The following is a 51,140-nucleotide window of genomic DNA, read 5'->3' as shown; positions in this document are numbered from 1 at the left end:
ATTGGTCATGGCACTTCCCCTTCCACGGGAATCGGTGATCGCAACGTCACCACCGTGCCATGGCCGCTCGCCCCTCAGAGCAAGCGCCGTTCTCTCTCCAAAACTTTTTGCAGAACCTTCAGCGCACTATCGCGGCCGGTTCGTGCGCTTGCCTCAGGTAAGCGGCGACAGCTGGATCTCGACGCGGCGGTTCTGAGCCCGGCCGGCAGCGGTCGCGTTGGAGGCGATCGGACGCGTCTTGCCGAAGCCGGTGACGGCGAAGCGGCGGGAATCGACACCCTGTCCGGACAGATAGTTGGCGACCGCCAAAGCACGGCGCTGCGACAGGTCGAAATTGTGCTCGTCGCTGCCGGTCGAGTCGGTGTGGCCGAACACGTCGACCGTGGTCTGGCGGAACTTTTTCAGCACAAGGGCCACCGAATTCAGCACCGGATAGAAACCGGCCTTCACCGCGTCCTGGTCGACGTTGAAAGTGATGTCGGACGGCATATTGAGGATAATCTGGTCGCCGGTGCGGGTGACGCTGACGCCTGTGCCCTGAAGCTGTCGGCGCAGTTCGGCCTCGTTCTGGTCCATGGTGGCACCGATGGCACCGCCGGCAAGCGCGCCGATGCCCGCGCCGATCAGCGCGTTGCGGCGGTCGTTAGCGCCGGCAAGCATGCCGAGCCCGGCACCCGCCAAAGCACCGAGACCGGCGCCGGCAGCGGTGTTGGAAACCTTCTGGTCCCCGGTGTAGGGATCGGTGGTGCATGCGCTCACGAGCACAGCCGTCGCCACGACGGCGAGCACAATCTTTTTCATATGGTGGTCCCTCTCCATTCCACGGCCGCGCAACGGCGCACCGCATCAGCCCTTCCAGCGACTTGTAACATGAAATGCGGCGAAAAGCGGACCAGCAAAAGCCGCTGCCGCGGCTTTCCCCGGCTCAATTCCACACGCCTGCAGCGGCTCGCGCGACCACCGCAATTCGACCGGCTACCAGAGATTCTTGCCGTCGATGACCACCACTTCGACCTTGTCGAGATCGAAATCGTCGAACAGCCGCGAGTTCACGCTGATCTTCGGATTGTCGAAATTCGGCTCGCCTGTCGACCAGTCCGGCGTCTCGGTGAAGGTCCCACAGCCGCAGGTGGCGCAAAAACCGTGTTTTATGGTTTTCGATCCCCACTGGTAGAACGAAACATTCTCCGGCGGGCTGGTGAGCCTGAATTGCGATGGGGTGTAATACGCCCACAACGAACCGCGTTTTGAACAGAAGGAACAGGTGCATCGCGTCACTGTCTGCGGCGCTTGCGAGACCTCGAACGTCGTCGCCTTGCAGTGGCAGCTTGCCTTGATGGTCATGGATTGGTCCCTCACAATGCCGCCGCCCGTAGGCAAAGGCAGCATAAAGAAACGCTCCTGACAACTGCCTGTCAGCGACCTGTGAGCCTGCGATGCACAGGTTAAAAATGCTGGAGTGGCGATCGAAGGCTCATCGATCCAAAGCCGCCGCACACGCTCGGGTCAGCCCGTCGGCAAGCTTTTGGGCGTCATGCGCTAATAGGACGATGGCGGCACGAACAGGCAGATGGTCTTTCCGTCATTGGCACCGGCAACGGAGCACCAATGATATTCGCCGTCGGGCGAATTCTTGATCCGCTTGTCGCTATAGGCCACGACTTCCCCGGTTCCTTTGATGACATAGCCCTCGGGACGTTCGCTGATCGATGTCTGAGAGACCTCGCGGCAATCATAGCCCGAGCAGCAGGAGAAGGGATAGCTCCAGCCTTGCGGCATGGCCGCGGTCGGCTTGGCATCATGCGCCAGAGCAGGCGCCGCAAATGGAATGGCGGCAGCTATCAAAACCACTGCCGCGACAAGTGAATTCAGGAGTCGGCGCGCCGTGCGGGCGACTGGGGCCGGTCTGGTTGTGAGAGCAGGCATGAGCGCAGTTCCTATCGACGGTTGTCAAGCATTTCGCTTGCCCGTTCCCGGAACGTGTCTTCCCAGTGGCCGGATCGTCAGGTCGCAGATACGCCGCGTCCGGCCATAAATGCTTTTTTCCTCCCCAGCGCATGAATGCTGGGCTGATTCCTTGGTCGGCGCAAGCAATTGCTGTCGCAACCGAACGCCGACCTCTGCGGCCGGAACCAACCTGCCGTCCTGATTGACGAAACCTGGTCAACCCCGGCAGCGGGATCGCCAATAACGGGATTTGGCTCGCGCTGGTTCCAGGCTTGGCACCGGCGGCCCGCGGCATCCGCGTCAAAAAGCGGAAATCGATTTTGAAAAATCCGATGAAAAACAAAGTTGTAGAACGACAGGTAAGTGCAAATTGAGAGCTCGTCACTCTCGCGCGATGGCCGTAACTCTCGCGTGATGAACCCACATTCCTGCCGGATTGGTGCCCGGCGGCCTCAGTCGATATCGGCCACCGTTTCGCCGGCGCCACCTTCGATCCGCTGCGACAGCGAGGCTTCCATGAAATCGTCGAGGTCGCCGTCGAGCACGCTCGACGGGCTGGTGCTCTCGACACCGGTGCGCAGATCTTTCACCAGCTGATAGGGCTGCAGCACGTAGGACCGTATCTGGTGGCCCCAGCCAATATCGCTCTTCGACGCTTCGGTGGCGTTCGCCACCGCTTCGCGCTTCTTCAGCTCTTCCTCGTAAAGCCGCGAGCGCAGCATTTCCCAGGCCTTGGCCTTGTTCTTGTGCTGGGAGCGCTCGGCCTGGCAGGCAACCGCGATGCCGGTGGCGAGATGGGTTATGCGCACCGCCGAATCGGTGGTGTTGACGTGCTGGCCGCCCGATCCCGACGACCGATACGTGTCGATACGGACGTCGGATTCGGAAACGTCGATGTCGATCGTATCGTCGATGACGGGATAGACCCAGACGCTGGCGAAGGAGGTGTGGCGGCGCGCATTGCTGTCATAGGGCGAAATCCGCACGAGACGATGCACGCCCGATTCCGTCTTCAGCCAGCCATAGGCGTTGTGGCCCTTGATCAGCAGCGTGGCCGACTTGATGCCGGCTTCTTCGCCGTCATGCACTTCAAGCACCTCGACCTTGAAGCGCCGGCGCTCGGCCCAGCGCGTATACATGCGCAGAAGCATCGAGGCCCAGTCCTGGCTTTCGGTGCCGCCGGCGCCGGCATGGACTTCCAGATAGCTATCGTTGGCGTCAGCCTCGCCCGACAGCAGCGTTTCGATCTGGCGCGCCTTGGCCTCGCCGCGCATCGAGCGGATCGCCGCTTCGGCCTCCGCGATGACGCCCTCGTCGCCCTCTTCCTCGCCAAGTTCGATCAGGCCGATATTGTCTTCCAGGGCCTGGGTGAGGCCTTTGACCGCGGCAATGCCTTCCTCGAGGCCCTGACGCTCGCGCATCAGCTTTTGTGCTTCCAGCGGCTCGTTCCAGAGGCTCGAATCCTCGGCACGGACGTTCAGGTACTCAAGCCGCTTTATGGCTTGGTCCCAGTCAAAGATGCCTCCTCAGCAGGGTGATTGCCTGCCTGATCTCGTCGACAATGTTTTGCGTTTCCGCGCGCATGGCTGGCTGTTCTGTCCTGTTGCTGGATGGCGGTTTGGTGGCGCGATACATAGGGACGGCACGGTCTCCTGTAAAGCGCCGGCCCCTGTAATGTACCGGCCCCTGTAAAGCGGAATGGACCGGCTCGACCATCATCGTCAAGCCGGCCCGACCCGATGTAGCGATTGTCAGTAGAGCCCGCCGCCGCCCGACTGGATGGCCTGGTTGGCCTGCGGCGACAGCGCCCCGCCGGTGGCGTTGGAGCCGTCCGCACCCATGCCGATCACCCAGTAGCTGTCGGCGGGACCGGTACCCGGCTTGAAGGCTTCGATGATGGTTCCGGCGTCACCCGCGTTGGCTCGCATGCCGGTCTTGCGATTGATCGCAATCAGCTTCATGCCGTCCGGAACCTTGAAGTCGACATTGGGCGTGCCGTCCAGCGCCACGCGCATGAAATCCTTGAAGATCGGCGCGGCAAGGCCGCCGCCGGTCGCGCCCTTGCCAAGGCCTTTCGGCTGATCGTAGCCCATATAGAGGCCAACAACGAGGTTCGGCGTATAGCCGATGAACCAGGCATCCTTTTCGTCGTTGGTCGTTCCGGTCTTGCCGGCGATGTGACGGCCGAGCTCGTTGATGGTGGCGCCGGTGCCGCGTTGCACGACGCCCTCCATCATCGATGTGATCTGGTAGGCGGTCATCGGATCGAGCACCTGCTCGGAATTGTCGACCAGCTCCGGCTCTGGCTGGTTCTGCCACTCGGCGGCGTTGCAGTTCGAGCAGCCGCGTTCGTCCTGCCTGAAGACGGTCTTGCCGTAGCGGTCCTGGATGCGGTCGATCAGCGACGGCTTGATCGACTTGCCGCCATTGGCCATGATCGAATAGGCCGACACCATGCGCATCACCGTCGTCTCGCCGGATCCCAGCGCCATCGGCAGATACGGCGCCAGGTGGTCGTAGACACCGAAACGCTCGGCATATTCCACGACCAGCTTCATGCCCATGTCGTTGGCAAGCCGCACCGTCATCAGGTTGCGCGATTTCTCGATGCCGGACCGCAACGTCGCCGGGCCGGCCACCGTTCCGTCGTAATTCTTGGGCGTCCAGGTCGTGTTGCCGCTCTGGATGGTGATCGGCCCGTCCATGATCACGGAGGCGGGCGTATAGCCATTGTCGAGGGCGGCCGAATAGACGATCGGCTTGAACGACGACCCCGGCTGGCGCATGGCCTGCGTCGCCCGGTTGAACTCCGACTGCGCGTAGGAGAAACCGCCGACCATGGCCAGGACGCGTCCGGTATGCGGGTCCATGGCGATCAGGCCGCCTTCCACTTCGGGAACCTGGCGCAAGCTGTAGCTGTTGTCCGAGCCGTCGTTCTTCTGCACGAAAATCACGTCGCCCGGCTTCAGCACGTCGGCCGGCGACTTCGCCTTGACGGTCCTGCCGTCGACGACGTGGCGCATGGCGAAGCTCATGTCTTCCTTGCTGACGGTGCCTTCGACGCGGTCCTTGACGATTTCGCCGGAGATCTGGCGCGTCGGCTGCAGGCCGATGGACAGGCCGGTGGCCGAGCTGTCGAGCACGACGGCGAGCGACCATTCCGGCACATCCTCCAACCGCTTGACGTTGCCCAGCGGCACACCCCAGTCGCCGGAAACGTCGATGCTCGTGACCGGCCCGCGGTAGCCGCGCAGCGTGTCGAACTTCATAAGTCCGTTCTGCATGGCCTTGCGGGCAATCAGCTGCATCTTCGGATCGAGCGTCGTGCGGACGGAAAGGCCGCCTTCGTAGAGCGCATTCTCGCCGTAGCGCGCGATGATCTGGCGACGCACTTCCTCGGTGAAATACTCCCCGGCGAAGAGATAGTTGCCGGTGCGGCGCGGCGTGACGCCGAGCGGCTCGGCCTTGGCCTTCTCGCCTTCTTCATGCGTGACGTAGCCGTTCTCGACCATCTGGTCGATCACCCAGTTGCGGCGCTCCAAGGCGCGATCGGCATGCTTGAAGGGATGGTAGTTGTTCGGCCCCTTCGGCAGGGAGGCGAGATAGGCGGCTTCGGCCACGGTGAGCTCGTTCACCGATTTGTCGAAATAGGTGAGCGCAGCACCGGCGACGCCATAGGCGCCGAAGCCGAAGAAAATCTCGTTGAGATAGAGCTCGAGAATGCGATCCTTCGAGTAGGCCTGCTCGATGCGGAAGGCGAGGATCATCTCCTTGATCTTGCGCTCGTAGGTCTGGTCTGAAGACAACAGGAAGTTCTTCGCCACCTGCTGGGTAATCGTCGAGGCGCCGACCTGGCGCTTTCCCGAACCAACATTCTGCAGGTTGACGACAATGGCCCGGCCAAGGCCGGTCACGTCGATGCCGGGGTGATTGTAAAAATTCTTGTCCTCGGCCGACAGGAAGGCCGCCTTGACACGATCCGGGATCGCCTGAATCGGCAGATAAAGCCGCCGCTCACGCGCATATTCGGCCATCAGCGCGCCATCCGACGCGTGGATGCGGGTCGTCACCGGCGGCTCGTATTTGGCCAGCACCTCGTAATCGGGCAGGTCCTTCGACAAATGGCCGATATAGATCGCCACGCCCGCCGCGACCAAAAGGGCCAGCGTCGTGCCGATGCCGAAGAAATAGCCAATGAGACGAATCATACCCGCTCCAGTCCTTGGTTCGGGAATTTCCTAAACGAAGCCGCCCTTCACGCAAGCTTTCGGGACGATCCCAAACCGTAATCGCAAAATCCATGTCGCGACCATGTGGGCAAAATACGGCAGCGCGGGATTTCGGTTTCGAATGCCGGAAATAAAAGCACAGGGTGTTGTCGCCGTGCAACGCTGCTTCAGGTTGTGGGCGCCGGCGGACATTTCAGCCTCCGGCCCCCGTTCCGCTCTTGGCCGAAGCAAACAGAGCAACCGCGTTGGTTATGCTCTGGGTCGCCTTGTTGCGCCAATCGGCGCTGAGCAACTGCGCTTCGTCCTTGGCGTTCGACAGATAGCCGAGTTCGACCAGCACGGATGGAACGTCCGGCGCCTTCAGCACCTTGAAGCCGGCAGAACGCTGCGGGTTGTTGATCAGACCGACGCTGGTGGAAAGCTGGCCGACGAGAGTATGGGCGAAGCTCATCGAAAAATTATGCGTCTCGCGGCGGATCAGGTCGATCAGGATATCGGTCACTTCCTTGCTGTCGTCCTTGATCTCCATGCCGGCGAACTGGTCGGAAAGATTTTCACGGTCGGCAAGCGCCTGCGCCTCGGGATCGGAAGCCTTGTCGGACACGGTGTAGACGGTTGCGCCGCGAATGCCCTTGAGGCTGATCGTGTCCGCATGGATCGAGATGAGCAGGTCGGCCTCATGCTGGCGGGCAATGCGCACGCGGTCGTCGAGCCGCAGGAACTCGTCCGTTTCGCGCGTCAGGAACACGTCGTATTTGCCGCTGGCGGCGAGCTTGTCGCGCAGTTCCATGGCAAAGGCGAGCGTCACGTTCTTTTCGACCGTCCCGTTCAGGCCCTCGGCACCGCCGTCGATGCCGCCATGGCCGGGATCGATGACGACGGTGAAATGATGGCCCGGATTGGAGACCGGCCCAGTACCGACCCTGCCGGCCTTGTCGGCGGAGACCGTCGAACCGGTGGTCAGCGCCTGATTGGCGAGCGCTGCGTCGAATTCCCGCTGCGAGGCCGCCGACATGTCGATGGCAATGCGGTAGCCGTTGCCGTCACCGTTCTTGAGCACGTCGAGATTGTCGACGGCGAACGGTCCCTTGCCGGTGAGAATCAGCCGCGATTTCCCCTCGCTGAGCTCGCCGTAACGCACGGCGCGGACAAGGCCGCGCGGCTTTACATCCTTGGCATTGAGGGCAAATTTGGTGGCCGGCAGATCGATGACCAGGCGATTGGGGCCGCGCAGCAGGAACCATTTGATGTCGGGCTCGCGGTCGAAATTGATGACGATGCGCATCTTGGTGGCATCGCCGGCCATCTTGTAGCTTATGGCGCCGAGCGGTACGTCGGCAGCACGCGAAAGCGGCGAAAAGACCAGGCAAGCCAGGATCAGCGGCAGCAGGCAGGCGGTGCGGAAGAACCAGCCTCCATGATGACGGCCCTTGTCTGCGAAGCCTGCCAGTCCCATCTTTCTACCAATCGCTCCCGTTTTGGCGTCATGCCCGATCGCTTGTCGAAGTGCCCTGTCGCTTGTCAAAGTGCCGGCAGACCGCGAACTCGATTAACGATTGGTATCCAGAGAAGGTTAACCAAGCCTTTTCATGGAAGGCTTGGGACCGGGGCTTCCGCTGCGGAACGGCTTTTTGCCGGCATCGGGAATCGGGGTTGCCTTCCAACCCGCCAAATCATAAAAGCGATGGTGGATCACTGCAATCCTGGAACCGTCCTCCTCCGCAGCTTCCTGCTACAGGTCAGACGCAAGACGGCTCCTTTCGCTTCAGGCGAAGAAGGCATCGGTGATCGCGACGATTTTCGCAGGCGTGCTCCCGTGGCGGGGGAATCGCCTGCGTGAGCAAAACGGCCGGGATTGTCCCGTGCCGGCTCTGTATGAGCAAACAAGCTGGTCCGGTTTTTCCCGGGCTTTGGTTCAAAAGGTTCTGCTGGTGACGATGGCTTCAAGCGCAATCATGGAAAGGTCCGCAACAAACCGCGCCACTACGGCTGCGGGCGGCACCGCCATGGCGCTCAGGCAGCGGCCGGCGGACGTTCAATTGTCCGGCACCCATGTTCCAGGTCCACGGCAGCGGGCATTGCCTCGCAAGCTGCGGCCGACGGCTGCCGGGAGGAAACGAAATAATGCCCAACAAAATGCTGATAGACGCCTCCCACCCGGAGGAAACACGCGTTGTCGTCGTTCGCGGTAACCGTATTGAAGAATTCGACTTTGAATCCCAGGACAAGAAGCAGCTCAAAGGAAACATCTATCTCGCCCGCGTAACGCGCGTCGAACCTTCCCTTCAGGCAGCCTTTGTCGAATATGGCGGCAACCGTCACGGTTTCCTCGCCTTCAGTGAAATACACCCCGACTACTACCAGATTCCGGTCGCCGACCGTCAGGCGCTGCTGCGTGCGGAAGCACAGGAAGCCCAGGACGAAGAGGACGAGGAAGCCGCCGAAGGCGAGGACCGCCAGAGCCGCGACCGTGGCAAGCGCGGACGCCGGCGCGGCGGCAAGAGCCGCGACCGCGGCGAGCACAGGCGCGAGGCAGGCGCGGCCGACGGCGAGAATGGCGAAGATGCCGTCGCAGAAAAGCTGGATGCCGTTGACGACAACACCATGTCCGACATTGCCGGACAGAGCGAGGGTGCCGCCGGGCAGAGCGATGAAGCCGCCGATCGCGGTGAGACCGAGCCGTCCGAAGGCGGTTCGAGTTCCATCGCTGCCAGCGTCGATGCCGACGTAATCTCGGAAGCCGTCCCGCAAGTCGAGGTAAGCGGGCCCGAGACAAGCGGGGCCGAGACAAGCGGCGAAGCAACCTCCGAAGACAATGATCGCGGCATGCTGGAAGAGGTGCAATCCTCGCATCCGGACGATCACGAGGTCGAATCGGTCGGCGCCGAGGACGCGCTGGAAGAAGTGCGCAACCGCCGCAAGCCGGTCCGTCGCCAGTACAAGATCCAGGAAGTGATCAAGCGCCGGCAGATCCTGCTGGTGCAGGTCGTCAAGGAAGAGCGCGGCAACAAGGGTGCAGCGCTGACCACCTACCTGTCGTTGGCCGGCCGCTATTCGGTGCTGATGCCGAACACGGCCCGCGGCGGCGGTATTTCGCGCAAGATCACCAATGCGCAGGACCGCAAGCGGCTGAAGGAAGTGGTCGCCGATCTCGAAGTGCCGCAAGGCATGGGTGTCATCCTGCGTACGGCAGGCGAAAGCCGCACCAAGGCAGAGATCAAGCGCGACTACGAATATTTGATGCGGCTTTGGGAAAACGTCCGCAATCTGACGCTGCAATCCACGGCCCCTGCCCTGGTTTACGAGGAAGGCAGCCTGATCAAGCGCTCGGTGCGCGACCTTTACAACAAGGATATCGACGAGATCCTGGTTTCCGGCGAAGAAGGCTACCGCGAGGCCAAGGACTTCATGCGCATGCTGATGCCGAGCCACGCCAAGGTGGTTCAGCCGTTCCGCGACACGACGCCGATCTTTGTGCGCAACGGCATCGAAGCGCAGCTCGACCGCATGCTGCAGCCGCAGGTGACGCTGAAGAGCGGCGGCTACATCATCATCAACCAGACGGAAGCGCTGGTCGCCATCGACGTCAATTCGGGCCGTTCCACCAAGGAGCACTCGATCGAGGACACCGCACTTCACACCAATCTGGAAGCCGCCGAGGAAGTCGCCCGGCAATTGAGGCTGCGCGATCTCGCCGGCCTCATCGTCATCGACTTCATCGATATGGAGGAGAACCGCAACAACCGCTCCGTCGAGAAGCGGCTGAAGGATCACCTCAAGAACGATCGTGCCCGCATCCAGGTCGGCCGCATCTCGCATTTCGGCCTGATGGAGATGTCGCGCCAGCGCATCCGCGCCAGCGTGCTGGAATCGACCATGAAGCCTTGCCCGCATTGCGGCGGCACCGGCCATGTGCGCTCCGATTCGTCGGTCGCGCTGATGGTGGTGCGGGCAATCGAGGAATTCCTGCTCAAGGATTCGCGCAGCCACATCACGGTGCGGACGCCGGCGGCGACCGCGCTCTATGTGCTCAATCACAAGCGCGGCACGCTGGTGGAATTCGAGCATCGCTTCGGCGTGACCATCACCATCGAAGCCGATGACGCGGTCGGTGCACAACACTATGCCATCTTCCGCGGCGCGCTGGCCGAAAAGCCGGAAGGCTTTGTCGAGGCGCGCACGTTCCCGGCCTATGTCGAGCCGGAAGAACCCGAGGACGAGATCGTCATCGAAGAGGAAGACGAGGCACCGGTGCAGGCCGAGCAGCCACGCCCTGCCCAGCAGCCTCAGCAGCCAAGGTCCGGCGAGGACGGCGAAGGCCGCGATCGCAAGCGCCGCAAGCGCCGCAGACGGCGCGGCGGCAAGGATCGTGAACATGGGGATCGTGAACACGGGGATCGTGAGCACGGGGAACGCGAACATGGCGATCGCGAGCATGGCGCTGCTGTGGAAGGTGCTTCCGTTTCGGCGCCGATAGACGATGCCTTCGTAGCCGCCGGCGATCAAGGTGCCGAAGCGGAACGTGAAGCGCCGGCCGGTGTTGCGGAAACGGCGGAAGCGGCGGACGACGGTCACGGCAAGAAGCGCCGGCGCGGCAAGCGCGGCGGCAAGCGCAATCGCCGCGAAGAGGGCGAAGGCGAGATCGAAGCCAGCGCCGGCGAGCCGGCCGCCATGACGGAAGGTGCCGTGTCGGAAGCACAGCCCGTGACCGGCGAGCCGGAAGGTGCGCCGCCGGCCGAAGAGCTTGCGGTGCGTGCTCCGGCGAATGACGACACGCCGAGCGCCGAAAAGCCGAAGAAGCCGCGCCGTACCGCCAAGCCGAAGAAGGTTGCGGCGGATGCAGTTGCCGAGATTGCGGGCGCCGAGACATCGGCTGCCGAGGCCGCCTCCGTGGCTTCCGGCGAGACCCCCACGCCGGTTCCGCAGGAGACCGAAGCGGCGGCTGCCGAGGAAACGCCGAAGGCCCGGCCGTCGCGGCGCAAGCCCGTACCGGTGGATGCTCCGGTCGTGCCGGTCGTCTCCTCGATCATCCCCGACGAGGCAAAGACCGAGGAAGCAAAGGCCGAGGACAAGCCGAAGCGTGCCGGCTGGTGGCAACGGAAGGGCTTTTTCTAAGCTTTTCCGTGCATTAGCCAGACTTTCTGATTAAAAAAAATCCCGCGCTGCCGATCGGCTGCGCGGGATTTTTTTTTGCCCCAATTCAGGCGACAACACTATGGCGCGAAGATCGACCAGTTCATCGTCTTCGCCAGTTTTTCCAGCGCAATCGAACCCAGCCTGGAATTGCCGTTGGCGTTGAGGCCTGGCGACCATACGGCAAGCGAGGCGACGCCCGGCACGATCCCCAATATGCCGCCGCCAACGCCGCTCTTGCCGGGAATGCCTACGCGGAAAGCGAAGTCGCCGGAGCCGTCATAGTGGCCGCAGGTCAGCATCATCGCGCCGATGCGGCGGGCGCGCTCTGCCGAGACGACGGAATGCCCGGTCGCCGGGTTCTTGCCGCCATTGGCAAGGAAGCGGCCAGCCAGGGCCAGTTGCCGGCAGCTCATGGCGATAGCGCAATGGTGGAAATAGACGCCCAGCGCCAGTTCCGGCGCATGGTGAAGATTGCCGAACGATTTCATGTAATTGGCAAGCGCGAAATTGCGAAAGCCGGTGGCGCGTTCGGACGCCGCGACCTCGCGGTCGATGACGATGGTGTCGTCATCGGCCAGGAACTGGATGAAGCGCAGGATCTCGCCGATCGCCTCGCGCGGCTGATGGCCGGCAAGCAGGATGTCCGAGACGACGATGGCGCCGGCATTGATGAATGGATTGCGCGGAATGCCGTTCTCGTGCTCGAGCTGGACGATCTAGTTGAACGGATTGCCCGAAGGTTCGCGCCCAACCCGCTGCCACAGCGCGTCGCCGACATTGCCGAGCGCCAGCGTCAGCGTGAACACCTTTGAGATGCTCTGGATCGAAAACGCCTCGTCGGCATCGCCCGCGGTCAGCACGCGGCCGTCATTGGTCACCGCGGCAATGCCGAATTTTTTCGGATCGATCTTGCCGAGTTGGGGAATATAGCTGGCGACGTCGCCGCGATCGGTTACGCTCCGCCATTTCGGCGGCGACCTCGCGCAACGCCTGTTCAAGTTGAGGCGCCTGTTCAAGCTCCGGCATCGTCGCCCCCGCTACTTCAGCCAGCGTTCGATACGCGCCATCGCCTCGACCATGTCGTCGTGGCTGCCGGCATAGGAAAAGCGCATCGTGCGATGGCCTTGCAGCGGGTCGAAATCGCGGCCCGGCGTCGCCGCCACATTCGCCTCGGCAAGCATCCGGCGCGCAAACGCCATGCTGTCATTGGTGTGCCTGGTGACATCGCAGAAGGCGTAGAACGCGCCGTCCATAGGCGCGGCCAAAGCAAAGCCGAGCTCCGGCAGGCGTTGCATCAGGAGCTCGCGGTTCCAGGCATAGCGCGCCTTCACCGCTTCCAGCTCTGGCGTCGCCTTGAACGCCTCGATCGCGGCAATCTGGGACAGTTCGGGCGGCGAGATGTAGAGGCTCTGGGCGATGCGCTCGACTGGCCGCACCAGTTCCTGCGGCAGCACCATCCAGCCGATGCGCCAGCCGGTCATGCAATAATATTTCGAGAAGGAATTGATCACCGTCACATCCGCGCCGAAAGCAAGCGCCGTCGTGTCGGGCGCCGCATAGGCCAGCCGGTGATAGATTTCGTCCGAGATGACGGCGATGCCGAGCTCTTGCGCCGTTTTGACCAGCGCCTCGAGATCGCCGGCGGGAATGACCGCGCCGGTCGGGTTGGCCGGGCTGGCGAACAGCACGCCCTTCAGCGGTTTTTCGCGATGCGCGGCTTGCAGGTGCTCGGCATGCAGATAGGCGGCGCCGTCCAACTCGATCTCGACGATGTCGATGCCGAGCGCGGCCATGATGTTGCGATAGGCAGGATAGCCGGGCGCAGCGATGGCGACGCGGTCGCCTGGATCGAACATTGCCAGGAAAGCGAGGTTGAAGGCAGCCGACGATCCGGTGGTGACGGCTATCCGCTCGGGCGAAACGTCAAGCCCGTAGTGCTCGCCATAATGCGTCGCGATCGCCTTGCGTAGACCGGCGAGGCCCAGCGCGTCGGTATAGCCGATGCGGCCTGCTTTCAAGGCATTGGCCGCCGCTTCGCGAACCCCGGCCGGCGCCGGATCGGAAGGTTGGCCGACGGCCATAGAAACGACCGGCAGGCCCTTGGCTTTCAGCCGATTCGCCTCGGCCAGGATGTCCATGGCATGGAACGGTTCGACCGCGCCGCGGCGCGAAAGCGAAACAACCATTTTTCAATCCACCACACTTGTCCACACGTGCCGGCCATGCTGGCCGCGCCGCACAAATGCCCGATTGGTGTGGGGATCACAAGTTCGGTAAGTTTAGGCTGCCGACTTTTCATCCTTCGCCCACTCGTCTACCAGTGGACCTGCCATGTTGAGCCGACCCAAATCGACGATCGCCAGGACAGCGCGCGCCCTCGCGATGCTTTCGCTTGCCGTGGTGGTCGCCATAGCCGGCTCGGTCAATGCCTTTGCGCAGAATGTGCCGGTTGTGCGCGATGCCGAGATCGAGGCGCTGGTGCGCGATTACGCGCGGCCGATCTTCAAGGCGGCGGGCTTGTCGGGCGACGCCATCAACATCGTGCTGGTCAACGACCAGAGCTTCAACGCCTTTGTTGCCGGCCGCCGGCTGTTCATCAACACCGGCGCGCTGATGACGGCCGAAACGCCCAACGAGATCATTGGCGTCATTGCCCACGAGGCCGGCCATATCGCCGGCGGACACCAGCAGAAATTGCGAGAACAGCTCGAGCGCGCCAAGACGATGGCGATCCTGGCGACGCTGCTTGGCGCCGGCGCCATGGTGGCCGGCGCCACCAGCAACAGCCGCGGTCTCGCCGGCGCCGGCATGGGCGTGGTGGCCGGCGGCGGCGAGATGGCGCAACGCAGTATCCTCGCTTATCAGCGCACCGAAGAGATGACCGCCGACCGTTCGGCGATCACCTATCTCAATGCAACCGGCCAGTCCGGCATGGGCATGCTGAAGACGTTTGGCCGCTTCCAGAACGCATTGTCGCTCTCGGGCGCGCAAGTCGATCCCTACAGGATCAGCCATCCGATGCCGCAGGAGCGTATTGCCAATCTCGAAGTGCTGGTGAAGCAGAGCCCTTACGTCGACAAGGTCGACCCGCCGGCACTGCAGCAGCGCCACGACATGATGCGCATCAAGATCGCCGCCTACATGCAGGGCCAGGCGGCGGCGTCGCGATTGATGCGCAAGAACCCCGGCAGCCTCGCCTCACGCTATGGCGACGCGCAGATGACCTATCTGTTCGGCAATCTGGCGTCGGCGCTCACCAAGACCAACGCGTTGATCAAGGAACAGCCGAAAAATCCCTATTTCCAGGAATTGCGCGGCGACATCCTGATGAAGGCGAACCGGCCGAAGGATGCGGCGGACGCCTATGCCAAGTCGGTCAGCCTCGATCCGGCGCGATCGGGGCTGCTGCCGGTCTCGTACGGCCAGGCGCTGATGGCGATCGGCACGCAGGATTCGCTGAAGAAGGCGGTGGCGCAGATCAACACCGGCCTCGGACGGGATCGCGAAAACGCCGCCGGATACCGCTATCTGGCACAGGCTTACGGGGAACTCGGCAACATCCCGGCCGCCGAGCTTGCAACCGCCGAAGGGCATTTCTATTCCGGCGACTACAAGAATGCGAAAATCTTCGCCATGCGGGCGCAGCAGAGCATGAAGCGGGGCGAGCCGGGCTGGCTTCGCGCGCAGGACATTATAAACTACGCACCATCAGGTAAGAAGAAGTGAACCTTTCGGACGCAGGCTGCGACACAGCCAAACCGGGCGGACCCGAACACAGGCAAGAGGATCGAGGATTATGACAAAGGCAATTCTGCTGGGCACTACCGGAGTGGCAGCGGCTCTCGCCATGCTGGCGTTCGGCTTCGTCGCCGGCAATCCGCAGACGGCGAAGGCCGGCACGGCACAGCTTGCCCAGACGACGTCCTCAGGTACCAAGCTCGACCGTGCCGAAATCGAAGGCATCGTCCGCGACTATCTGCTGAAGAACCCGGAAGTGCTCCTGGAGGCCCAGCAGGCACTCGAGGCCAAGCAGAAGGAAGAACAGCGCGTCGCCAGTCTCGGTGTCATCAAAGACGCCAAGGACCAGATCTTCAATTCCTCATTCGACGGTGTTGTCGGCAATCCGAACGGCAAGGTCACCATCGTCGAATTCTATGATTATAATTGCGGCTACTGCAAACGCGCCATCGACGACATGCGCGCGCTGACCAAGGCCGATCCGGACCTGCGCTTCGTGCTCAAGGAGTTCCCCATCCTCGGCCCGGATTCGCAGAAGGCGAGCGTCGTCTCGATGGCCTTCCATTTGATGAAGCCGGAGAAATACGGCGAATTCCACAATGCCCTGCTCGGCGGCCAGGGGCGCGCCACCGAGGCGGCGGCGATCAAGGTGGCGCTGTCGCTCGGCGCCGACGAGGCGGCGCTGCGCGAAAAGATGAAGGACCCGAGCATCACCGAGGCCTTCTCCAAGACCTATGACCTCGCCACCAAGCTCGCCATCACCGGAACGCCGTCCTATGTCGTCGGCAACGAGGTGGTGTTCGGCGCGCTTGGCCAGGAAGTGCTGGCCGAAAAGATCGAGGCGGCGAAGGCCGCGCTCTGATCAGCATTCGGGTTTCGATTAGGCTGCGGGTTTCTGGCACGGGCCGTTTTCCGGCTGTTGTGGACGGCGAAAGAACGCACTTGCGCTCTTTTCGCCAGCGTCTATGCCCATTATAGAGGGTCCGGCGCGCCGGCTTAGCCGCGCCGGGAAAGGTCGGCATTTTTTGAAAACGGTTTTCGTCCTGAACGGCCCCAATCTCAACGCGCTCGGCAAGCGCGAGCCGGGCATCTATGGCGGCAAGACGCTTGCCGCGATCGCGGACGACTGCAAGCAGGCAGGTGCCGCACTTGGGCTGGAGATCGATTTCCGCCAGTCGAACCATGAGGGCGACCTCGTCGACTGGATCCACGAGGCCGCCGACAAGGCCGCCGCAATCGTCATCAATCCGGGCGCCTACGGCCATACCTCGATCGCCATTCACGATGCCATCCGCGCCGTCGCGCCGCTGCCGGTCGCTGAGGTGCATCTCTCCAACATCCACGCGCGGGAACCATTCCGCCACGTCTCGATGGTCGCGCCGGTCGCCGTCGGCATGATCTGCGGGTTCGGGCCGCTCGGCTACACGCTGGCGCTGCAGGCGCTGGCTGCACGCCTATGACCGGCCAACAAACAGAAGGCTCGAAAATGTCGATAAAGAAGAACGGTGTTGACCAGCAGCTGATCCGCGATCTGGCGGGCATACTGAACGACACCAACCTGACCGAGATCGAGGTCGAGCTGGGCGATCTGAAGGTGCGCGTCTCGCGGCAGGCGCCGGCCGTCCATGCCGTCGCCGCAGCTCAGCCGGCCTATGCCCCGGCAGCTGCGCAGCCTGCGGCAGCGGCCGCGCCGGCGACGCCCGACGTGTCGAAGAACGCCGTTGCCTCGCCGATGGTCGGCACCGCCTATCTGGCACCGTCGCCCGACGCCAGGCCGTTCATCGAAATCGGCCAGAAGGTCAAGGAAGGCCAGACGCTGCTGATCATCGAAGCAATGAAGACGATGAACCAGATCCCCTCGCCGCGCGCCGGCACGGTGACGGCGATCCTGTTCGAAGATGCGCAGCCGGTCGAATATGGCATGCCGCTCGTCGTGATCGAGTAGAGCCGGGAACAGGCGAAAGATGTTCCAGAAAATCCTCATCGCTAATCGCGGCGAAATCGCCCTCAGGGTGCTGCGCGCCTGCAAGGAGCTCGGCATCCAGACGGTGGTGGTGCATTCGACCGCCGACGCCGACGCCATGCATGTGCGTCTCGCCGACGAGAGCGTCTGCATCGGCCCGCCGCCGTCGCGCGACAGCTATCTCAACATCCACCAGATCGTCGCCGCCTGCGAGATCACCGGCGCCGACGCGGTGCATCCCGGCTACGGTTTTCTGTCGGAGAACGCCAAGTTCGCCGACATCCTCGCCGCGCACAACATCACCTTCATCGGCCCGACCGGCGACCATATCCGCATCATGGGTGACAAGATCGAGGCCAAGCGTACCGCAAAACGCCTCGGCATTCCCGTGGTGCCCGGCTCCGACGGCGCGGTCACCGAGGACAAGGAAGCCAAGCGCATTGCCGCCGCGATCGGCTACCCCGTGATCATCAAGGCATCGGCCGGCGGCGGCGGGCGCGGCATGAAAGTGGCGCGTAGCGAGGCCGATCTCGAGGTGGCGCTGCAGACGGCACGCTCGGAGGCGGGTGCGGCCTTCGGCGACGACGCAGTCTATATCGAGAAATATCTGCAGAAGCCGCGCCATATCGAAGTGCAGGTGTTCGGCGACGGCGCCGGGCGCGGCGTGCATTTCGGCGAGCGCGACTGCTCGCTGCAGCGCCGCCACCAGAAGGTCTGGGAAGAAGCGCCCTCGCCGGCGCTCAATGCCGAGGAGCGCGCGCATATTGGCGGCGTCTGCGCCAGGGCGATCGCCGATCTCGGCTATTCCGGCGCCGGCACCATCGAATTCCTCTATGAGGACGGCGAGTTCTATTTCATCGAGATGAACACGCGCCTGCAGGTCGAACATCCGGTGACCGAGGCGATCACCGGCATCGACCTCGTGCACGAGCAGATCCGCGTCGCCTCGGGCGGCGGGCTTTCGGTGCGCCAGGAGGATATCCGCTTCCACGGCCATGCCATAGAATGCCGCATCAATGCCGAGGATCCGCGCACCTTCACGCCCTCGCCGGGCACCATCACCCATTTCCACACGCCGGGCGGCCTCGGTATCCGCGTCGATTCCGGCGTCTATTCGGGCTACAAGATCCCGCCCTACTACGACAGCCTGATCGGCAAGCTGATCGTGCACGGCCGCAACCGCGTCGAATGCATGATGCGGCTGCGGCGCGCGCTCGACGAATTCGTCGTCGACGGCATCAAGACGACGCTGCCACTGTTTCGCGACCTCGTTGGCAACGCCGACATCGCCAATGGCGACTACGACATCCATTGGCTGGAAAAATACCTGGCCGAAGGCGAGTGATACAGGGCGAAGCGATGACCCGTCCCTACGCACCCGGTTATCGCATCCCGACCGACCTTTTGCTCAAAGCCTATGCCTCCGGCGTCTTCCCGATGGCCGAAAGCGCCAATGACCCCGAAGTATTCTGGGTGCGGCCGGAGACGCGCGGCATCATTCCGCTCGACGGGTTCCACATACCGAAAAGCCTGAGAAAGACGATCCGCAAGAACCTGTTCGAGTTCCGCATCGATTTCGACTTTGAGGCGACGATCGAGGCCTGCGCTGAAAGGCGCGAGGAACGTCGGTCGACGTGGATCAACGCGCCGATCCGCGAAGCCTATATCGAGCTGCATCGGATGGGCCATTGCCATTCGGTCGAGGCCTGGCACAACGACCGATTGGTCGGGGGGCTCTACGGCGTATCGCTCGGCCGCGTGTTCTTCGGCGAGAGCATGTTCGCCAGGGAGACCGACGCGTCAAAGGCCTGCCTGGTTCACCTCGTCGAACGCCTGAAGGCGCGTGGCTTTGCACTGCTCGATACGCAGTTCACCACCGAGCATCTCAAACGCTTCGGTGCAATCGACGTGCCGCGCGGCAAGTACGAGAAGATGCTGGCCGAGGCGCTGAAGGGCGAGGCCGTGTTTTTTCCATAACCTGGAATGGCTCATCGTTTCACGGAAACGCAATTCCGGACGGAAAGCCGTTCACACTTCCTGGAATTGCTCTTGCGGCCGGTCAGCCTTTTGCTGCCGTCACCAGCGGCGTCTGTGCGTGGAACATCATCTTCCAGCCATTGACGCGGTGGACATAGCCGGTGCTGACCAGCGCCGCATAGGCTTCGCCATCTTGCCGCGTCGCACGCGCCTCGTAGGTCAGCATGACGATGTCGCTGCCCGGCTCGATGATGCCCTTGAGGTCGATGTCGAGATCGCGCCAGCGGTTCGGGTCCGTGGCAGTTGCGGCCAGATCGGTATTGCTCATCACCCGCGCCATCTGCGGGAAGGCCACCAGGCAGTCGGTATCGGCATTGGCCTTGAAATAGTCGGCACCGCCGCTCCAGAATCCCCTTTCGATGTCGAGAAGTTCGTTCTTGTTGGCCATCATCATGGCAACCTCCTCCGTAGAGAGGCACCAACGCTCGGGCAACGCGGCGGTTCCGCAGGGCGCGGTATGCGCCGCGCACTGACAGATTCTAGTTGGTTTTGGCGGCGGCGGGTGCCGGCACGTCGGACTTCTGCTTGCAGCCCTTCAGCCAGATATCATAGACGGCATGCTCGACGGCGTTGATCCCGGGGCTTTCGGCAAACATCCAGCCGGTGAAGATACGGCGTATTTTCCGATCGAGCGTGATCTCGTCGACCTCGACGAACGAATCCGTCTTCGGCTCTTCGTTTTCGGGCCGCGAATAGCAGATGCGCGGCGTCACCTGCAAAGCGCCGAACTGCACCGTCTCGTCGATATAAACATCGAAGGTGATGATACGGCCGGTGATCTTGTCAATGCCGGCGAATTCAGCGACTGGATTGGTGATGCGCTCGGATACTGCCGGTGCTGCAGGCGCCACCGACGCGTCCGGCGCAGGCGGCGCCAATTCCTGCGCAGTAGCGAGCGCCACCATAGAAGCGAGAACGACCGCGGTTAATCCGCCCGTCAAAATTCGGCTGAACATGCTCATGCAAGGTCCGGTGGTTTGCGCCCGGGTGATTCTCTTAACGCCAAGGCTAGTTGCTGCTGTCGGATCAGCAAACAGCTAAACAGCAATTGTGGCGACAAAGGACCGCCCCCGTGGGGACCGCGCGCGTGTCGCGGCGATCGATCACGAACCAGGCGTCCAGGCGTCGTAGTCGCCCGTCACCTGCGGACGATGCTGGTTGGTCAGCACCGAGCCTTTCGGGCGATAGGCCGCGGGGCTGCCGGTGAGGTTCGGCACATGCGGCTTTTGCCAGTCGCGTGGCTTGTAGTCTTCGCTTGGCGGCGCAACGTCGACACGATGATGGATCCAGCCATGCCAGCCGGGCGGAATCGCCGAGGCTTCCGAATAGTCGCGGTAGATGACCCAGCGACGGGTGCGGCCTTCCGAATCGACGCCGCCCTCATAGTAGACGTTGCCGACCTCGTCCTGCCCGACCTTCTTGCCGTGCCGCCAGGTGTGGAAGCGCGTTCCCAATGTCTGGCTGTTCCACCAGGTGAAAAACTGCAGAAGGAAAGTCTTCATCCAAATCCTCGTGGCAAGTCCTTGAAGCAAGTCCTCGCGGCGGCTGCGGCGCCTGTTCCTGCTTATGGCGTCACGGCATTGCGAAGGCAAGGGTCTTGCCGCACCAGGCGAGCAAATGGCTGACGGGAAAGCAATACGTTCATGCTATTTTCGCGGCCGTCCGAAGCAGATGAAATAGGTTGTTGGCAACCTTACGCAGCGTTATTCTAGCAGTTGAAGCTTCGTTGCCTCAAGGACGGCAAATGAGAGGGGCTCATGTCATCGCTGGCGGGCACGGCCGGTCGCGCATTGCCGCAGGTCGTTGAGGCGATCTACGATTCGATTGCCGACGTCGACCGCTGGCAGACGACACTCGAGGCCATCTGCAATCTGGCGGAAGGCCAGCTTGCCATGCTCGCCGTCATCGACACGATCAGCAGCTCCGCGCGATTTTCGGTGTCCTGCGGCGATCCCGCAGTTCTTGAGCCGTTGAAGCATGACTACGGCTCGCAAGTGCCGTTCTATGCGGCGGTTCCCAAGATGGAGATCGACGTGCCGTTCACCGTCGATTCGATCTACGCTTTGCAAGGCCCGGATACGCGACAGAGATGGCTCGAAAGCCGCATCGTGCGCGAATGGGTGCAACCCAACCGCCTGGACGATTTCTTCTGGGTGGCGTTGATGAAGCGGCCGACCCGGATCGGCACGTTGATGGTGGTGACCGACAAGGACAGGCGCCAGATTTCCCGCGAGGATCTCGAGCTTGTCAGCCTGCTGGCACCGCATGTGCGGCGCGCGGTGACCATCGGCGACCTGTTCGAAGCCGAGCGGCGCAAGGCGGAAATCTTCCGTTCCATCATCGAAAGCCTCGACCATCCGGTGCTGATCGTGGCCGAAGACATGACCATCATCTTCGCCAACCCGTCAGCCGAAGCGCTGCTCGCCGAAAACATCTCGGTCGCTTGCGTGCGCGGACAGCTTTCCTTCACCTATGCCAACGCCAACGCCGCAATCGGCCGTGCCGTCCAGCTCGGCACGCGCGACGAATTCGCGCTCGGACCTTGCGGCATCAACATTCCCCTGGCCAGGACGGTCGTTCCGGCAGTGGCCCATGTCATGCCGCTGGCGCGGCGTGAAATCTCGGCGCGCATCTCGCAACGCGCCGCCGCAGCGATCTTCATCGCCGCGGCCGGTTCGACACCGACCCCGGCGCTGGACGCCATTGCGGCGCTGTTCGGACTGACCGCGGCAGAAAGGCGAGTCGCCGGTCACGTTGCCGCCGGCCTGACGCGAAAGGAAATTGCCGCGGCCGGCGGCGTCTCGGACGGCACCGTCAAGTCGCAGCTGGCGACGATCTTCGACAAGACCGGTACCGGCGATCAGCGCGAGCTCGAACTGTTGATGCGCGAATTGTCACCGCCGTTGCGCTCCAGTTGATTTTGCTCAGGTTCCCCGGACCGGCAGCGGTCCAAAAGACTCGGCCGGTAAGTTTTTCAAACCTTTGACACCATCGTCCGCAAAATCTGGGAAACAAAACCGGCATCGTTGCAATTCGGCCAAAATCATGGTGCGGTCGTTCGCGGTCCAGAAACGCGGCACTATGCTCGGCTGGAATGAAAATGGTTTCTGGCGCGGATCTCGATCTTTGACACCGACATCTACCGAGCGGCTGCTCCCCTACCTCTTTCTGCTTGGGCTGATCGCAATCGCGGTCGCTTTCCGGCCACTGCTGCCCGTCGACGAAACGCGATATCTCAGCGTCACCTGGGAAATGTATCTGAGCGGACAGATCTTCGTCCCGACGATGAATTTCGCGCCCTATCTGCAGAAGCCGCCACTGCTGTTTTGGCTTATCGACCTTGTCTGGAACATTTTCGGCGCCAGCCGGCCGGCGGCGATGCTGGTCATCTTCGCCGCCTCCTCGCTCGTCATCTGGCTGACGACGGCTTTGGCAAAGACCCTGTTTCCGGGCCGCGACGACATCGCTCGGCGCATCCCCTGGCTGGTTGCCGGAAGCAGCGTGTTCGTCATCTATTCGACGCTGATCCTGTTCGACCTGTTGCTGACGGTCTTTGTGCTCGCCGCGCTGTTGTCGTTGATTGCCTTTGCCCGCAGCGGCAACCGCTGGCAGGCCGTTCTGGCCGGGCTGTTCATCGGCGCGGGCGTGCTGACGAAAGGCCCGGTGGTGCTGATCCATATCGGCGCGCCCATCGTGTTCTACCCGTTCTGGCGCGACCGGCGGGCGGGACTGACGACACCGAACTTCCTCGCTGGAGTGGGCCTGGCCCTGCTCGCCGCGCTGATTCCGGTGGCGATCTGGCTGGTGCCGGCGACCATCCTGACAAAAGGCAATTTCGTCTACGATCTCGTCTGGAACCAGTCGGCGGGGCGTGTCACCGGCAATTTGCGCAATTCGCATGGCCGGCCGTTCTATTTCTATCTGCTGCTGCTGCCCGTCATGTTCATACCGTGGATCTTCATACCCGAGGTGTGGCGGTTGAAGGTGCGCACGCGGATACGCAGCCTGATCGACGCGAAGTCGCCGGATCTGCGCGCCTTGCGCCTGCTGTCATTCTCGTTCGTTGCCGTGTTTCTGGTGTTCAGCGCGATATCCGGCAAGCAGCCTCATTATGTCGTGCCGATGTTGCCGTTCGTGGTCATCCTGTTCGGCTATTTCATGGCGGAGATCCCGCTCGCCAGGCTGAAGAGCTCGGCCATCGTCATGCTTGTCATTTTCGGCATTGGCCACGCGGTGGCATCGGCAACCGCGTTCAAACGCTATGATCTGACGCCGCTCGCCAACTTCATCTACGAGCGAAAGGATGCGGACTGGGCCGTGGCTTTCGACTATCAGGGCGAAGTCGGCTTCCTGGCCCGGTTGCAAAAGCCGTTCGAAAGCACCGACAAACCGGAAGAATGGCTTGGCTCGCATCCCAGCGGCTATGTCATCGACAAGGTTTCCAAGGATCCCGGCACTGCAGGGCAAATCGCGTTCCGGCTTCGCGTCGAACGCGGCTATCTCGTCGTGCTGAAGGGACAGCATTGACGATCGTCACCGGTATGCGAGTTCGTCCCCCGCGCGGGAGATGAAGGCGTTGCTGCTTCGTGGTTCCATCGCTCGATAGAACCGGGAGGTATTCATGCGCAAGCTCATCTCGACGACGCTTTTTGCCGTATCGCTCGCTGTGGCCGGCCTTGCCGCCGATCCGGCATGGAGCTTCAAATGTCAGTCCGGAACGATTGGGCAAGGCAGTTGCTCCTGCTCCGGGACCGCCGACTGCACCGATATGCGGCATTCCAAAATGTGCAAGGGCGACCTGAACTGCGGTTCGGGCAAATGCTCCTGCACGGCCGCATTGGTAGTCGACCCCGGCCCGAAAACCCCCAAGCCCAAGGTCGTCGCGCCGATGGCGACAACCAAAGGCGTCGTGAAGCAGTAGATATCCAATCCGAAAGGACGGCGGCCCGACGTCGCTGGGCCGGCCCGATGTTTCGCGGTTCGTCCCCCGTGCGGGCGATGAACCGCTGTCGAAGAAATGGTGTTGTCTAGCCGGAGGGTGGTTTCCAACCGAAAGAGCGAGGATACCATGTTGAAAACCTGCACGATGCTGTTTTTCTGCCTGATGGCGGCCGCCGCGGCCGCCCAGCCGCCGCCGTCGGGGCCGCCGGTTCCCAGTGCGGCACTTGCCCCATGCAACGCCACGCAATCGAACAGGCCCTGCAAAGCCGAACTCGGCGTGTTCCTGATCACCAACACCGTCCGCAACCTGGCGCAAGCCAAGGTCGACGCCACCAACGCACAGCTGGCCGCCCAGGGACGATCGTCACGCGCATCGATTGAATCGCTGAAGCAATGGCGGCCGTCGCGCTTTGCGACGCAGATGCTGAACCAGCCGAACAGCTGGTTTGTCAAAGTTCCTTACATCCTGACCATCAAAGTCTCGATCCCGGTGACCTCCGACCGCCACATCGGCATTCCCTTAGACGTCAACGTCTTCTGCAGCGGCTGGCAGACCGATTCCAGCCAGGTCATCATTCGCTCGCAACCCGGCCCGGCGAGCTTCGAGGGCGGCAACATCCTCGAAGACGTTTTCAACGTCGGCAACTACATCGACGCTCAGGTACGCAGCTCGTTTTCGGCACCTCTGCCGGTGACGACGCCGGTTCCAAATTCGAAATGCTCGGCAATAGACGGCTCCGACGCCGGCACGCAGGCCACCGGCGATGATCTCATCTTCTGGACGGTGCCGCGGCGCAACCTGGTGGTGACGGACGCCATAGCCAAGCCGACGGTTGAAGTGACCTTCGACAGCCTCACACGCCTGCCAGCCCGCGACTTCCACAACAATGTCGTCTACGCGGAATCCGAGGCCATAAACCTCAACGTCTATGCCAATGAGGATGGCCGTCAGAAGGCGCTGACGATGCGCGAAGGCGACGTGGCTGCGCTGAACGTTCCCGCAGTACGGCTGGACGCGCGAAAATACGATTCGCTGGTCGTCATCGGCAATGTCGACCAGCCGCCGAACGACCCCAGAGACAGCGCCTTCGCAGTAGCGGCCAAGACTGCGGGATTCGGTGCCGGTTCCAAGATCATGCAGATCCCGAAGTGGTATTCGAGGCCGCCGGACCAGTTCAATCCCAAGCCTACATGGATCAGAGTTCCCGGCTATGAGCTGCACTATACGGTACGCTATCTCAACAGCGGCGGGCTGGCCGTCGATGGTGGAACCAGTACGGTCCGGCCTCCAAAAGTCGCCGTTCCGATAGAGACGCTCATCAAGCCGAAAACGCCCTGACGCGGCCGCTCGCGGATGACGGCGGCGGTTCAGACCGCTACCGCCTTCCCCCGCGCGGCAGATGCGGCAGCACCGGCATCATGGCCTGATCTTGCCGGAACAAACGCGCCGCTGCGCCACGAGCGAGCGGCGCCATCGATGGAGACAAACGATGCAGCACCTTCCCCTCACCATGCCCGCCGTCAGGATCATTGCGGCAATCTCGCTGCTTGCCTTCCCGAACTTCCTGCCGCCGGTCACGAGCCCGGCGAACGCGCTGCCGGTCAGCCAATCCTGCCGGATCACCACCTATTACAAGACTGCGGCAAAGGCGACGGAGGTTGGCGTGCGCTCGACGTGCCAGGGCGTCAAAAAATGGGGTGTCACCTCGAAATATTACGAGGTGGAAAAAATCGAAGCCGCCACGCCCCCGCACACGTCGGGCGGCGGCGGCAGCCTGCCGTGCGAGTTTCTCGCTGCCGGCTGCTCCAACCTGCCTGAGAAACGCAACTGAGCGCCAGGCAAACGAGCTAGCCGATCGCCTTCTCCAAAACCAGCGCCGGCAATCCCGAGGCGCCGCCGCAATCGGCCGTGTTGCCGGCGGGCAAGAACCCCCTCGAGCGGTAGAAGGCGACAGCCGGAGCATTTGCTTCCTCGACCTCGACACGCAGCGTCCGGGCCTCCGGAAAGCTGGCCTCGATCTCGTCCAGCAGCGCCTGGCCGATGCCTTGCCTCTGCCAGGCCGGATGCACGTAAAGCTGGTTCAGCATGACGATCCTGGCATCCGTGGTAGCGGCGGCGAAAGCCATGCCGCCGATGTTTTTGCCGTCGTCGGCGACCAGGAACTCCGAGTTGGGCCGCATCAGCCGTGCTTTGAGCGCGGCGACAGAATGCCATTCATCGGTGATTTCGGTGACCCGCGGCCCGCCGTAGATGGCATCATAGGTGGCATGCCATGTCTCGACCAGCAATGCGCGCACCGCCGCAAGATCTCGCTCGCCAGCGGTGCGAACGAACATCCTACTCGATCCCGAGCCTGGCCTTGACCAGCTCGTTGACCGCCTGCGGGTTGGCTTTGCCGCCGGTCGCCTTCATCACCTGGCCGACGAACCAGCCGGCCATGGTCGGCTTGGCGCGCGCCTGTTCGACCTTGTCCGGGTTGGCCGCGATCACCTCGTCGACCGCCTTTTCGATGGCGCCGGTATCGGTGACCTGCTTCATGCCGCGGCTTTCGACCAGCTGACGCGGATCGCCGCCCTCGTTCCAGACGATCTCGAACAGATCCTTGGCGATCTTGCCGGAGATGGTGCCTTCCTTGATCAGATCGATGACCGCGCCGAGCTGATCGGGCGAAACCGGAGCATTTTCAATACTCTTGCCGGCTCTGTTCAACGCACCCAGCAAATCGTTGATGACCCAGTTGGCGGCAAGCTTGCCATCGCGACCAGCGGCCACCTTCTCGAAATAGTCGGCGACCGCCTTTTCCGATACCAGGATCGAGGCGTCGTAGGTCGACAGGCCGAGCGAGGTGATCAGCCGCGCCTTTTTCGCGTCGGGAAGTTCCGGCAGGTCCTTTGCCAACTCGTCGATATAGGCCTGGTCGAATTCCAGCGGCAGAAGGTCGGGATCGGGGAAATAGCGGTAGTCGTGCGCTTCTTCCTTGGAACGCATCGAGCGCGTTTCTCCCTTGTTGGGGTCGAACAGCCGCGTTTCCTGGTCGATCTTGCCGCCGTCCTCCAGGATGGCGATCTGGCGGCGTGCCTCGTAGTCGATGGCCTGGCCGATGAAACGGATGGAGTTGACGTTCTTGATCTCGCAGCGCGTACCGAATTCGCCGCCGGGCCGGCGCACCGAGACGTTGACGTCGGCGCGCAGCGAGCCTTCGTCCATATTGCCGTCGCACGTGCCGAGGTAGCGCACGATGGTGCGCAGCTTGGTGACATAGGCCTTGGCTTCATCGGCGGAGCGCATATCCGGCTTGGAGACGATCTCCATCAGCGCCACGCCGGAGCGGTTGAGATCGACATAGGACATCGTCGCATGCTGGTCGTGCATCGACTTGCCGGCGTCCTGCTCCAGGTGCAGGCGCTCGATGCCGACCTCGATGTCCTCGAATTCGCCCTGCCGGTCCGGGCCGACCGAGACGATCACCTTCCCCTCGCCGACGATCGGCTGCTTGAACTGCGAGATCTGGTAGCCCTGCGGCAGGTCGGGATAGAAATAGTTTTTCCTGTCGAAGACCGATTTGTGGTTGATCTCGGCCTTCAGGCCCAGCCCGGTGCGGATCGCCTGCTTGACGCATTCCTCGTTGATGACCGGCAGCATGCCGGGCATCGCCGCGTCGACCAGGCTGACATTGGCGTTGGGCGCGGCGCCGAAAATGGTCGAGGCGCCGGAAAACAGCTTTGCCTGCGAGGTCACCTGCGCGTGGACCTCGAGGCCGATGATGATCTCCCAGTCGCCGGTGGCGCCGGGAACCAGGCGCTTGGCGTCGGGCGTGCGGGTGTCGATAATGCTCATAAGGGCCTGCATACTGAAATTGCGGATATGCGAGAACGCATATTTTGCTGTGCAACTTCGCTAGTGCAAACCGCCAAAAGAGACAAGCGCAAAGCCGCAGGCGCCAACGCGGCACAGGCCCGCACCTGCCGCGACGAACTGCGATAGCAGCTTGAAAAATCGACCTGCCGGCAACCCGGCCGCCGTCACCTATGCCGTGGCGATATAGGCCCTGATCTCCTCGGCCTCGCGCTCGACATCCTCGATGCGCCGCTTGACCACGTCGCCGATCGACACGATGCCGTCGAGCAGCCCGTTCTTTTCCACCGGCAGATGGCGGAAGCGGCCCTTGGTCATGATCTCCATGACCTCGTTGACGGTGTGGTTCTCATTGCAGATCTTCACCTTGGGCGTCATCGCCGAGCGGACGGCAAGGTCGAGCGCCGCCGCCCCCTCCTTGGCGAGAACCCGCACCACATCGCGCTCGGAAAGAATGCCGACGATCTTGTGATCGCCGTTGGTGATGACCAGCGCGCCGATCCTGTGTTCGGAAAGCATGCGGATGGCTTCGCTGAGCTTTTCGTTCGGCCCGAGCGTCACCACGTCGTGGCCTTTTGCCTCGAGAATTGCCTTAACAGTCATGGCGTCCTCCTCTGCATTTCCTGCCGGCTCCTGCCCTGGCCGGCTTGCCCTGGGATGAACATGGTGCGCCGCGAACGGTTGCATTTCAAGTGCGGCCGTCTCAGGTCTCCGGCTCGTCCGCCTGCCGGGGCACCTGCTCTCGCCGATCAAAAAACCGCAGGCCGAAAAAGCCGGCAAGAAAGCCGCCAATATGGGCTTCCCAGGCGATCTGGCCGTCAATGCCAGGCGCCAGGCCGAAGAGGCCGGTCGCGAGGTTGATCACCATCCACATGGCGAGAAAGGTGACGACGCCGCGCGAGCGCAGCACCGCCGCCATCGGCAAAGGCTGGCCGGCGAAGGCGGCCTTGCCCGACGATCGGTCAATGCGGAAGCCGTAGCGTGCCGCCGCGCCCATCATGCCGGAAATCGCGCCGGAGGCGCCGACCAGCGGCGCCTCGCCAAGCGGGTGCATGGCCCAGAACAACGCCACCGCCGCCAGTCCGGTCGCGGCGAAGAACAGGCTGAAGCGCAGCGCGCCGAAGCGGTTGGCCAACGGTGAGCCGAAGGCCGCGAGCCACACCATGTTGATGGCAAGATGGGCAAAGCCGCCATGCAGGAAGGCATAGGTAAAGGGGCTCGAAAACGCGAAGAAATCCAGATCGAAGCGGCCCGAATAGCGGATGGGGACAAAGGCAGCCCGGACAAGCAGTTCGAAGTCCTGGTCGTCGGTCAGCCAATAGACCCGGATCAGATGGACCGCGACGCAGATGCCGATCACCGCCAGCACCACGGGCGGCAGGTTGAACACCGGTTCGCGGCGCTGCTCCGGTTCGCGGGCGGCAGGCCCGCTCTCGCCCTGCTCGATCTCCGGTGGGCTTTCTGGGTCGCTCATATGGCTTGCACTCAGTCGCTGGATTGGACTTGGCGAGCATGTAGATCACGGCCAACCGAATCACAAACGGCGAATCAGCAGCCCCGAATCAAAAAAAGAAGCCGTCCAAGGTTTCCCTTGAACGGCTGGTCGAGCCCCCCTGCTCCCCCTGAACTCTTGACTGAAGTGCTGCCGATCGTCGCAAAACGACCGCTTCTGGAGTGGTTTTGGTGTGCCACAGGCCTGGCCGGCGCGCAACGTAAACCAGTTGTTAACCTTAACCGCCCCGACCCGTGAACAAGTATTAACGATGCTGGCACGCATCCTGCTCCGCAACGCATGTAGGTCTTCGGAGGGCGCCCTTCTGTTCACCGATGGGACATCAGAAGACAGAATGCGCGGAGCAGCATTAGCATGAACCAGACCGGATCGATCACGCTGTTCCATTATTGGAACCGGTTGCGTGACGGACGCCCTGCCCCGAAGCGCTCGGAAGTCGAACCCGCCGACATCAAGTCGCTGCTGGCCGACACGTTCATCCTGGAAAAGGACACGCGCGGCGAAGCGGTGTTCCGGCTGGCCGGCACCAGGCTCTGCGCGGTCTATGGCCGCGAACTCAAGGGGTTTTCATTCCCTTCGCTGTGGCGCGAGAAGGACCAGCGACTGATTTCGAAGCTGACCGATGGCGTCTTCGACCTGAAATCGGTAGTGCTCATCACCTATGAAGGTTTCAGCCGCAGCGGCCGTTCCAACAGGTTCGAGCTGCTCGCGCTGCCGCTCGACGGCGGTGTCGAGAGCCCGCGCTGCCTCGGCGTGATAAGCGCCGTCGAAAAGCCCTTCTGGCTGGGCGCCGACCCGGTTCTCGACGCCGTGATCGATTCGATCCGCGTCGTCGATCCCGACAAGGAGCCGATGTTCCCGGGGAACCGTCCGGCGATCGAGGTTCCCTCGCTCGCCCCATCGGAATTCGACCCGCCCGAGACGATTTCGGCGCTCGGCCAGGCCCGCCGCATCCGTCACCTGGTCGTCTTCGACGGCGGACGCGAGGAATGATGCCCAAAGCTTAAAGCAACAGCGCCGGGCTTTCCCCTTTGTTAACCTGCTTTGTTGTAGTTTTCCGCTGAAATTCCCCGCATCCATGCGCGGAATGGCGAACGGGGTATGGCAGTGATGAGGTCAGCGGCGGTCGACCATGCGCCGTCCCAAGCTGAAAGGCGTAACTTTCAGCGCGTCCGCGTGAAAATTTACGGACGCTTCATGCTGGAAGACCGCACCGAACATCCCTGCCAGGTGGTCGACATGTCGCCCGGCAACGTCGCGCTGCGCACCGAGCGCGGCGGCCTGGCGGGCGAAAAGGTCATTGCCTATATCGATCACATCGGCCGCATCGAAGGCGTCATCACCCGCACGCTGCAGGATGGCTTTGCGATGACCGTCATCGCGTCGGACCGCAAGAGGGACAAGCTCGCCGCGCAACTGACCTGGCTTGCCAACAAGCACGAGCTCGACCTGCCGGAGGACCGCCGCCATGAACGCGTTGCGCCGCGCAACCCGACGAGCGTGCTGCAGCTTGCCGACGGACGCCAGTACCAGTGCCGCATCATCGACCTGTCGCTGTCGGGCGCGGCGATCGAGATCGACGTCAAGCCGGCCATCGGCGTCCAGGTGACGCTGGGCACCATGCGCGGCCAGATAGTGCGGCATTTCGAAGATGGCGTCGCCATCGAGTTCGCCGTCATCCAGCGGCCGGAAACGCTCGATACCGAATTCAGCTCATCGCGCGGCTGACGCGGAAGCGTTAGCACTATCGGGAAGAGAGGCTGGCGATCCTTCGCGCCCCCTCTGTCCCGCCATCCCAGCTGTTCGAATGGTGCGACGAAGCATGGGAACATGCCCGGCTGGAATCCTTAAACAATTCTATATTCAATTGCCTCAAATTTTATGTTTATTCTATTGGCGTTTTACTTAATGTTTACTTCGCGCTTTTGCGTCAAATAAATCCAGCCGTGTCATTGTCTCCTCAAACGGGGAGACTGAATAATGAACAGGATGAGGGGCAAGCTGTTGCTGGCGGCAATAGCGATGCAGCTTTTCGGTTGGGGGACTGTAAACGCGGCGGAGCCGGCCTTCATGCACACCGGCGGCCGCACCACGCAGCCGGTCGGACACTACGAATTGTGCCAGCAGCTTCCGCAGGAATGCAATCAGAGGACGCCTGGCCGGGCACCCGTCGAGCTGACCCGCAAGCTGTGGGCGACGATCGTCAAGGTCAACAATTCGGTCAACAGCAGGGTCGCGCCGCGCACCGACATGGAAATGTGGGGCAAGGAGGAAGTCTGGTCCTTTCCCAATAGCGGCTTCGGCGACTGCGAGGACTATGCGCTGGAAAAGCGCCGCGAGCTGATGAGCATCGGCGTACCGGCCGGCGATCTGCTGATGACGGTGGTGCGCCAGCGCAATGGCGACGGCCATGCGGTGCTGACCGTGCGCACCAGCCTTGGCGAGTTCATCCTCGACAATCTCCAGCCCAAGGTGCTGTCCTGGACCAATACCGGCTACACCTACCTGAAGCGCCAGTCCGAGCGGAATTCCGGCGCCTGGGTGACGATCAACGACGGCCGCTCCGACGCGGTCGCCAGCGTCCGCTGAGGACGCCAAGGCATGTCGCCCAAAAGCGCGTAGCGGTTTTGGGATAACGACATGCATAAAACAGAGGTTAAGTGCGTCGCATGACTTCGCGCTTTAGGAGAAACCCGGTCGAGTCCCCACCCTCCCCGTCCCCAACGACCGGGTTTAAGGAGCCGGCCCCGTCCCCGGGCCGGCTCCACCATTTTTGGGGAGCGTTTCGGACATCCGGACAGACAGCGGCTATCTTCCACGAAACTCTAGAGCCAAGCAGTTCCCATGATGCCAGTGACATCAGAGACCGCGATCCTAAGCGACACAGTGGGAAGCAGTATCCTTTTTGTGGTTCTCTCCTCGGCCACATTCTACTGCGTTCGTGAACTCGTGTCTGCGTGGAGAACAGGCTCCATTCGGTCAAAAACTGGACTCGTTCTGCGAAGCTCAGATCTTCTGATTTTCCGGCGGCTGGTTCGCGCGATCGCCTTCGCAGTTGCTTTACTTACACTTTGCCTTTTTGCTGTCACCGCCGAACTTATGCGGCATATGTTCGGTATCAGCGAGCTGCGGGTGGGAGCGGCAATCGCTGTCTTAACTCTCTTTTTTCTGGTGGCTTTGGCTGCCAAGTTTAGTCGATGAGAAGCGCCGGTTACAGTTATCTCGGCTTTGCCTCCAACTGCGCTTCGTCATCCAAGCTGTCTCACGATCGTTTGTGGGATACGAGCTGCCGTTTGCCGTCGAAACGCTGTTACTTGCCCCTGATACGGAACGCGTCGACAAAGGCGGAAAACGCCGGAGAGGGATGGCGCCGGCTTGGATAGTACAGGTGGTAACCCTGGAACGTTGGGCACCATTTGGTGAGGACTTCCTGGAGAAGGCCACTCTCAATGTGTGGAAGGACGAGTTCGCGCGGCAGATAGGCCAAGCCCACTCCGTCAAGCGCGGCCTGGATCGCCGGCCCCATGTTGTTAAGCGTCAGTTGCCCCTCGACCCGAGCACTGAACTCGCGCGCTCCTTCCCGCAATTCCCAGGCATAGACCGATCCTGACGTCGGCAGCCGGTAGTTGATGCAGTTATGGTCGGTCAGCTCCTGCGGCGTCTCCGGCGGTGTCCGGTGGGCGAAGTAATGGGGTGAGCCGACCACAGTGTAGGTCACGTCGGCTCCGATGCGCACGGCTACCATATCCCGGGCAATGGACTCGCCCAGACGCACGCCGGCATCGAACTGGCGCTCGACGATGTTGGTGAAGGCGTTGTCGACCACCAACTCGACATTGATATCGGGGAAGTCGCTCAGGAACTTTGGCAGCCGGGTGCGGAAGACAATGTCGACCGAATCGTCGGTGCACACCAGGCGAATGTTGCCGGACGGCCTGTCGCGAAGGACGCCGAGAGCGCTGACCTCAGCCGCGATGCCTTCGAAATGCGGTTCGATGCCTTCCTTGAGGCGTTGACCGGCCGCCGTCGGGGCCACGTCGCGCGTGGTGCGAGACAGAAGACGGACGCCAAGCCGCGACTCCAGCGACTTGATGGTGTGGCTAAGGGCCGAAGGAGTGACCCCGAGCTTGGCGGCTGCTCGGGTGAAGCTCCGCGTCCGGGTGATCTCCAGGAACGCGCGCATTTCGGCGAACTCGTCGCGTGGCATTGATGAGCCTCATTCACAACCACATCAAAATTATACCCGCTAGTCGCATTTGGCCAGCCCGACTACTTAGTTCGGGAACGGACAGGAGACTGCCTTATGACCATCGATTTCGTGCTGGACGAGGCCACTGCTGCTGACAGCGGGACGACCCCATGGTCTGCGGTGGTCTGCCTGTCGCTGCTGACCTTCCTTCTGGTCGGACTGGAGTTCCTCCCGGTGAGCCTGCTCACCCCGATCGCTCAGGATCTGGCCGTCTCCGAGGGTCAGGCAGGCCAGGCAATCGCGGTATCCGGATTCTTCGCCGTGGTTACCAGCCTCTTCGGCAACTCGCTGTTGCGAAACGTCGATCGACGGACGGTGGTTGTGGTCTATACGGCAGTGCTGGCCGCATCGAGCCTGGCGGTGGCGCTTGCTCCCAACTTCCTGGTCTTCCTGGCCGGGCGGGCGCTGGTGGGCATCGCGATTGGCGGTTTCTGGTCACTGTCGACGGCCATTCTGGCCCGCCTGGCCGCGGGACCCGACCTGCCCAAGGCCATTGCCTTGCTCCAGGGTGGCACTGCCTTCGCATTGGTGATCGCCGCGCCCGTCGGCAGCTTCCTCGGATCGCTGATCGGATGGCGGGGAACCTTTTTCGTCACTGTCCCCATCGGCCTTGCGGCGCTCGTGTGGCAGTTGGCCGTTCTCCCGAAGATGCCGCCGATAGAGATCGCCTCGGTGTCGAGCATGTTCGGCCTGCTGCGGAATCGCAGATTCGCCATCGGCATGGGCGCGACCGGGCTCGCTTTCATCGGGCAGAACGCGCTCTCGATCTATCTGCGGCCGTTTCTGGAAAACGTGACGGGCCTTGAGGTCAACACCCTCTCACTGGCTCTATTGGGCGTCGGCCTCGGTGGCGTGGCGGGACTGTCGATTGTCGGCTTCATACTCCGGCAGCACCTCACAGCCGTGCTGATCGGGCTGCCGAGTGCACTCGCGGTCTTCGCTCTACTGCTGATTGCCTTTGGACCGTTTGCACGCGCCACGGCCGGCCTGCTGGTTCTTTGGGGACTGTTCGCTACCCCGATCCCGGTGGCGTGGAACACCTGGATGAGCACGCTCATCCCTGAAGACCTGGAGACCGGGGGCGGACTCCAGGTCGCCCTGATCCAGTTCGCGATCGCAGGCGGCGCTATTGCAGGAGGCCTGCTGTTCGACGTGGCCGGCTGGTGGAGCGCCTTCCTTCTCGCCGCCGTCCTGCTCACGGGCTCGGCCTTGCTCGCCGCCTCGGCCGGCCCCCGCACCTGAACTCTTTCAATTCTTGTCTAGGAGAATCTCATGTCCAAAGGAATCGAGAACAAGGTCGTCGTCATCACCGGTGCCAGCAGTGGCCTCGGTGAAGCGACGGCACGCCATCTTGCCGCACGAGGCGCTTCCGTGGTCCTGGGTGCACGGCGGTCACACCGCATCGACGCCCTTGTCCAGGAACTGACCGCCGCTGGGCACAAAGCCAAGGCCGTTACTACCGACGTCACCGACGCCGGCCAGGTCCAGAATCTGGTGAACACGGCGGTCCGGGAATTCGGCCGCATCGACGTGATGCTCAACAATGCGGGCCTCATGCCGTTGGCCCCGCTCGAACGGCTCAAGGTCGACGAATGGGACCGGATGATCGACGTCAACATCAAGGGCGTCCTTTACGGCATCGCGGCCGCGCTTCCGTACATGAAGGAGCAGCGATCGGGGCACATTATCAATGTCTCGTCCGTATACGGCCATGTGGTCGACCTGGGTGCGGCGGTCTATTGCGCCACCAAGTTCGCGGTGCGTGCGCTATCCGAGGGTCTGCGGAAAGAGGTGAAACCCTACAATATCCGCACCACGGTGATCTCGCCGGGCGCTGTCAGCACAGAGTTGCTCGAGCATATCAGCGAGAAGGATATCCAGCAGGGGACCAGGGACTTCGTGAGCAAGATCGCCGTGGGGCCAGATACGTTTGCCCGAACGGTCGCCTTCGCGATCAACGAGCCCGACGACGTCGATATCAACGAGATCTTGTTCCGGCCGACCGCCCAGCCGGTTTGACTTGGAAGGGGTTATGCTTCGATATCTTGAGGCCCGGCTCCGCCATTTCCGGGTCGGCTAGACCTTCCTCAGCCCCGCCCTAAACCGCCTGCCGTTTGCCACATAATGCGCGGCCGAGGCGCGCAGCCTGGCGACTGCGGCCTCGTCGAGCATCCTGACGACGCGCGCGGGCGAGCCGACGATCAGCGAATTGTCGGGAAATTGCTTGCCTTCGGTGACCAGCGCGCCGGCACCGACCAGCGAGTTGTTGCCGATCTTCGCCCCATTCAGCACGATGGCGCCCATGCCGATCAGGCTGTTGTCGCCGATCGTGCATCCGTGCAGCAAGGCACGGTGGCCGATCGTGCAGCCTTGGCCGACGGTCAGCGGAAAGCCGGCGTCGGTGTGCATGATTGTGTGCTCCTGCACGTTTGTGTCGGCGCCGACGACGATCGGCTCGTCGTCGCCGCGGACGACGACGCCGAACCAGAAGCCGGCATTGCGGCCGATCCTGATATTGCCGATCAGGGTGGCATCGGGCGCGATCCAGTTGCTGTCGGCGTCCTCGAAGGCGGGCGCTTTTCCGTCAATCGCGTAGATCGGCATTGCTGTCTCCAGATCGTCTCACACCGACAAGCTGCCAGACCCTAGAAGCGAAGCCGCCCAGGACGCAATGGCGATCACCACCATCCCCAGCGCCAGCGCCCAGATGGTCGCCGTACAGCCGCAGGAGATCAGCCCCAGCACCGAGATGCGACGCTCGCGCCAGGCGTCCAGCGCCTCGTTGGCGAACATCAGCGGCCCGGCGCAAGCCGTCGCGGCGAGCGAGCGCAGCATGTGCTTCGACGATACATAGGGCTGGACGAAGGCAAGCCTGCGGCCGGCGATCAGCTCCATCGCCGATCCGGCCAAGCCGCAAGCCGTCAGCCCAGCCATAAAACTGAATATGATTTGTTCGACCGGGCCCATCTTTACCCTCCGTTTACCATGAAATTGCACAGTCGCCCGCAAAGCTGCGAAGCAAGAGCCGTGCCGCGTCGAGATGTGCCGTTCAGGCACACCCGTTGGACGGCAAACGAGGGTCGCGATGAAGCAGGCAGCCGCCACTGAGGGCCCGCAACTCAGCGTCGTCGATTCGACGCTGATGAGGCGGGTGTTTTATGCATTCGCGACGCTGGCGCTGGTTTCGGTGGCGATCAGCCTCGGCGGCAAATGGTTCGGCCGCTCGATCGCCATGGCCGGGTACACCGACGACACCACGGTCCACAGGGTCGTCATCGGCAACAACGTCATCGCCGTGCCGGCCAATGTCATCCGCTTTGCCCAGGCCCGGCGCGACGGCATCGCCTCGCGACTCGACCTCTATCTGCGCTATCCCGAGATGGACGGCTACAGCGAGGCTGCCCGCAACGACTTCAACCACACCGGACCCAGCAAGGACATCGTCTTCCTGTCGTTCGAGCCGCAGATGATGTCGCGCGACATGAGCGGCCGCTTCGCGCCGATCTACAGCGCGCTGATCGCCAAGCCGGGTACACCCGGCCCTGGCGGCACCACGTTTTACGCCTTCAGCGAAAAATCAGGCTATCTCAACGAAGTGCTGGCGGTCGCCGATCGCCCCGGCAAGGATCCGTTCGTCGCACGCTGCCTGAGCGGCCCGAGCGCGGACGAATCGCTGGCGCCCTGCGAACGCGACATCCTGGTCGGCGACAATCTCAGCCTCACCTACCGCTTCCCCCGGGAATTCCTGGGCGACTGGCAGGGGCTCGACGCGGCGATTTCTGCCGAAGCAGCGCGTGTGCAGAAGACCGGGCGATAAGCAACGAAACGAGCCGTTCCGTAGCGATCCTTCGCGCCCCTCTCTGTCCTACCGGACATCTCCCCCACGAGGGGGGAGATCGGCCGTCATCTTGGCTTTCGCCAATCTCCAATGTTGCAGGAAGAGCGCAGCGCCGAGGCTGCCAATCTCCCCCTTCGTGGGGGAGATGGCCGGAAGGCCAGAGGGGGGCGCTGTCCCACCGGCGTCCTGCAAGGTTCCGTACCGCCGCAGCACTTGAGGCGTAGCGGCCAGCTAAACTCCCAGCTCAGGCCAGATCGATGTCGAGGATCGCCATCGAGAAATTATAGTCCCCATCGTCCTCGTCCTTGAAGACGATGCCGAGGAACTCGTCGCCGACATAGACCTCGGCCGAATCTTCCTTGCGCGGCCGCGCCTTCACTTCGAGTTTAGGGTTCTGGAAGGTGCGCTTGAAATAGGCGTCCAGCTTTCTGATTTCGTCCGGCTTCAACAGTCTTCTCCGATCGTCGGCTTCTTCGTTTGAGCGCGCTTCTGGCACGTCGACAATGGCCATGTAAAGGCAAGCCGGCATGGGGGGCAGGAATTCAGCCCCTGCCCGAGCACTCAGATGTCGAAGCTGACGACGTGGTCCATCGTCTGCGATGGCAACAGCTGGTCCATCTGCCGCGAAGGCTGGTCGCAGCCGGTCTCGCCGACGACGCGGGCCGGCACGCCGGCAACCGTCTTGTTGTGCGGTACCGGCGACAGCACCACCGAGCCGGCCGCGATCTTCGAGCAATGGCCGATCTCGATGTTGCCGAGGATCTTGGCGCCGGCGCCGATCAGCACGCCGTAGCGGATCTTGGGATGGCGGTCGCCGCCGGCCTTGCCGGTGCCGCCCAGCGTCACGCCGTGCAGGATCGACACGTCGTCCTCGATCACCGCCGTCTGGCCGACGACGAGGCCGGTGGCGTGGTCGAGGAAGATGCCCTTGCCGATGCGGGCAGCCGGATTGATGTCGGTCTGGAACACCGAGGACGACCGGCTCTGCAAATACAGCGCGAAGTCCTGACGGCCCTGGTTCCACAGCCAATGCGCCAGCCGGTGCGTCTGGATGGCGTGAAAACCCTTGAAGTAGAGCACCGGCATGATGAAGCGGTCGCATGCCGGATCACGGTCGTAATAGGCCTGGATATCGACGCGCACCGTCGTCGACCAGTCCTTGTCGTCGGCCGCCATCGCCTTGAACGTCTGGCGGATGAGGTCGGAGCCGATGTCCTGGTGGGCGAGGCGCTCGGCCAGCCGGTGAATGACCGCTTCTTCCAGGTTTTCCTGATTGAGGATGGTCGAATAGAGGAACGCCGCCAGCAGCGGATCGCGGTTGACCGCTTCCATCGCTTCGTCGCGGATCGAACGCCAGATCGGATCTACCGGCTGCACCCTGGTGGGACGGGAAATCGTAACGCTGTTCATCTGATGTCTCCGGCCATCCAATGTCTCGGCCATCCAATGTCTCGGTTGGCGGCTTGCCTATTCTCCGGCCGCACCTATAAGCCAGATCATAGCACGGGTGAACTCAATTTTCCTTAGTGCTTGGTGAAATGGATTTGGTTGGCGGAATTTCAAGCAGCCATGGAAAACGCAACCTTGATGGACGAGACCCTGAAGCGCGAGCTTTCCGCGCTCTATGAGGCCGAAGATCGCCACTACCACGACCTTGGCCACATCGAGGCGATGCTGGCGCTGGCCAATGATTACAAGGCGTTGTTGCATGATCCTGAAGCAGTCGAGGCAGCGATCTGGTTTCACGACGCGATCTACGACAGCCGCGCCAAGGACAATGAGGCGAGGAGTGCCGCACTTGCCGAGGAAAAGCTCGCCGGTCGCGCCGATGCACAACGCCTCGGCCACATCGCGGCGATGATCACTGCCACCGCCGGCCACGAATTGCCGCCCCTTGGCGACCAGCATTCGGTTCGCGACGCGGCGCTGTTCCTCGACATGGACCTGGCGATCCTGGGTGCTGCGCCCGAGGCGTTCGACGCTTATGAACAGGCGGTCCGCCGCGAATATAAGTGGGTCGATGAGCCGATGTGGCGGGCCGGCCGTGCCGCAGTGCTAGAGGGCTTCCTCGCGCGTCCGCATATCTTCCACAGCGAGGAATTCCGCCGGCGCTTCGAAACCCAGGCCCGGCATAACATGGCGCGCTCGCTCAGGGCGCTGGGGCACAGCCCGCGCCGATCGTAGCCCGAAGCGTCGGCCACTTGCGTCCGGAAGATTTGCCCGAAATCACGTAAACGCGCCTATGGTCGATGCCATGGCCCACAGCATAAACACCCCGGCGGCAAGCGACGCGCCGTTGACCACGATGCCAGCCAGGCCGAGCAAACGATTGTCGTTTGGACGACCCAGCGCCATCAGCCCGAAGACCGCGCCGGTAAGATGCGCCAATGGCCCGACCAGGAAAAATACCACCATGAAGAAGCCTGTCACACTGTGCTGGATAAGCACGGACGCGTCGCTGGGCATTGCCATCAACGCGGTGATCGCCATCGCGCCTGCCACCAATGCAGCCAGCGCTAGAACAACGGACCATTCGCCGAACCTGCTTTTCGCAACGACGCCCAGCAAAGCGGCGTCGCTTCTTCCCCATTGTGCCATCGTACCCCCTGCCCCTCGTTCAGCGCGTTGCGGGTTTGAACCGATCCACGCGTCACGCTTAGTTACTCCCGTATCGTTGCAAAACCGCTAAGAACCCCAGCTTCAGGCCCAATGGCCGCTTTTGGGGAGCCATCCATCAAAACCGATGCTCGGCATAAAACTCCAGCACGCGCTGCTTGAAGGTCTTGTCGCCGACCGCCAACATATGGTCGCGGCCTTCGATGTGAAAAGCCCTGGCGTTGGGCATCAGGGCGGCGAGTTCATCCGGCGAGCCGCCGATGTCGTCCTTGGTTCCCACCGCAATCAAGGTCGGCTGGGCAATGCGGGCAATGTCGGCCTCGCTCAGCAATTCGCGCGAGGTGGCGATGCAGGCGGCGAGCGCGCGGCGATCGCTGCGGGTCTGATCGGCGAAGGCGCGGAACGAGCGGCCGCGCGGATCGCTGGTGCCTGCCGGATCGTCGGCCAGAAGGGCGTCGGCTATCGGATCCCAGTCGCCGACGCCGTCGATCATGCCGATGCCGAGACCGCCGAAGACCAGCGTCGCCACCTTGTCCGGATCGGACAGCGCCAGGAAGGCCGATATGCGCGCGCCCATCGAATAACCCATGACATGAGCGCGTTCGATGCCGAGATGGTTCAAAAGCGCTGCCGCGTCCGACGCCATTTTTGCCGGCGTGTAGTCGGCTTCGTCATAGCTCTTCGACGACGACCCATGGCCGCGATTGTCGAAGGCGATGGCACGGTAGCCGGCGTCGTTCAGCGTCTTGAACCAGCCGGGCGACACCCAGTTGACGTAATGGCTCGAGGCAAAGCCGTGGATCATCAGCACCGGATCGCCCTGCCCCGATGCCGGCTGGCGGTCAAGGAAAGCAAGGTCGAAACCGTCATGGGAGAAGAACTGCATCGGCCGAAGATCCTGCCCGCTCAGTCGGAATCGACACTCGGCGCATCGCCCTTGTCGGGCGGCGGCATGGCCGGCCCCGGCGCCGTGCCGATGGCGGGATGGCGCAGCAGGTCGCCGTCCTTAATGCCCTTTTTGGCGGCGGTGCCTGCCTTGAGCTCGAGCACGAAGCGCACCGGCTCGTCCGGCGAGATGATCGCCTCCGACTGCGGCTCGCCTTGCTCGATCGCCCGGATCCGGCCGTCCTGTCCGACGAAGATCAGGTCGAGCGGCATCGGCGTGTTCTTCATCCAGAAACTCACATCCTGCGGCGCGCCGAACACGAACAGCATGCCGTGATTGTCGGCCATGTGGCGGCGGAACATCAGGCCGGCCTCGCGCTCGGCGGGCGTGTCGGCGATTTCGACCGAAAAAGAACGCTCGCCGGCCTTCGTCACCGCGACCAGCGGCGCCGGGTCGACGGGAAGGATCATCGCCTTGCCGTCGGCGGAACTCGGTTGCTGAAAATAGAAGAACGCACTTGCGGCGACGATGAGGAAAATCCCGGCGCAGAGCGCGCCCGCCGTCACCCGGTTCCTGTGAGCCATATGAAATCCTCGGCCGGAACTAATGCGAGACCGGCAAGGTACCCATATCGGGGTGAATTTCGGCAGCCATAAGGCCTTTGTCGCCGCGTCCGAAGCGGACCAGCACCACCTGGCCCGGCCGGAGTTCGGTGATGCCGTAGCGGCGCAGCGTCTCCATGTGGACGAAAATGTCCTCGGTGCCCTCGCCCCGGGTCAGAAAGCCGAACCCCTTGGTGCGGTTGAACCATTTGACCAGTGCCCGTTCGAGGCCGCTTTCCGGCGTCACCGCGACATGGGTGCGCTGCTCCTGCAGCTCCGCCGGATGCACCGCCGTGGTGACATCCATCGAGAGCACGCGGAAGGCCTGCAGCCCGCGCTCGCCCTGTTTGACCAGGCAGACGACACGGGCGCCTTCCAGGGCGGTCTGAAAACCGTCCTTTCGAAGGCATGTCACATGGAGGAGGATGTCGCCCGAAGTACCATCATCGGGAAGGATGAAACCGTAGCCCTTGGCCACGTCGAACCATTTGATGGCGCCGGCGATTTCGATGAGATCGGCCGTATCGGCGCTCTCATCCCGCTTCAACGCATCGTTACCGGCCCCGTCCCGCCCCATGAAAGAGGCCTTTTCCCCCATAAGAACGCCCCCTTTTTTCAACAAACACCGCAACTGATTCTTGGTATCAGATTAACACCGCGGCTTCCGGTGTGTGCAAGACCTGACGTGCCTTTTTTCACGGTTCCGTACAGGAATAGCGGATTTGCCGTTTGCCGGCGCCGGCAAGCGTGGCCAATTGCCCTTTGGCCGGGCCGCCCCTATGTTGCGCCGCAACGCAACATAAGGAGGAAATCATGCGCTATCTGCACACCATGGTCCGTGTCGCCGACATCGATGCTTCGCTCGATTTCTACTGCAACAAGCTTGGCCTCAAGGAAGTGCGCCGCCATGAAAACGAGCAAGGCCGCTACACGCTGATCTTCCTCGCCGCCCCCGAAGACGAGCAAAGCGGCATCAGCGAGAAAGCGCCGCTGGTCGAGCTGACCTACAATTGGGACCCGGAAGACTACAAGGGCGGCCGCAATTTCGGCCATCTCGCCTATGAGGTCGACGACATCTACGCCACCTGTCAGCGGCTGATGGACAATGGCGTTACCATCAACCGGCCGCCGCGCGACGGCAACATGGCGTTCGTCAAATCGCCGGACGGCATCTCGATCGAGCTGTTGCAGAAAGGTCCGGCCAAGCCGAAGGCCGAGCCGTGGGCGTCGATGCCGAACACCGGCAGCTGGTAACCGATCACGCCATCTTGAACGGACGCAGGCGGGCCCTGGTTCGGTTTTCGCGTCCGCATTCCCAAGGAGAATTCATTCATGCCGGCCAGCCATGTCGACGTCGCCACCGAACATGCCAGCCGCTATCTGCAGCAGCTGTGCAAACATTGGGCGCACAAGTTTCCCGTCGAATTCGACCCGAACCACGGCACCATCGATCTGACGCTCGGCCGCACGGTTCTCGATGCCGACCCGGCTGCGCTGCACATTGCAGTGACGACCGATGAAGCCGGCTCGCTCGAGCGCCTGGAAACGGTCGTCGCCGAGCACATCAAGCGCTTCGCCTTCCGTGAAGAGCTGGCATTCGACTGGAAACGCGCTCCGACCGCGTAGACGACCTGTCAACCGCCGGCCTTCGCCATGTCCAGCAGCATCAGCACGGTGCGCCAATTGCGCGCCGTGCCCGGCACCTTCAGAACGCGCGGAATTTGATTGGCAAACACGGATTTGCCGAGCCCGTCAGACGCATGCAGGTAGAGCACGTCGCCCTTGATCTCGAAGCGTTCTGGCCCGGTGCATTTTTCCGCCAGCCGGGCGACCTCCTCGGCGGTCGGCCGGCGCTCCAGCGCATAGGCATGCAGCTTGGTCGGCTCGCCGGCCACTTCCGGATAGGGATTGTCCGCCGCCAGCCGCTCGAGCCAGCCGAGATCGCGCACCATGATGCGTGAATGGAACCCCCATTTCTTCTCGAATTCCGCTTCCAACCGCTTGGTCAGCGTCGCCGCATCGCCATCTGGCGACCGGAACACGGCGTTGCCGCTCTGCACATAGGTGGCGACATCGGAGAAGCCGAGCTGCTCCAAAAATGACCTGAGTTCCGCCATCTTAACGATGCGGTTGCCGCCGACATTGATGCCGGAAAACAGCGCGATAAAATCCTTCGCCGGAGCGTTCGGAAGATCGTTGCTGCTCATATGATGAACCCGGCGAGCGTCTCGTTGTCTGTGATGTCCTGGTAATGGACGCTCTCGGCGTCGAAATTCGCCTTGAGCAGGTCGAAATTGCGGCGGTCCTTGGTTTCGATGCCGATCAGCACCGAACCGAAATTGCGCGCCGATTTCTTCAGATATTCGAAGCGGGCGATGTCGTCGTCGGGACCCAGCAATTCGAGGAAATCGCGCAGCGCGCCGGGCCGTTGCGGAAAGCGGATGATGAAGTATTTCTTCAAGCCCTCGAAGCGCAGCGCCCGTTCCTTCACATCCGGCAGCCGCTCGAAATCGAAATTGCCGCCCGACACCACGGCGACGATGGTCTTGCCCCTGATTTCCTTCCTGGAAAAATCCTTGAGCGCATCGATCGCCAGCGCGCCGGCCGGCTCGAGCACGACGCCTTCGACATTGAGCATTTCGATCATGGTTGCGCAGAGCCGGTTTTCCGGGATCAGCCGCACGGTGTCGGCGGCAAACTCCTTCAGGTGGCGCAACGGCTCGCGGCCGATCTCGGCCACTGCTGCGCCGTCGACGAAATTGTCGACCTTGGCGAGCTTGATCCGCTTTCCGGCGGCAAGGCTCTCGCTCAAACTCGGGGCGCCGGCCGGCTCGCAAAAGACGAAGCGCGTTTCGCGGTGCTGGTCGGCGAAATAATGGGTGACGCCGGCGGCCAGGCCGCCGCCGCCGACCGGCAGCATGACGATATCAGCCATGCGCGCGCCGGGCATCTGGCCTGATATCTCATAGGCGACGGTCGCCTGCCCTTCGATGATGTCCTTGTGGTCGAACGGCGGCACCATGTGGGCGCCGGCAGTTTCGGTGAATTCAAGTGCCGCGCGGTAGCAGTCGTCGAAGAAATCGCCGACCAGCCTGATCTCGACGAACGCGCCGCCGAACAGCCGCGTCTTGTCGATCTTCTGCTGCGGCGTCGTCACCGGCATGAAGACGACGCCCTTCTTGCCGAAATGGCGGCAGACGAAGGCAAAGCCCTGCGCATGATTGCCGGCCGAGGCGCAGACAAACAGCTCGGCAGCGTTGCCGGCGGCGAGCGTCTTGCGGAAGAAGTTGAAGGCGCCCCGGATCTTGTAGGAGCGCACCGGCGTCAGGTCCTCGCGCTTCAGCAGCACCCGCGCGCCGGTCTTCTTCGACAGATAGTCGTTTTCCTGCAGCGGCGTCTCCGGAAAGATCTCGCGGATCGCGGCAGCGGCGGCAGCGACGCGAGAAGAGAAACTGGTCATGGCTGGAGCACCCCACAGGCTAGGCGAATTCGGTCCCGCTATTGCATATCCGGCCTCGCGAAGCCATTGTCCGGCCACCCGAAAGGGTGTTCCCAAAACCTCGTTGGCCGTTAGGAGCGTGTGTTCATGCCTGTCGCATCGGTGGCCCGGAAAACCGTGTCGCTGCCGGAGTTCGGCGAGCCGACGGTGATGCCACTGGTTACGCGCGCCACCTATGAGGCCCGTATAGCGGCACTGGTCGCGCGTGGCGGGTTCGATGCCTTCGTCGTCTATGGCGACCGCGAACATGCGGCCAATGTCGCCTACCTCTGCGGCTACGATCCTCGCTTCGAGGAGACGCTGCTGGTCATCGTTCCCGGTAAGCCGCCGAAACTGCTGGTCGGCAATGAGGGCTGGGGCTATGCCGAGATCTGCGACGGGCCTTACGAGCGCGTGCTCTACCAGACGTTCTCGCTGCCGGCGCAGCCGCGCGACCGCTCGCAAGCGCTGGCCGACATCCTCGTCGGTTGCGGCCTGAAAGCCGGCCAGCGCATCGGCGCCATCGGCTGGAAGCCGTTCGGCCCCGGCGATGCGGGTTTTGGCGAAACGACGCTCGACCTGCCGTCCTTCATCGCCGACACGTTGCGCAGCCTTGCCGGCGATAGGGGCGTGATCGTCAACGCGGCGAACCTGTTGATGAACCCTGCCGACGGCCTGCGCGCCATCAACGAGGCCGACCAACTGGCCGCGTTCGAATTCGCCGCGACCTATTCCTCGCAAGGCCTGCGCAATGTCCTGCAAGGCATCGAACCCGGCATGACCGAATTGCAGGCGGCGCGGCTGATGGGCATCAACGGCCTGCCGCAATGCTGCCACCCGATGCTGTCGGCCGGCGGGCGGGCGGCCTATGGCCTGCCGAGCCCGCGTCTTGACGTCATCAAGCGCGGCGACCCGATCACCATGGCCTATGGCATCCAGGGTTCGCTCAATGCCCGCGCCGGTTTTCTGGTCGAGGACGCGGCCGAGCTTCCGAGGGGCATCCAGGACTATGTCGAGAAGCTGGTCGCGCCCTATTTCTGCGCCGTCGTCGACTGGTACGAGACGGTCGGCATCGGCGTTCCCGGCGGCGCGTTGTGGCAAGCTGTGCACGAGCGCATCGGCGATCGGTTCTTCGGCGTAGCGCTCAACCCCGGCCATCTCATCCATATCGACGAATGGATGCATTCGCCGGTATTTTCCGGCTCCGACATCAGATTGAAGTCGGGCATGGCCTTCCAGGTCGACATCATCCCGGCGACCGGCACCGATTATTTCACCACAAACATCGAGGACGGCATCGCGCTGGCCGACGAGGCGCTGCGCGAAGAGATCGCGGCGCGCTTTCCCGAGGCCTGGCGCCGCATCGAGGCGCGCCGCGCCTTCATGCGCGACGTGCTTGGCATAAGACTGAAGCCGGAGGTGCTGCCGTTTTCCAACATTCCGGCGTTCCTGCCGCCGTTCTGGCTTTCGCGCAACAGTGCGATGGCAGTCGCGGGGCGCTGAGCGCATTTCGGGCGCCTGCGACTTACTTCTGCCGCACTTCGCCTGTCCGGGAGGTGCGGCGGAGGTGGATGGGCCTTTGGTCAGGCCGGAGTGGAATTGCTTAAGTGCCCTTGAAGACGATTTGCATCATTGTCCTTGCCGCGCTGCTCGCCGGCTGCGGCGGCCGCCAAACCGAGGAACTGCTCGGCAGCGCCATGATGGCGGTACCGGTGACGGAAATCGCCGGCAATCACTCGATCTTCATCGCCACGACGCGCAAGCGCTCCGACGATCCCAACAAGGTCTTCGACGGCGAGCGTTCGGCGACGCTGAACTATGCCCGCGTCAACGTCACCGTCCCCGGCATCCACAAGACAGGCCAGATCGAGCGGCGCTCACGCGGCAAGTCGGACGATCCGGCCAAATACTTCATGGCTTCCGAGGTCGTCGGCTACGACACCCAGCCGAAATTCTCCAGCGCCCTCAGCGCCGACATCGCGGCGCGCGGCGGCCGTGTCATGGTCTTCGTCCACGGCTACAACACCGGCTTCGATGACGCCGTATACCGCGTCACCCAGATCACCCATGATTCCGGCTATCCGGGCACGCCGGTGCTGTTTTCCTGGGCGTCGGGCGCCAAGACCACCGACTACGTCTACGACAAGGAAAGCGCCAGCGTTGCCCGCGACCAGTTGGAAGTGACGCTGAGAATGCTGGCGCAGACCGGCGCGCGACGCATCGACATCGTCGCCCATTCGCTGGGGACCTGGGTTACCATGGAGGCGCTGCGCCAGCTCGCCATCACCGGCGACCGCGATCTGGGCGGCAAGCTCGGCGACGTCGTGCTGGCCTCGCCCGACATCGACGTCGACGTGTTCAAGAGCCAGATGCGCCGCTACGGCAAGCCGGACAAGCCGTTCATCCTGCTGCTCTCCGACGACGACCGGGCGCTGCGGCTCTCCGGCCTGATCGCCGGTGCGCGGCCGCGCGTCGGCGACTACAAGAACGCCGCCGACCTCGCCAGCTATGGCGTGTCGGTCGTCGATCTCTCCAGCGTCAAGGGAACCGACCGCTTCAACCACACCAAATTCGCCGATAATCCGGAATTGGTGCAGTTGATCGGCCAGAAGCTGCGCGAGGATGACGGGTTTGCCAGCGACCGCGAGGTGACCGACCGCATCGCCTCGGTCGGACAATAGCTGCATTGCGCGGCAGCGACCGTTGACCATTGCCGCACCATCGGAACAGTTTGAACTGGACCGTGCCGGCCTCTGCCTCTATCGAATAGGCCAAGACGTCTCCGGCTCGACGTCGCCTTTGCGGGAGCCCGCGTGATCGTGCCTTCGAAGATCTTTCTCGTCGTTGCGTTCGCGCTCGCGGTTACCGGCTGCGCCGGCCAGAACACGCACGATCTGCTCAACAAGACGACGATCATCGTGCCTGCTTCGGACATTGCGGCGACGCACAAGATCTTCGTCGCCACAACCCGGCAAAAGGCAATGAAAGAGCCCCGGCAGGTGTTCGACGGCGACCGTTCGCCGACCACCAGCTTTGCCAGCGTCGAGGTGACGGTGCCCAAAATCCACCAGCTCGGCGCCATCGAGCGGGTCAAGGGCTCGGCCAACAGCAATCCGGCGAAGGATTTCACGGCGACCGGCGTCACCTTCTACGAAGGCGCCCCGCAATTCGCCAAGGCGGTCGGCGCCGACATCGCCATGCGCGGCGACCGCGCGCTGGTTTTCGTGCACGGCTTCAACAACGGATTCGACGACGGTATCTACCGGCTGACGCAGATCGCGCACGACACGAAATATCCGGGCACGCCGGTGCTGTTTTCGTGGGCGTCGAGCGGCAAGACCACCGGCTACATCTACGACAAGGAAAGCGCCAATGCGGCGCGCGACGATCTCGAAGCGACGCTGCGCATGCTCGCCAGGAGCCGCGCCAAGAGTATCGACATCATTGCCCATTCGATGGGGACCTGGGTGACCATGGAAGCGTTGCGCCAGCTTGCCATCACCGGCGACCGCGACCTCGGCGGCAAGCTCGGCTACGTCATCCTGGCCTCACCCGATATCGACGTCGACGTGTTCAAGAAGCAGATGATCCGCTACGGCAAGCCCGACAAGCCGTTCGCCGTGCTGCTTTCGGGCGACGACCGGGCGCTCAGGCTGTCGACCCTGATCTCCGGCGACAAGCCGCGCGTCGGCGACTATGGCGACGCGGCCGACCTCGCCAGCTATGGCGTCTCGGTGGTCGACCTGACCAAGACCAAGGGCGGCGACCGGCTGAACCACGCCAAATTCGCCGACAATCCGTTCCTGGTGCAGCTGCTCGGCGACCGCCTGCGCGCCCCGGCCGGCCTCGCCTCCGAAGAGACCGCGCCGGCCCAGCTCGACAATCTCGGCCAGGGTCTCGGCAAGGCCGTCGGCTCGGTCGCCGAAATCGTCATCACCACGCCGTTCAAAGTGCTGACCATCGCCACCGGCGGGTGAGCCGACCTCTGCTGCCAAACGCGCCGGTGATTGGCAGCTGTCAACAAAAACGCTCTGCAGCGATCCTTCGCGCCCCCCTCTGTCCTGCCGGACAGAGGGGGCGCTGTCCGGGCGCTGTCCCTCCAGGGTTCAGTGATTCTTCAAACGAACAAATCAACCTTCTGAAAAGTTGTCACGTCGATCAGGCCGACGTCGGAAATTCTGAGCTCGGGGATGACGACCAGCGCCAGCAGCGAGTGCTGCATGTAGGCGTTGTTGAGCGAGCAGCCCATCTGCCGCATGGCGTCGCTGAGTTTGTCGGCCTTGGCGGCGACGATTTCGGCGCGCTCGTCCGACATCAGCCCGGCGATCCGCATTTCGACCAGCGCCAGCTCCTTGCCGTTGGAAAACAGCACGACGCCGCCGCCGACCTCGCCTAGCCGGTTCACGGCCAGAGCCATGTCCTGCTTGTTGGTGCCGACGACGATGATGTGGTGGGCATCGTGGGCCACGCTCGACGCCATGGCGCAATCGCCGATGTAGCCGAAGCCGGAGACGAAGGCGTTGGTGACGCCGCCGGTGCCCTTGTGGCGTTCGACCAGCGCGATCTGGCAGACATCGTTGCGGCGGTCCATGGCGACCAGCCCGTCCTCGACGGCAAGATCGGCCTCCAGCGCCCGCGTCGGCGCCTGGTTCTCGATGACGCCGATGACGCGTACCCGCACCTCGTTGGCGCCCAGGGGTGCGGCGATATCGAAATCGCCGGGCTTGAGCTTCCTGCCGAGCTTGACGGTGTTCTTCGCCGTCTTCGGATAGTCGTAGGCTGGAATGTCGATTTCGAGCTTGCCGCCCTTGGCCAGCCTGATGCCGCGGCCATAGACCTCGTCGATGGTCATTTCGGCGAGGTCGGAGACGATCAGCAGATCGGCGAGCCGTCCCGGCGCGATCGAGCCGATCTCGCGCTCCAGCCGGAAATGCTGGGCGGTGTTGAGCGTCGCCATCTGGATCGCCGTCACCGGCTTCAAGCCCTGGCTGATGGCGTGGCGCACGACCCGGTCCATATGGCCTTCGTGCACCAGCGTGCCGGAATGGCTGTCGTCGGTGCACAGGATGAAGTTGCGCGGGTCGAGCCCGCTCTCCGTCACCGCCTTGATCTGCGAGGCCACGTCGTACCAGGCCGAGCCCAGCCGCAGCATCGCCTTCATGCCCTGGCGGACGCGGGCGATGGCGTCCTCGGCGCGCGTGCCTTCGTGATCGTCCTCGGGGCCGCCGGCGACATAGCCGTGGAACGGCAGGCCGAGATCGCGCGAGGCATAATGCCCGCCGACCGTCTTGCCGGCCCTCACCGTCGCGGCGATCTCGCCCGACATCACCGGATCGTTGGCGGCGACGCCGGGAAAATTCATTACCTCGCCGAGCCCGATGATGTTTTCCCAGCTCATCGCTTCGGCAACGTCGGCGACGGTCAGTTCGGCGCCGGCATGCTCCAGCCCCGGTGCCGAAGGCACGCAGGACGGCATCTGCACGAGTACATTGACCGGCATGGCGACGGCCTCGTCATGCATCAGCCGCACGCCCGGCAGGCCGAGCACGTTGGCGATCTCATGCGGATCGATGAACATCGAAGTTGTGCCATGCGGGATCACCGCGCGGCAGAATTCCGTCACCGTCACCATGCCGCTCTCGACATGCATATGCGCGTCGCAAAGCCCCGGCACCAGATAGCGGCCGCCGGCATCGACCACCTTAGTGCCCTGGCCGATGGCATGGCCGGCGTTCGGCCCGCAATAGGCAAAGCGGCCGCCTGCAATGGCAATGTCGGTGCCGGCGATGATCTCGCCCGAATGGACGTTGACCCAGCGCCCGTTGCGGATGACGAGATCGGCGGGTTTGCGACCCATAGCGACATCGACCAGATGCGTCGCCATCTCAGCCCAGGGTTTTGGTTTCGTCGCATTGGCGGTCTTCGGCATCAACAGGCTCCTCTTTGCCCGACTGTGCCAAGCCGCGAGGATTTTGACCAGCGAGGAAGTAAGCGCGGACGGCGAAGTTGCAGATCTCCCCCCTCGAGGCAGGGCTATCGCATTTGGATTCTTACGAAGATGGACCCCCACCCTAACCCTCCCCACAAGGGGGAGGGAATGCTGCCGCGCGC

51 protein-coding genes and 1 pseudogene are annotated in these 51,140 nt (G+C 62.9%); 24 read left to right on the top strand and 28 right to left on the bottom strand.

Annotated elements, in window-relative coordinates:
• Window positions 1-153 precede the first annotated feature (153 nt).
• The 7 genes from NKH33_RS28945 to NKH33_RS28915 all read right to left on the bottom strand — a co-directional run bounded on the left by NKH33_RS28945 (window position 154) and on the right by NKH33_RS28915 (window position 7,632).
• Complete coding sequence (locus NKH33_RS28945) at window positions 154-801, bottom strand: YiaD family glycine zipper/OmpA-like lipoprotein (protein WP_352922728.1); 648 nt, start codon at window positions 799-801, stop codon at window positions 154-156.
• A gap of 174 nt (window positions 802-975) precedes the next feature.
• Window positions 976-1,344 (bottom strand): GFA family protein, encoded by a 369-nt coding sequence (locus NKH33_RS28940; protein WP_023679923.1) that lies wholly within the window; start codon window positions 1,342-1,344, stop codon window positions 976-978.
• A gap of 195 nt (window positions 1,345-1,539) precedes the next feature.
• A complete protein-coding gene (locus tag NKH33_RS28935; RefSeq protein WP_031212810.1) occupies window positions 1,540-1,926 on the bottom strand; it encodes a hypothetical protein in 387 nt (128 codons plus the stop codon).
• Window positions 1,927-2,399: 473 nt separating this feature from the next.
• Window positions 2,400-3,531 (bottom strand): peptide chain release factor 2 gene (gene prfB / locus NKH33_RS28930; protein WP_352451084.1). Its coding sequence is split into 2 segments (ribosomal slippage): window positions 2,400-3,464 and window positions 3,466-3,531, totalling 1,131 coding nucleotides; the frame shifts between segments, so codons are not numbered across the junction.
• A 167-nt stretch (window positions 3,532-3,698) separates the two neighbouring features.
• Window positions 3,699-6,155 (bottom strand): penicillin-binding protein 1A, encoded by a 2,457-nt coding sequence (locus tag NKH33_RS28925; RefSeq protein ID WP_352472768.1) that lies wholly within the window; start codon window positions 6,153-6,155, stop codon window positions 3,699-3,701.
• Window positions 6,156-6,185: 30 nt separating this feature from the next.
• Window positions 6,186-6,368 (bottom strand): hypothetical protein, encoded by a 183-nt coding sequence (locus tag NKH33_RS28920; protein ID WP_352457449.1) that lies wholly within the window; start codon window positions 6,366-6,368, stop codon window positions 6,186-6,188.
• A gap of 1 nt (window position 6,369) precedes the next feature.
• Window positions 6,370-7,632, bottom strand: a complete 1,263-nt coding sequence (locus NKH33_RS28915) for an N-acetylmuramoyl-L-alanine amidase (RefSeq protein ID WP_352922725.1) — start codon at window positions 7,630-7,632, stop codon at window positions 6,370-6,372.
• Between the two features lie 668 nt (window positions 7,633-8,300).
• Here NKH33_RS28915 and NKH33_RS28910 point away from each other — a divergent pair.
• The gene (locus NKH33_RS28910) at window positions 8,301-11,291 is read left to right on the top strand and encodes an Rne/Rng family ribonuclease (RefSeq protein WP_352922723.1); all 2,991 of its coding nucleotides are present in this window, start codon (window positions 8,301-8,303) and stop codon (window positions 11,289-11,291) included.
• Window positions 11,292-11,389: 98 nt separating this feature from the next.
• Here NKH33_RS28910 and NKH33_RS28905 read toward each other — a convergent pair.
• A pseudogene (locus NKH33_RS28905) lies at window positions 11,390-12,338 on the bottom strand (glutaminase).
• A gap of 11 nt (window positions 12,339-12,349) precedes the next feature.
• Window positions 12,350-13,498: a pyridoxal phosphate-dependent aminotransferase gene (locus NKH33_RS28900; RefSeq protein WP_352922721.1), complete on the bottom strand. Its 1,149-nt coding sequence runs from the start codon at window positions 13,496-13,498 to the stop codon at window positions 12,350-12,352.
• 145 nt (window positions 13,499-13,643) lie between these two features.
• On the opposite strand from NKH33_RS28900, the gene NKH33_RS28895 reads away from it, so the two are divergent.
• From NKH33_RS28895 to aat, 6 genes are all read left to right on the top strand, one after another.
• Window positions 13,644-15,038 (top strand): M48 family metalloprotease, encoded by a 1,395-nt coding sequence (locus NKH33_RS28895; protein ID WP_352835959.1) that lies wholly within the window; start codon window positions 13,644-13,646, stop codon window positions 15,036-15,038.
• Between the two features lie 70 nt (window positions 15,039-15,108).
• Window positions 15,109-15,912, top strand: coding sequence for a DsbA family protein (locus NKH33_RS28890; protein ID WP_352922719.1), 804 nt, complete (start codon window positions 15,109-15,111; stop codon window positions 15,910-15,912).
• Between the two features lie 163 nt (window positions 15,913-16,075).
• Window positions 16,076-16,510 carry a type II 3-dehydroquinate dehydratase gene (gene aroQ, locus NKH33_RS28885; protein ID WP_023717478.1) on the top strand — a complete coding sequence of 145 codons (435 nt, stop codon included), beginning with the start codon at window positions 16,076-16,078 and terminating at the stop codon, window positions 16,508-16,510.
• Window positions 16,511-16,536: 26 nt separating this feature from the next.
• On the top strand, window positions 16,537-16,995 hold the full coding sequence (accB, locus tag NKH33_RS28880; protein WP_292662508.1) for an acetyl-CoA carboxylase biotin carboxyl carrier protein: 459 nt from the start codon (window positions 16,537-16,539) through the stop codon (window positions 16,993-16,995).
• Window positions 16,996-17,014: 19 nt separating this feature from the next.
• Entirely contained in the window at window positions 17,015-18,358 is a 1,344-nt protein-coding gene (gene accC, locus NKH33_RS28875) for an acetyl-CoA carboxylase biotin carboxylase subunit (RefSeq protein ID WP_023674822.1), read from the top strand.
• 14 nt (window positions 18,359-18,372) lie between these two features.
• Complete coding sequence (aat, locus tag NKH33_RS28870) at window positions 18,373-18,990, top strand: leucyl/phenylalanyl-tRNA--protein transferase (RefSeq protein ID WP_023674821.1); 618 nt, start codon at window positions 18,373-18,375, stop codon at window positions 18,988-18,990.
• 82 nt (window positions 18,991-19,072) lie between these two features.
• On the opposite strand, the gene NKH33_RS28865 is transcribed toward aat, so the two are convergent.
• The 3 genes from NKH33_RS28865 to NKH33_RS28855 all read right to left on the bottom strand — a co-directional run bounded on the left by NKH33_RS28865 (window position 19,073) and on the right by NKH33_RS28855 (window position 20,552).
• The gene (locus tag NKH33_RS28865; RefSeq protein WP_352593854.1) at window positions 19,073-19,441 is read right to left on the bottom strand and encodes a hypothetical protein; all 369 of its coding nucleotides are present in this window, start codon (window positions 19,439-19,441) and stop codon (window positions 19,073-19,075) included.
• An 88-nt stretch (window positions 19,442-19,529) separates the two neighbouring features.
• Window positions 19,530-20,012, bottom strand: coding sequence for a DUF2155 domain-containing protein (locus tag NKH33_RS28860; RefSeq protein WP_352541375.1), 483 nt, complete (start codon window positions 20,010-20,012; stop codon window positions 19,530-19,532).
• Window positions 20,013-20,153: 141 nt separating this feature from the next.
• Window positions 20,154-20,552 (bottom strand): NADH:ubiquinone oxidoreductase subunit NDUFA12, encoded by a 399-nt coding sequence (locus NKH33_RS28855; protein ID WP_023674818.1) that lies wholly within the window; start codon window positions 20,550-20,552, stop codon window positions 20,154-20,156.
• A gap of 255 nt (window positions 20,553-20,807) precedes the next feature.
• On the opposite strand from NKH33_RS28855, the gene NKH33_RS28850 reads away from it, so the two are divergent.
• The 5 genes from NKH33_RS28850 (at window position 20,808) to NKH33_RS28830 (ending at window position 25,823) form a co-directional block, all read left to right on the top strand.
• On the top strand, window positions 20,808-21,968 hold the full coding sequence (locus NKH33_RS28850) for a helix-turn-helix transcriptional regulator (RefSeq protein WP_352922717.1): 1,161 nt from the start codon (window positions 20,808-20,810) through the stop codon (window positions 21,966-21,968).
• 208 nt (window positions 21,969-22,176) lie between these two features.
• Window positions 22,177-23,577, top strand: a complete 1,401-nt coding sequence (locus NKH33_RS28845; RefSeq protein WP_352922715.1) for an ArnT family glycosyltransferase — start codon at window positions 22,177-22,179, stop codon at window positions 23,575-23,577.
• A 94-nt stretch (window positions 23,578-23,671) separates the two neighbouring features.
• Window positions 23,672-23,971 carry a hypothetical protein gene (locus tag NKH33_RS28840; protein WP_352472757.1) on the top strand — a complete coding sequence of 100 codons (300 nt, stop codon included), beginning with the start codon at window positions 23,672-23,674 and terminating at the stop codon, window positions 23,969-23,971.
• Window positions 23,972-24,118: 147 nt separating this feature from the next.
• Complete coding sequence (locus NKH33_RS28835) at window positions 24,119-25,330, top strand: hypothetical protein (RefSeq protein WP_352922714.1); 1,212 nt, start codon at window positions 24,119-24,121, stop codon at window positions 25,328-25,330.
• A 151-nt stretch (window positions 25,331-25,481) separates the two neighbouring features.
• Window positions 25,482-25,823, top strand: a complete 342-nt coding sequence (locus NKH33_RS28830; protein WP_352501642.1) for a hypothetical protein — start codon at window positions 25,482-25,484, stop codon at window positions 25,821-25,823.
• A gap of 16 nt (window positions 25,824-25,839) precedes the next feature.
• Here NKH33_RS28830 and NKH33_RS28825 read toward each other — a convergent pair whose 3' ends face one another.
• The 4 genes from NKH33_RS28825 to NKH33_RS28810 all read right to left on the bottom strand — a co-directional run bounded on the left by NKH33_RS28825 (window position 25,840) and on the right by NKH33_RS28810 (window position 29,321).
• Window positions 25,840-26,328 carry a GNAT family N-acetyltransferase gene (locus NKH33_RS28825; protein ID WP_352472754.1) on the bottom strand — a complete coding sequence of 163 codons (489 nt, stop codon included), beginning with the start codon at window positions 26,326-26,328 and terminating at the stop codon, window positions 25,840-25,842.
• Window position 26,329: 1 nt separating this feature from the next.
• The gene (gene gatB / locus NKH33_RS28820; protein ID WP_352614201.1) at window positions 26,330-27,829 is read right to left on the bottom strand and encodes an Asp-tRNA(Asn)/Glu-tRNA(Gln) amidotransferase subunit GatB; all 1,500 of its coding nucleotides are present in this window, start codon (window positions 27,827-27,829) and stop codon (window positions 26,330-26,332) included.
• A gap of 189 nt (window positions 27,830-28,018) precedes the next feature.
• Window positions 28,019-28,450, bottom strand: a complete 432-nt coding sequence (locus tag NKH33_RS28815; protein ID WP_023674810.1) for a CBS domain-containing protein — start codon at window positions 28,448-28,450, stop codon at window positions 28,019-28,021.
• Window positions 28,451-28,550: 100 nt separating this feature from the next.
• Complete coding sequence (locus tag NKH33_RS28810) at window positions 28,551-29,321, bottom strand: rhomboid family intramembrane serine protease (protein ID WP_031211254.1); 771 nt, start codon at window positions 29,319-29,321, stop codon at window positions 28,551-28,553.
• Window positions 29,322-29,714: 393 nt separating this feature from the next.
• Between NKH33_RS28810 and NKH33_RS28805 the strand changes: the two genes are divergently transcribed.
• From NKH33_RS28805 to NKH33_RS28795, 3 genes are all read left to right on the top strand, one after another.
• Window positions 29,715-30,353: a PAS domain-containing protein gene (locus tag NKH33_RS28805; protein ID WP_352922711.1), complete on the top strand. Its 639-nt coding sequence runs from the start codon at window positions 29,715-29,717 to the stop codon at window positions 30,351-30,353.
• 117 nt (window positions 30,354-30,470) lie between these two features.
• Complete coding sequence (locus NKH33_RS28800; protein WP_352922731.1) at window positions 30,471-31,088, top strand: PilZ domain-containing protein; 618 nt, start codon at window positions 30,471-30,473, stop codon at window positions 31,086-31,088.
• A 261-nt stretch (window positions 31,089-31,349) separates the two neighbouring features.
• Window positions 31,350-31,949 carry a transglutaminase-like cysteine peptidase gene (locus tag NKH33_RS28795; RefSeq protein WP_198023528.1) on the top strand — a complete coding sequence of 200 codons (600 nt, stop codon included), beginning with the start codon at window positions 31,350-31,352 and terminating at the stop codon, window positions 31,947-31,949.
• Between the two features lie 721 nt (window positions 31,950-32,670).
• On the opposite strand, the gene NKH33_RS28790 is transcribed toward NKH33_RS28795, so the two are convergent.
• Complete coding sequence (locus tag NKH33_RS28790) at window positions 32,671-33,567, bottom strand: LysR family transcriptional regulator (RefSeq protein ID WP_352614203.1); 897 nt, start codon at window positions 33,565-33,567, stop codon at window positions 32,671-32,673.
• 96 nt (window positions 33,568-33,663) lie between these two features.
• On the opposite strand from NKH33_RS28790, the gene NKH33_RS28785 reads away from it, so the two are divergent.
• Window positions 33,664-34,851, top strand: a complete 1,188-nt coding sequence (locus NKH33_RS28785) for an MFS transporter (protein WP_352922708.1) — start codon at window positions 33,664-33,666, stop codon at window positions 34,849-34,851.
• Window positions 34,852-34,881: 30 nt separating this feature from the next.
• A complete protein-coding gene (locus NKH33_RS28780; RefSeq protein WP_352851465.1) occupies window positions 34,882-35,628 on the top strand; it encodes an SDR family oxidoreductase in 747 nt (248 codons plus the stop codon).
• 57 nt (window positions 35,629-35,685) lie between these two features.
• Here the strand turns inward: NKH33_RS28780 and NKH33_RS28775 are convergent, their stop codons facing one another.
• Entirely contained in the window at window positions 35,686-36,213 is a 528-nt protein-coding gene (locus tag NKH33_RS28775) for a gamma carbonic anhydrase family protein (RefSeq protein ID WP_352772653.1), read from the bottom strand.
• Between the two features lie 18 nt (window positions 36,214-36,231).
• Window positions 36,232-36,576 (bottom strand): DUF6949 family protein, encoded by a 345-nt coding sequence (locus NKH33_RS28770; RefSeq protein ID WP_254817711.1) that lies wholly within the window; start codon window positions 36,574-36,576, stop codon window positions 36,232-36,234.
• Between the two features lie 118 nt (window positions 36,577-36,694).
• On the opposite strand from NKH33_RS28770, the gene NKH33_RS28765 reads away from it, so the two are divergent.
• Entirely contained in the window at window positions 36,695-37,426 is a 732-nt protein-coding gene (locus NKH33_RS28765; protein ID WP_352922703.1) for a hypothetical protein, read from the top strand.
• Window positions 37,427-37,691: 265 nt separating this feature from the next.
• Here NKH33_RS28765 and NKH33_RS28760 read toward each other — a convergent pair whose 3' ends face one another.
• Together NKH33_RS28760 and cysE are read right to left on the bottom strand one after the other, a co-directional pair.
• Window positions 37,692-37,895, bottom strand: coding sequence for a DUF3126 family protein (locus tag NKH33_RS28760; RefSeq protein WP_023674799.1), 204 nt, complete (start codon window positions 37,893-37,895; stop codon window positions 37,692-37,694).
• A gap of 113 nt (window positions 37,896-38,008) precedes the next feature.
• Window positions 38,009-38,857 carry a serine O-acetyltransferase gene (gene cysE / locus NKH33_RS28755; protein ID WP_023717455.1) on the bottom strand — a complete coding sequence of 283 codons (849 nt, stop codon included), beginning with the start codon at window positions 38,855-38,857 and terminating at the stop codon, window positions 38,009-38,011.
• Window positions 38,858-39,016: 159 nt separating this feature from the next.
• On the opposite strand from cysE, the gene NKH33_RS28750 reads away from it, so the two are divergent.
• A complete protein-coding gene (locus tag NKH33_RS28750; protein ID WP_352472742.1) occupies window positions 39,017-39,631 on the top strand; it encodes an HD domain-containing protein in 615 nt (204 codons plus the stop codon).
• 42 nt (window positions 39,632-39,673) lie between these two features.
• Here the strand turns inward: NKH33_RS28750 and NKH33_RS28745 are convergent, their stop codons facing one another.
• From NKH33_RS28745 to NKH33_RS28730, 4 genes are all read right to left on the bottom strand, one after another.
• Window positions 39,674-40,045 (bottom strand): hypothetical protein, encoded by a 372-nt coding sequence (locus tag NKH33_RS28745; RefSeq protein WP_352922701.1) that lies wholly within the window; start codon window positions 40,043-40,045, stop codon window positions 39,674-39,676.
• 136 nt (window positions 40,046-40,181) lie between these two features.
• On the bottom strand, window positions 40,182-40,949 hold the full coding sequence (locus tag NKH33_RS28740; protein WP_352922699.1) for an alpha/beta fold hydrolase: 768 nt from the start codon (window positions 40,947-40,949) through the stop codon (window positions 40,182-40,184).
• Between the two features lie 20 nt (window positions 40,950-40,969).
• Entirely contained in the window at window positions 40,970-41,533 is a 564-nt protein-coding gene (locus NKH33_RS28735; RefSeq protein WP_352620826.1) for a DUF192 domain-containing protein, read from the bottom strand.
• A 19-nt stretch (window positions 41,534-41,552) separates the two neighbouring features.
• On the bottom strand, window positions 41,553-42,128 hold the full coding sequence (locus NKH33_RS28730) for a cold-shock protein (RefSeq protein ID WP_352541457.1): 576 nt from the start codon (window positions 42,126-42,128) through the stop codon (window positions 41,553-41,555).
• A gap of 236 nt (window positions 42,129-42,364) precedes the next feature.
• Here NKH33_RS28730 and gloA point away from each other — a divergent pair, with 236 nt between their 5' ends.
• Both gloA and NKH33_RS28720 read left to right on the top strand, forming a co-directional pair.
• Window positions 42,365-42,805 carry a lactoylglutathione lyase gene (gloA, locus tag NKH33_RS28725; protein ID WP_023674793.1) on the top strand — a complete coding sequence of 147 codons (441 nt, stop codon included), beginning with the start codon at window positions 42,365-42,367 and terminating at the stop codon, window positions 42,803-42,805.
• Between the two features lie 78 nt (window positions 42,806-42,883).
• Window positions 42,884-43,177, top strand: a complete 294-nt coding sequence (locus tag NKH33_RS28720) for a DUF2218 domain-containing protein (RefSeq protein ID WP_352472739.1) — start codon at window positions 42,884-42,886, stop codon at window positions 43,175-43,177.
• Window positions 43,178-43,185: 8 nt separating this feature from the next.
• Here NKH33_RS28720 and NKH33_RS28715 read toward each other — a convergent pair whose 3' ends face one another.
• A complete protein-coding gene (locus NKH33_RS28715; RefSeq protein WP_352922697.1) occupies window positions 43,186-43,758 on the bottom strand; it encodes a DUF1697 domain-containing protein in 573 nt (190 codons plus the stop codon).
• Window positions 43,755-45,011 carry a threonine ammonia-lyase IlvA gene (ilvA, locus tag NKH33_RS28710; protein WP_352472737.1) on the bottom strand — a complete coding sequence of 419 codons (1,257 nt, stop codon included), beginning with the start codon at window positions 45,009-45,011 and terminating at the stop codon, window positions 43,755-43,757. The genes NKH33_RS28715 and ilvA overlap by 4 nt, the downstream gene beginning before the upstream one ends.
• Before the next feature lie 126 nt (window positions 45,012-45,137).
• Here ilvA and NKH33_RS28705 point away from each other — a divergent pair, with 126 nt between their 5' ends.
• From NKH33_RS28705 to NKH33_RS28695, 3 genes are all read left to right on the top strand, one after another.
• Complete coding sequence (locus NKH33_RS28705; protein ID WP_352922694.1) at window positions 45,138-46,532, top strand: M24 family metallopeptidase; 1,395 nt, start codon at window positions 45,138-45,140, stop codon at window positions 46,530-46,532.
• Window positions 46,533-46,636: 104 nt separating this feature from the next.
• Window positions 46,637-47,710 carry an alpha/beta hydrolase gene (locus NKH33_RS28700; RefSeq protein ID WP_352451120.1) on the top strand — a complete coding sequence of 358 codons (1,074 nt, stop codon included), beginning with the start codon at window positions 46,637-46,639 and terminating at the stop codon, window positions 47,708-47,710.
• A gap of 132 nt (window positions 47,711-47,842) precedes the next feature.
• Complete coding sequence (locus tag NKH33_RS28695) at window positions 47,843-49,006, top strand: alpha/beta hydrolase (RefSeq protein ID WP_352922692.1); 1,164 nt, start codon at window positions 47,843-47,845, stop codon at window positions 49,004-49,006.
• 140 nt (window positions 49,007-49,146) lie between these two features.
• Here NKH33_RS28695 and ade read toward each other — a convergent pair whose 3' ends face one another.
• Entirely contained in the window at window positions 49,147-50,958 is a 1,812-nt protein-coding gene (ade, locus tag NKH33_RS28690; protein WP_352922690.1) for an adenine deaminase, read from the bottom strand.
• Window positions 50,959-51,140 lie beyond the last annotated feature (182 nt).

Source organism: Mesorhizobium sp. M1182 (genome assembly GCF_040318335.1).
Classification (GTDB): Bacteria; Pseudomonadota; Alphaproteobacteria; order Rhizobiales; family Rhizobiaceae; genus Mesorhizobium.
This window is presented reverse-complemented; position numbering and strand designations above follow the sequence as displayed.

Excerpts from the sequence above, each read along its gene's own strand:
- NKH33_RS28915 (WP_352922725.1), bottom strand. The coding sequence starts at position 7,632 with ATGGGACTGGCAGGCTTCGCAGACAAGGGCCGTCATCATGGAGGCTGG.
- NKH33_RS28720 (WP_352472739.1), top strand. The coding sequence starts at position 42,884 with ATGCCGGCCAGCCATGTCGACGTCGCCACCGAACATGCCAGCCGCTAT.
- accC (WP_023674822.1), top strand. The coding sequence starts at position 17,015 with ATGTTCCAGAAAATCCTCATCGCTAATCGCGGCGAAATCGCCCTCAGG.
- NKH33_RS28785 (WP_352922708.1), top strand. The coding sequence starts at position 33,664 with ATGACCATCGATTTCGTGCTGGACGAGGCCACTGCTGCTGACAGCGGG.
- NKH33_RS28745 (WP_352922701.1), bottom strand. The coding sequence starts at position 40,045 with ATGGCACAATGGGGAAGAAGCGACGCCGCTTTGCTGGGCGTCGTTGCG.
- NKH33_RS28740 (WP_352922699.1), bottom strand. The coding sequence starts at position 40,949 with ATGCAGTTCTTCTCCCATGACGGTTTCGACCTTGCTTTCCTTGACCGC.
- NKH33_RS28840 (WP_352472757.1), top strand. The coding sequence starts at position 23,672 with ATGCGCAAGCTCATCTCGACGACGCTTTTTGCCGTATCGCTCGCTGTG.
- NKH33_RS28765 (WP_352922703.1), top strand. The coding sequence starts at position 36,695 with ATGAAGCAGGCAGCCGCCACTGAGGGCCCGCAACTCAGCGTCGTCGAT.
- NKH33_RS28810 (WP_031211254.1), bottom strand. The coding sequence starts at position 29,321 with ATGAGCGACCCAGAAAGCCCACCGGAGATCGAGCAGGGCGAGAGCGGG.
- NKH33_RS28815 (WP_023674810.1), bottom strand. The coding sequence starts at position 28,450 with ATGACTGTTAAGGCAATTCTCGAGGCAAAAGGCCACGACGTGGTGACG.
- gloA (WP_023674793.1), top strand. The coding sequence starts at position 42,365 with ATGCGCTATCTGCACACCATGGTCCGTGTCGCCGACATCGATGCTTCG.
- NKH33_RS28895 (WP_352835959.1), top strand. The coding sequence starts at position 13,644 with ATGTTGAGCCGACCCAAATCGACGATCGCCAGGACAGCGCGCGCCCTC.
- NKH33_RS28825 (WP_352472754.1), bottom strand. The coding sequence starts at position 26,328 with ATGTTCGTTCGCACCGCTGGCGAGCGAGATCTTGCGGCGGTGCGCGCA.
- ade (WP_352922690.1), bottom strand. The coding sequence starts at position 50,958 with ATGCCGAAGACCGCCAATGCGACGAAACCAAAACCCTGGGCTGAGATG.
- NKH33_RS28850 (WP_352922717.1), top strand. The coding sequence starts at position 20,808 with ATGTCATCGCTGGCGGGCACGGCCGGTCGCGCATTGCCGCAGGTCGTT.
- NKH33_RS28925 (WP_352472768.1), bottom strand. The coding sequence starts at position 6,155 with ATGATTCGTCTCATTGGCTATTTCTTCGGCATCGGCACGACGCTGGCC.
- NKH33_RS28855 (WP_023674818.1), bottom strand. The coding sequence starts at position 20,552 with ATGAAGACTTTCCTTCTGCAGTTTTTCACCTGGTGGAACAGCCAGACA.
- NKH33_RS28940 (WP_023679923.1), bottom strand. The coding sequence starts at position 1,344 with ATGACCATCAAGGCAAGCTGCCACTGCAAGGCGACGACGTTCGAGGTC.
- NKH33_RS28800 (WP_352922731.1), top strand. The coding sequence starts at position 30,471 with ATGAGGTCAGCGGCGGTCGACCATGCGCCGTCCCAAGCTGAAAGGCGT.
- NKH33_RS28770 (WP_254817711.1), bottom strand. The coding sequence starts at position 36,576 with ATGGGCCCGGTCGAACAAATCATATTCAGTTTTATGGCTGGGCTGACG.
- NKH33_RS28805 (WP_352922711.1), top strand. The coding sequence starts at position 29,715 with ATGAACCAGACCGGATCGATCACGCTGTTCCATTATTGGAACCGGTTG.
- NKH33_RS28945 (WP_352922728.1), bottom strand. The coding sequence starts at position 801 with ATGAAAAAGATTGTGCTCGCCGTCGTGGCGACGGCTGTGCTCGTGAGC.
- NKH33_RS28780 (WP_352851465.1), top strand. The coding sequence starts at position 34,882 with ATGTCCAAAGGAATCGAGAACAAGGTCGTCGTCATCACCGGTGCCAGC.
- NKH33_RS28790 (WP_352614203.1), bottom strand. The coding sequence starts at position 33,567 with ATGCCACGCGACGAGTTCGCCGAAATGCGCGCGTTCCTGGAGATCACC.
- NKH33_RS28715 (WP_352922697.1), bottom strand. The coding sequence starts at position 43,758 with ATGAGCAGCAACGATCTTCCGAACGCTCCGGCGAAGGATTTTATCGCG.
- aat (WP_023674821.1), top strand. The coding sequence starts at position 18,373 with ATGACCCGTCCCTACGCACCCGGTTATCGCATCCCGACCGACCTTTTG.
- gatB (WP_352614201.1), bottom strand. The coding sequence starts at position 27,829 with ATGAGCATTATCGACACCCGCACGCCCGACGCCAAGCGCCTGGTTCCC.
- NKH33_RS28705 (WP_352922694.1), top strand. The coding sequence starts at position 45,138 with ATGCCTGTCGCATCGGTGGCCCGGAAAACCGTGTCGCTGCCGGAGTTC.
- NKH33_RS28730 (WP_352541457.1), bottom strand. The coding sequence starts at position 42,128 with ATGGGGCGGGACGGGGCCGGTAACGATGCGTTGAAGCGGGATGAGAGC.
- cysE (WP_023717455.1), bottom strand. The coding sequence starts at position 38,857 with ATGAACAGCGTTACGATTTCCCGTCCCACCAGGGTGCAGCCGGTAGAT.
- ilvA (WP_352472737.1), bottom strand. The coding sequence starts at position 45,011 with ATGACCAGTTTCTCTTCTCGCGTCGCTGCCGCCGCTGCCGCGATCCGC.
- NKH33_RS28900 (WP_352922721.1), bottom strand. The coding sequence starts at position 13,498 with ATGGTTGTTTCGCTTTCGCGCCGCGGCGCGGTCGAACCGTTCCATGCC.
- NKH33_RS28830 (WP_352501642.1), top strand. The coding sequence starts at position 25,482 with ATGCAGCACCTTCCCCTCACCATGCCCGCCGTCAGGATCATTGCGGCA.
- NKH33_RS28890 (WP_352922719.1), top strand. The coding sequence starts at position 15,109 with ATGACAAAGGCAATTCTGCTGGGCACTACCGGAGTGGCAGCGGCTCTC.
- NKH33_RS28735 (WP_352620826.1), bottom strand. The coding sequence starts at position 41,533 with ATGGCTCACAGGAACCGGGTGACGGCGGGCGCGCTCTGCGCCGGGATT.
- NKH33_RS28935 (WP_031212810.1), bottom strand. The coding sequence starts at position 1,926 with ATGCCTGCTCTCACAACCAGACCGGCCCCAGTCGCCCGCACGGCGCGC.
- NKH33_RS28910 (WP_352922723.1), top strand. The coding sequence starts at position 8,301 with ATGCCCAACAAAATGCTGATAGACGCCTCCCACCCGGAGGAAACACGC.
- accB (WP_292662508.1), top strand. The coding sequence starts at position 16,537 with ATGTCGATAAAGAAGAACGGTGTTGACCAGCAGCTGATCCGCGATCTG.
- NKH33_RS28775 (WP_352772653.1), bottom strand. The coding sequence starts at position 36,213 with ATGCCGATCTACGCGATTGACGGAAAAGCGCCCGCCTTCGAGGACGCC.
- NKH33_RS28865 (WP_352593854.1), bottom strand. The coding sequence starts at position 19,441 with ATGATGGCCAACAAGAACGAACTTCTCGACATCGAAAGGGGATTCTGG.
- NKH33_RS28750 (WP_352472742.1), top strand. The coding sequence starts at position 39,017 with ATGGAAAACGCAACCTTGATGGACGAGACCCTGAAGCGCGAGCTTTCC.
- NKH33_RS28920 (WP_352457449.1), bottom strand. The coding sequence starts at position 6,368 with ATGTCCGCCGGCGCCCACAACCTGAAGCAGCGTTGCACGGCGACAACA.
- NKH33_RS28795 (WP_198023528.1), top strand. The coding sequence starts at position 31,350 with ATGAGGGGCAAGCTGTTGCTGGCGGCAATAGCGATGCAGCTTTTCGGT.
- NKH33_RS28835 (WP_352922714.1), top strand. The coding sequence starts at position 24,119 with ATGTTGAAAACCTGCACGATGCTGTTTTTCTGCCTGATGGCGGCCGCC.
- NKH33_RS28860 (WP_352541375.1), bottom strand. The coding sequence starts at position 20,012 with ATGAGCATGTTCAGCCGAATTTTGACGGGCGGATTAACCGCGGTCGTT.